The 57,671-nt window shown below is 52.2% G+C and carries 54 protein-coding genes and 1 pseudogene (2 of these 55 only partly in view); 40 read left to right on the forward strand and 15 right to left on the reverse strand.

Annotated features, from left to right (window positions below; translation table 11 throughout):
• Both parE and gyrA read left to right on the forward strand, forming a co-directional pair.
• On the forward strand, positions 1-440 hold the final stretch of the coding sequence (parE, locus tag ACFQ2I_RS05725) for a DNA topoisomerase IV subunit B (RefSeq protein ID WP_377562712.1). Its footprint begins 1,531 nt before the window's first position; 440 of the gene's 1,971 nt are visible here — the last part of the coding sequence; the start codon falls outside the window, past its left edge; the stop codon is at positions 438-440.
• A gap of 12 nt (positions 441-452) precedes the next feature.
• The gene (gene gyrA / locus ACFQ2I_RS05730; protein WP_377562713.1) at positions 453-2,909 is read left to right on the forward strand and encodes a DNA gyrase subunit A; all 2,457 of its coding nucleotides are present in this window, start codon (positions 453-455) and stop codon (positions 2,907-2,909) included.
• On the opposite strand, the gene ACFQ2I_RS05735 is transcribed toward gyrA, so the two are convergent.
• On the reverse strand, positions 2,890-3,057 hold the full coding sequence (locus tag ACFQ2I_RS05735) for a hypothetical protein (protein ID WP_377562714.1): 168 nt from the start codon (positions 3,055-3,057) through the stop codon (positions 2,890-2,892). The two genes, gyrA and ACFQ2I_RS05735, sit on opposite strands and share 20 nt — an antisense overlap.
• A 193-nt stretch (positions 3,058-3,250) precedes the next feature.
• Here ACFQ2I_RS05735 and ACFQ2I_RS05740 point away from each other — a divergent pair, with 193 nt between their 5' ends.
• Positions 3,251-3,658, forward strand: coding sequence for a MarR family winged helix-turn-helix transcriptional regulator (locus ACFQ2I_RS05740; RefSeq protein ID WP_377562716.1), 408 nt, complete (start codon positions 3,251-3,253; stop codon positions 3,656-3,658).
• A gap of 8 nt (positions 3,659-3,666) precedes the next feature.
• On the opposite strand, the gene ACFQ2I_RS05745 is transcribed toward ACFQ2I_RS05740, so the two are convergent.
• The 3 genes from ACFQ2I_RS05745 to ACFQ2I_RS05755 are packed head-to-tail and all read right to left on the reverse strand — an operon-like array spanning position 3,667 to position 6,535.
• The gene (locus ACFQ2I_RS05745; RefSeq protein ID WP_377562717.1) at positions 3,667-4,926 is read right to left on the reverse strand and encodes a CapA family protein; all 1,260 of its coding nucleotides are present in this window, start codon (positions 4,924-4,926) and stop codon (positions 3,667-3,669) included.
• On the reverse strand, positions 4,923-5,675 hold the full coding sequence (locus tag ACFQ2I_RS05750; RefSeq protein WP_377562718.1) for an RluA family pseudouridine synthase: 753 nt from the start codon (positions 5,673-5,675) through the stop codon (positions 4,923-4,925). Before ACFQ2I_RS05750 ends, ACFQ2I_RS05745 begins: the two co-directional genes overlap by 4 nt.
• On the reverse strand, positions 5,672-6,535 hold the full coding sequence (locus tag ACFQ2I_RS05755) for a class I SAM-dependent methyltransferase (RefSeq protein ID WP_377562719.1): 864 nt from the start codon (positions 6,533-6,535) through the stop codon (positions 5,672-5,674). Before ACFQ2I_RS05755 ends, ACFQ2I_RS05750 begins: the two co-directional genes overlap by 4 nt.
• 195 nt (positions 6,536-6,730) lie before the next feature.
• Between ACFQ2I_RS05755 and ACFQ2I_RS05760 the strand changes: the two genes are divergently transcribed.
• Positions 6,731-6,913 (forward strand): hypothetical protein, encoded by a 183-nt coding sequence (locus ACFQ2I_RS05760; protein ID WP_377562720.1) that lies wholly within the window; start codon positions 6,731-6,733, stop codon positions 6,911-6,913.
• Between the two features lie 99 nt (positions 6,914-7,012).
• Here ACFQ2I_RS05760 and ACFQ2I_RS05765 read toward each other — a convergent pair whose 3' ends face one another.
• A complete protein-coding gene (locus ACFQ2I_RS05765; RefSeq protein ID WP_377562721.1) occupies positions 7,013-8,104 on the reverse strand; it encodes a nitric oxide synthase oxygenase in 1,092 nt (363 codons plus the stop codon).
• 57 nt (positions 8,105-8,161) lie between these two features.
• Positions 8,162-9,457 carry a serine hydrolase domain-containing protein gene (locus ACFQ2I_RS05770; protein WP_377562722.1) on the reverse strand — a complete coding sequence of 432 codons (1,296 nt, stop codon included), beginning with the start codon at positions 9,455-9,457 and terminating at the stop codon, positions 8,162-8,164.
• Positions 9,458-9,672: 215 nt separating this feature from the next.
• Between ACFQ2I_RS05770 and ACFQ2I_RS05775 the strand changes: the two genes are divergently transcribed.
• The 10 genes from ACFQ2I_RS05775 to ACFQ2I_RS05820 all read left to right on the forward strand — a co-directional run bounded on the left by ACFQ2I_RS05775 (position 9,673) and on the right by ACFQ2I_RS05820 (position 20,360).
• Positions 9,673-10,230 (forward strand): TetR/AcrR family transcriptional regulator, encoded by a 558-nt coding sequence (locus ACFQ2I_RS05775; protein ID WP_377562723.1) that lies wholly within the window; start codon positions 9,673-9,675, stop codon positions 10,228-10,230.
• A 49-nt stretch (positions 10,231-10,279) separates the two neighbouring features.
• A complete protein-coding gene (locus tag ACFQ2I_RS05780) occupies positions 10,280-11,656 on the forward strand; it encodes an MATE family efflux transporter (RefSeq protein WP_377562724.1) in 1,377 nt (458 codons plus the stop codon).
• Positions 11,657-11,833: 177 nt separating this feature from the next.
• Entirely contained in the window at positions 11,834-12,535 is a 702-nt protein-coding gene (locus tag ACFQ2I_RS05785; RefSeq protein ID WP_377562726.1) for a response regulator transcription factor, read from the forward strand.
• A complete protein-coding gene (locus tag ACFQ2I_RS05790; RefSeq protein WP_377562727.1) occupies positions 12,522-13,649 on the forward strand; it encodes a sensor histidine kinase in 1,128 nt (375 codons plus the stop codon). Before ACFQ2I_RS05785 ends, ACFQ2I_RS05790 begins: the two co-directional genes overlap by 14 nt.
• Positions 13,646-14,323, forward strand: a complete 678-nt coding sequence (locus tag ACFQ2I_RS05795) for a hypothetical protein (RefSeq protein ID WP_377562728.1) — start codon at positions 13,646-13,648, stop codon at positions 14,321-14,323. The genes ACFQ2I_RS05790 and ACFQ2I_RS05795 overlap by 4 nt, the downstream gene beginning before the upstream one ends.
• A gap of 2 nt (positions 14,324-14,325) precedes the next feature.
• Positions 14,326-15,042 (forward strand): cytochrome c biogenesis CcdA family protein, encoded by a 717-nt coding sequence (locus tag ACFQ2I_RS05800; RefSeq protein ID WP_377562729.1) that lies wholly within the window; start codon positions 14,326-14,328, stop codon positions 15,040-15,042.
• A 43-nt stretch (positions 15,043-15,085) separates the two neighbouring features.
• A complete protein-coding gene (locus ACFQ2I_RS05805; RefSeq protein ID WP_377562730.1) occupies positions 15,086-15,643 on the forward strand; it encodes a TlpA family protein disulfide reductase in 558 nt (185 codons plus the stop codon).
• Positions 15,644-16,011: 368 nt separating this feature from the next.
• Entirely contained in the window at positions 16,012-17,409 is a 1,398-nt protein-coding gene (locus ACFQ2I_RS05810) for a sulfatase-like hydrolase/transferase (protein WP_377562731.1), read from the forward strand.
• 250 nt (positions 17,410-17,659) lie between these two features.
• Positions 17,660-19,888 carry a heavy metal translocating P-type ATPase gene (locus ACFQ2I_RS05815; RefSeq protein WP_377562732.1) on the forward strand — a complete coding sequence of 743 codons (2,229 nt, stop codon included), beginning with the start codon at positions 17,660-17,662 and terminating at the stop codon, positions 19,886-19,888.
• Between the two features lie 127 nt (positions 19,889-20,015).
• A complete protein-coding gene (locus ACFQ2I_RS05820; RefSeq protein WP_377562734.1) occupies positions 20,016-20,360 on the forward strand; it encodes a hypothetical protein in 345 nt (114 codons plus the stop codon).
• A gap of 89 nt (positions 20,361-20,449) precedes the next feature.
• Here ACFQ2I_RS05820 and ACFQ2I_RS05825 read toward each other — a convergent pair whose 3' ends face one another.
• Entirely contained in the window at positions 20,450-21,022 is a 573-nt protein-coding gene (locus tag ACFQ2I_RS05825) for a methylated-DNA--[protein]-cysteine S-methyltransferase (protein ID WP_377562735.1), read from the reverse strand.
• A gap of 270 nt (positions 21,023-21,292) precedes the next feature.
• On the opposite strand from ACFQ2I_RS05825, the gene ACFQ2I_RS05830 reads away from it, so the two are divergent.
• Positions 21,293-22,696, forward strand: coding sequence for an MATE family efflux transporter (locus ACFQ2I_RS05830; RefSeq protein WP_377562736.1), 1,404 nt, complete (start codon positions 21,293-21,295; stop codon positions 22,694-22,696).
• A 75-nt stretch (positions 22,697-22,771) separates the two neighbouring features.
• Complete coding sequence (locus ACFQ2I_RS05835) at positions 22,772-24,235, forward strand: protein adenylyltransferase SelO (RefSeq protein ID WP_377562737.1); 1,464 nt, start codon at positions 22,772-22,774, stop codon at positions 24,233-24,235.
• A 59-nt stretch (positions 24,236-24,294) separates the two neighbouring features.
• On the opposite strand, the gene ACFQ2I_RS05840 is transcribed toward ACFQ2I_RS05835, so the two are convergent.
• The 3 genes from ACFQ2I_RS05840 to ACFQ2I_RS05850 form a co-directional block, all read right to left on the reverse strand.
• The gene (locus tag ACFQ2I_RS05840; protein WP_377562738.1) at positions 24,295-26,223 is read right to left on the reverse strand and encodes a glycosyl hydrolase family 18 protein; all 1,929 of its coding nucleotides are present in this window, start codon (positions 26,221-26,223) and stop codon (positions 24,295-24,297) included.
• Between the two features lie 182 nt (positions 26,224-26,405).
• Positions 26,406-26,693, reverse strand: coding sequence for a YxcD family protein (locus ACFQ2I_RS05845; RefSeq protein ID WP_377562739.1), 288 nt, complete (start codon positions 26,691-26,693; stop codon positions 26,406-26,408).
• 1 nt (position 26,694) lies between these two features.
• Positions 26,695-27,129 (reverse strand): hypothetical protein, encoded by a 435-nt coding sequence (locus ACFQ2I_RS05850; protein ID WP_377562740.1) that lies wholly within the window; start codon positions 27,127-27,129, stop codon positions 26,695-26,697.
• Between the two features lie 112 nt (positions 27,130-27,241).
• On the opposite strand from ACFQ2I_RS05850, the gene ACFQ2I_RS05855 reads away from it, so the two are divergent.
• A complete protein-coding gene (locus ACFQ2I_RS05855) occupies positions 27,242-27,778 on the forward strand; it encodes a DUF309 domain-containing protein (RefSeq protein ID WP_377562741.1) in 537 nt (178 codons plus the stop codon).
• Positions 27,779-27,905: 127 nt separating this feature from the next.
• Positions 27,906-29,528 (forward strand): alkaline phosphatase family protein, encoded by a 1,623-nt coding sequence (locus ACFQ2I_RS05860; protein WP_377562743.1) that lies wholly within the window; start codon positions 27,906-27,908, stop codon positions 29,526-29,528.
• Between the two features lie 106 nt (positions 29,529-29,634).
• On the opposite strand, the gene ACFQ2I_RS05865 is transcribed toward ACFQ2I_RS05860, so the two are convergent.
• Positions 29,635-29,961 carry an iron-sulfur cluster biosynthesis family protein gene (locus ACFQ2I_RS05865; protein ID WP_377562744.1) on the reverse strand — a complete coding sequence of 109 codons (327 nt, stop codon included), beginning with the start codon at positions 29,959-29,961 and terminating at the stop codon, positions 29,635-29,637.
• A 127-nt stretch (positions 29,962-30,088) separates the two neighbouring features.
• On the opposite strand from ACFQ2I_RS05865, the gene ACFQ2I_RS05870 reads away from it, so the two are divergent.
• The 7 genes from ACFQ2I_RS05870 (at position 30,089) to ACFQ2I_RS05900 (ending at position 37,952) form a co-directional block, all read left to right on the forward strand.
• Positions 30,089-31,606 carry a carboxypeptidase M32 gene (locus ACFQ2I_RS05870; RefSeq protein ID WP_377562746.1) on the forward strand — a complete coding sequence of 506 codons (1,518 nt, stop codon included), beginning with the start codon at positions 30,089-30,091 and terminating at the stop codon, positions 31,604-31,606.
• A 134-nt stretch (positions 31,607-31,740) separates the two neighbouring features.
• Positions 31,741-32,751 carry an ABC transporter substrate-binding protein gene (locus ACFQ2I_RS05875; protein ID WP_377562748.1) on the forward strand — a complete coding sequence of 337 codons (1,011 nt, stop codon included), beginning with the start codon at positions 31,741-31,743 and terminating at the stop codon, positions 32,749-32,751.
• 31 nt (positions 32,752-32,782) lie between these two features.
• Positions 32,783-33,580, forward strand: coding sequence for an ABC transporter ATP-binding protein (locus tag ACFQ2I_RS05880; protein WP_377562750.1), 798 nt, complete (start codon positions 32,783-32,785; stop codon positions 33,578-33,580).
• 124 nt (positions 33,581-33,704) lie between these two features.
• A complete protein-coding gene (locus tag ACFQ2I_RS05885) occupies positions 33,705-34,469 on the forward strand; it encodes an ABC transporter permease (RefSeq protein ID WP_377562986.1) in 765 nt (254 codons plus the stop codon).
• A 62-nt stretch (positions 34,470-34,531) separates the two neighbouring features.
• Complete coding sequence (locus ACFQ2I_RS05890) at positions 34,532-35,494, forward strand: aromatic acid exporter family protein (RefSeq protein WP_377562751.1); 963 nt, start codon at positions 34,532-34,534, stop codon at positions 35,492-35,494.
• A gap of 290 nt (positions 35,495-35,784) precedes the next feature.
• On the forward strand, positions 35,785-36,354 hold the full coding sequence (cotE, locus tag ACFQ2I_RS05895) for an outer spore coat protein CotE (protein ID WP_377562753.1): 570 nt from the start codon (positions 35,785-35,787) through the stop codon (positions 36,352-36,354).
• Between the two features lie 527 nt (positions 36,355-36,881).
• Entirely contained in the window at positions 36,882-37,952 is a 1,071-nt protein-coding gene (locus ACFQ2I_RS05900) for a putative amidoligase domain-containing protein (protein WP_377562987.1), read from the forward strand.
• Between the two features lie 347 nt (positions 37,953-38,299).
• On the opposite strand, the gene ACFQ2I_RS05905 is transcribed toward ACFQ2I_RS05900, so the two are convergent.
• Positions 38,300-38,737, reverse strand: coding sequence for an SRPBCC family protein (locus ACFQ2I_RS05905; RefSeq protein ID WP_377562755.1), 438 nt, complete (start codon positions 38,735-38,737; stop codon positions 38,300-38,302).
• Between the two features lie 2 nt (positions 38,738-38,739).
• Entirely contained in the window at positions 38,740-39,078 is a 339-nt protein-coding gene (locus ACFQ2I_RS05910; RefSeq protein ID WP_377562757.1) for an ArsR/SmtB family transcription factor, read from the reverse strand.
• Between the two features lie 354 nt (positions 39,079-39,432).
• On the opposite strand from ACFQ2I_RS05910, the gene mutS reads away from it, so the two are divergent.
• From mutS to glnA, 12 genes and pseudogenes are all read left to right on the forward strand, one after another.
• Positions 39,433-42,060: a DNA mismatch repair protein MutS gene (gene mutS / locus ACFQ2I_RS05915; protein WP_377562758.1), complete on the forward strand. Its 2,628-nt coding sequence runs from the start codon at positions 39,433-39,435 to the stop codon at positions 42,058-42,060.
• Between the two features lie 39 nt (positions 42,061-42,099).
• Complete coding sequence (gene mutL / locus ACFQ2I_RS05920; RefSeq protein ID WP_377562759.1) at positions 42,100-44,142, forward strand: DNA mismatch repair endonuclease MutL; 2,043 nt, start codon at positions 42,100-42,102, stop codon at positions 44,140-44,142.
• The gene (locus tag ACFQ2I_RS05925; RefSeq protein WP_377562760.1) at positions 44,139-44,936 is read left to right on the forward strand and encodes a class I SAM-dependent methyltransferase; all 798 of its coding nucleotides are present in this window, start codon (positions 44,139-44,141) and stop codon (positions 44,934-44,936) included. Before mutL ends, ACFQ2I_RS05925 begins: the two co-directional genes overlap by 4 nt.
• Positions 44,923-45,888 (forward strand): annotated as a pseudogene (miaA, locus tag ACFQ2I_RS05930) (tRNA (adenosine(37)-N6)-dimethylallyltransferase MiaA); the annotation flags it as partial. The gene ACFQ2I_RS05925 and the pseudogene miaA, both read left to right, overlap by 14 nt.
• A gap of 24 nt (positions 45,889-45,912) precedes the next feature.
• Entirely contained in the window at positions 45,913-46,158 is a 246-nt protein-coding gene (gene hfq, locus ACFQ2I_RS05935; RefSeq protein WP_377562988.1) for an RNA chaperone Hfq, read from the forward strand.
• A 179-nt stretch (positions 46,159-46,337) separates the two neighbouring features.
• On the forward strand, positions 46,338-48,851 hold the full coding sequence (locus ACFQ2I_RS05940) for a PBP1A family penicillin-binding protein (protein WP_377562761.1): 2,514 nt from the start codon (positions 46,338-46,340) through the stop codon (positions 48,849-48,851).
• Positions 48,852-49,029: 178 nt separating this feature from the next.
• Positions 49,030-49,587 carry a DUF402 domain-containing protein gene (locus ACFQ2I_RS05945; RefSeq protein ID WP_377562762.1) on the forward strand — a complete coding sequence of 186 codons (558 nt, stop codon included), beginning with the start codon at positions 49,030-49,032 and terminating at the stop codon, positions 49,585-49,587.
• 95 nt (positions 49,588-49,682) lie between these two features.
• Positions 49,683-50,261, forward strand: coding sequence for a YdcF family protein (locus ACFQ2I_RS05950; RefSeq protein ID WP_377562763.1), 579 nt, complete (start codon positions 49,683-49,685; stop codon positions 50,259-50,261).
• Between the two features lie 98 nt (positions 50,262-50,359).
• Complete coding sequence (locus ACFQ2I_RS05955; protein ID WP_377562764.1) at positions 50,360-51,334, forward strand: AAA family ATPase; 975 nt, start codon at positions 50,360-50,362, stop codon at positions 51,332-51,334.
• 22 nt (positions 51,335-51,356) lie between these two features.
• Positions 51,357-52,661 carry a methionine gamma-lyase family protein gene (locus ACFQ2I_RS05960; RefSeq protein WP_377562765.1) on the forward strand — a complete coding sequence of 435 codons (1,305 nt, stop codon included), beginning with the start codon at positions 51,357-51,359 and terminating at the stop codon, positions 52,659-52,661.
• 80 nt (positions 52,662-52,741) lie between these two features.
• On the forward strand, positions 52,742-53,149 hold the full coding sequence (locus tag ACFQ2I_RS05965) for a MerR family transcriptional regulator (protein WP_377562766.1): 408 nt from the start codon (positions 52,742-52,744) through the stop codon (positions 53,147-53,149).
• A gap of 32 nt (positions 53,150-53,181) precedes the next feature.
• Positions 53,182-54,510, forward strand: a complete 1,329-nt coding sequence (gene glnA, locus ACFQ2I_RS05970; RefSeq protein ID WP_377562767.1) for a type I glutamate--ammonia ligase — start codon at positions 53,182-53,184, stop codon at positions 54,508-54,510.
• Positions 54,511-54,655: 145 nt separating this feature from the next.
• Here glnA and lexA read toward each other — a convergent pair whose 3' ends face one another.
• Positions 54,656-55,276 carry a transcriptional repressor LexA gene (lexA, locus tag ACFQ2I_RS05975; protein ID WP_377562768.1) on the reverse strand — a complete coding sequence of 207 codons (621 nt, stop codon included), beginning with the start codon at positions 55,274-55,276 and terminating at the stop codon, positions 54,656-54,658.
• Between the two features lie 217 nt (positions 55,277-55,493).
• On the opposite strand from lexA, the gene ACFQ2I_RS05980 reads away from it, so the two are divergent.
• Positions 55,494-55,814, forward strand: coding sequence for a LysM peptidoglycan-binding domain-containing protein (locus tag ACFQ2I_RS05980; protein WP_377562770.1), 321 nt, complete (start codon positions 55,494-55,496; stop codon positions 55,812-55,814).
• 734 nt (positions 55,815-56,548) lie between these two features.
• Here the strand turns inward: ACFQ2I_RS05980 and ACFQ2I_RS05985 are convergent.
• Positions 56,549-57,082: a hypothetical protein gene (locus ACFQ2I_RS05985; RefSeq protein ID WP_377562771.1), complete on the reverse strand. Its 534-nt coding sequence runs from the start codon at positions 57,080-57,082 to the stop codon at positions 56,549-56,551.
• A 251-nt stretch (positions 57,083-57,333) separates the two neighbouring features.
• Here ACFQ2I_RS05985 and ACFQ2I_RS05990 point away from each other — a divergent pair, with 251 nt between their 5' ends.
• Positions 57,334-57,528, forward strand: coding sequence for a DUF896 domain-containing protein (locus ACFQ2I_RS05990; protein ID WP_377562772.1), 195 nt, complete (start codon positions 57,334-57,336; stop codon positions 57,526-57,528).
• Between the two features lie 64 nt (positions 57,529-57,592).
• A protein-coding gene (locus ACFQ2I_RS05995) for a hypothetical protein (RefSeq protein WP_377562773.1) crosses the window boundary here: on the forward strand, positions 57,593-57,671 show its 5' end (the start). 431 nt of this gene lie beyond the right edge of the window; only the first 79 of its 510 coding nucleotides appear in the window; it begins with the start codon at positions 57,593-57,595; the stop codon falls past the right edge of the window.

Raw genomic sequence — 57,671 nt, forward strand, 5'->3', positions numbered from 1 at the left:
ACAAAATCATCATTATGACGGATGCCGATACGGACGGCGCTCATATTCAGGTGCTGCTGCTCACCTTCTTCTATCGGTATATGAAGCCGCTGATCGACAGTGGACGAATCTATATCGCTCAGCCGCCACTCTACAAAATGACCAAAAAGTCAGGCAAGCTGGAAACAATCCGGTATGCATGGAGCGACGAGCAGTTGCAAAATTATATGAAAGAATTCGGCAAAGGCGTGGAGTTGCAGCGATACAAAGGCTTAGGTGAGATGAATCCGGATCAACTGTGGGAGACGACGATGAATCCGGAATCAAGAACGCTGCTGCAAGTAGGCATTGAGGATGCTGCCAAGGCGGAACGTAGAGTGTCCACGCTGATGGGGGACAAAGTGGATCCGCGCAAGCGCTGGATAATCGAAAATGTCGATTTTACGGAATACGAAGAATAGGGAGAGAAACGCATGAGTATTCTGGAGCAATTTTTGCCGGCGTATCTGGAAGAGGTCGTAGGCGACCGATTCGGGCGCTATTCCAAATATATTATTCAGGATCGGGCTATTCCGGACGTAAGGGACGGACTGAAGCCGGTACAGCGGCGCATTCTGTATGCGATGTATGATTCCGGCAATACGCCGGACAAGCCATACAGGAAATCCGCGAAGACGGTCGGCGACGTCATGGGCAACTATCATCCCCATGGCGACTCGTCCATCTACGAAGGGATGGTGCGCATGGCTCAGCCCTGGAAGATGGGGCATCCACTCGTAGACGGTCACGGCAACTGGGGCTCTCTGGATGACGATCCTGCGGCGGCGATGCGCTATACCGAGGCGAGGCTGTCCAAGATCGCAATGGAGCTGCTTCGCGATATCGACAAGCGGACCGTGCTGTTCAAGGACAACTTCGACAACACGACGAAGGAACCGGTCGTACTGCCGGCGCGATATCCCAATCTGCTCGTTAACGGCGTGAGCGGCATTTCGTCCGGATTCGCAACGGAGATTCCACCTCACAATCTGCGCGAAGTCATTGATGCTTGCATCGCCTATATGAAATCCCCTGCAATCACGCTAGAGGAATTGATGAGCATCGTGAAGGGTCCTGACTTTCCGACCGGAGGACTTATCATGGGCGGCGAAGGGATTCGCGAGGCGTATGAGAGCGGCAAAGGGCGAATACATATCCGCTCGAAAACAGCAATTGAGGACCTTCGTGGCGGCAAGCAACAATTAGTGATTACGGAAATTCCGTACCAAGTCGTGAAGTCGAGGCTTGTTACAGCGATGGAGAATATTCGGCTGGAGAAGAAGGTCGAAGGTATCGCCGAGGTAAGGGATGAGAGCGGTCGCAACGGGTTGCGAATCGTCGTCGAGTTGAAGAAAGATGCTGATGCCGCGGGCATATTAGCCTATTTGCTGAAGAAGACGGATCTGCAAGTGACCTATAACTTCAATATGGTCGCCATCGTGAGCAAAGCGCCGCAACAGCTGGGACTAAAAGCGATGCTGGCTGCTTATGTGGAACATCAGAAGGAAGTGGTGACGTTCCGCACCAGCTATGAGCTGGAGAAGGCAGAGGATCGGGCGCATGTGCTGGAAGGACTCGTAAAGGCGCTCACCATATTGGATGACGTCATCGCAGCGATTAAAGCTTCCAAAAACCGATCCGATGCGCAAAACAATCTGATTGCCAAGTTCGGATTTACGGAGCGTCAGGCTGATGCCATTCTTACTCTTCAACTGTACCGTCTCACCAATTTGGAAATCACGTCTCTGGAGAAGGAGCATCGCGACACGATGAAGCGAATCCAATACTTGCGGTCGATTCTCGACAGCGAGCGGAAGCTGTTAGGCGTCATCCGGGATGAGCTGACCGAGATTCGCGACAAGTACGGCATCGAGCGCCGTTCTGATATCCAAGGCGAAGTGGAGGAGCTAAAAGTGAATCTGGAGGTGCTTGTGCAGCCAGAGGATGTGCTCGTCACGTTAAGCCAAGACGGTTACATGAAGCGGACGAGCATGCTGTCATTCACCCGCTCAGGGGGCGAGCTTGACAGTGCAGGCGTGAAGGAAGGCGATGTCATTACGACGCTATTGCAGGTTAATACGATTGACAATCTGCTTTTGTTCACGAAGAAGGGTCAATACTTCTCCTTGCCCGTCCATGCGATTCCTGAGTTCAAGTGGAAGGATACGGGCACTGCTGTCGTGAATATCGTTCCCCTGCAGAAGGACGATGCGATCGTCAGTGTCATCCACGTGAAGGACTTCTCCGCTGCGCTGTCGCTTGTGTTCGTCAGTAAACGAGGTCAAGTGAAGCGGACGGAGTTGAAGGAGTATATGACAAGTCGTTCCACTGCAGTAGCGGCCTGCAAGGTCGGTGCCGGCGACGAGATTATCAGTGTAGCGACGAGCGACAACACAGGCCAGTTGCTTCTTGTATCCCGCGACGGTATGTGCATTCGCTTCATGGAGTCGGAAGTGAACCCCATGGGAAGAGTGGCAGCCGGCGTAAGAGGCATGCAGCTGAAGGACGACGAACTGGTTGCCGCCTTATGGGTCAATGATGATGAAGGTGAGATTCTGGTCGTATCAGATATCGGCTACGGCAAGCGTTCATTGCTGCTTGATTATCCGATTCAGGGACGGGGCGGCAGAGGCGTGCAGACGTTCGAGTTCAAGGAAGGTAAGCGGGTTCGTTCCAACGGCACTGTTATTGTGGCGGCTTATTACTGCCGGGAGCCGCTGGATATTATGGCGATTACAGCGAATGGCGACAAGCAGGTTGCGAACTCGGAGAAGGCACCAATTGATGAACGGAAATCTGTAGGCAAGCCATTTTATGGCATAGCGAAGGATGACCGTATCATTTCCACCTTCATTCGAACCGTGCCGGACATTAGTCAAAAGGCCGATTAGGCGGATCCAGACGCTCTAATAATTCAAGCATAGCTTCTAGCATGACCCACAATGGCACAAGCTCATCCGGGCGGTCCAGCCATTGTGGGTCTTTTATAATGCCATACGCTCTAATTCGAGCGATAACCTCAGCTTTTCTGTCCTCCATTGCAATCACGCTCCCCGCAATCGAATCGCCCATAGCCATGGGCTGTCGTCTCAGTATATGTCTGTGTCTGTCAAATCGTTCGAGATTATATCGATTAATCGCGCAAACTATTAACTGCGTTAACCTTTAATTCGACATTTTCAATTGCTATAATGGAGGAAGAATACTAAATTGACTAAGGGCAGGTGACATAATGATCGCGGAAGATTTCACCCGATTGTGGACGAAGTTGTCTCGGGATTGGAGAATTCATCTGGAGCAATCGCTCGCTCCGCTGACGGAGAGCCAACTGAATGTGCTTGAGCTGCTACTGCAATCGCCCGAGCCGATGAAACCGTCGGATCTGATTCAGCACTTGTCCATCTCGCCGGCAGCGATTACGACACTGCTGGATCGCATGGAGCGGAACGAGCTTCTTGTGCGGAAGCGGGATGAAGCGGATCGGCGGCTCGTATGGATCGCCGTCTCCGATAAGGGGATAGCGGAAGCGGCGCGGGGGAATGCGATCCGCAAGGCATTAATCGAGCGGTCGCTGGATCGCATTTCGTCCCATAACCAACAGCTTCTTGTTTATTTGCTAGGGAAGGTTGCAAGTTCCTAATTTATTAATTATTTCATACTGTCCAGTCTTTCCTTCAATACAGCCAAGTCCTTCTGGAGCGTGGCATACTGCTCGGGGACAAGCAACTCGTCGGTTGCCTCGGCAATCGTCTCCTCTACAGGCAGAATACGATAGCGGTAGGCATGATCCGGCTTGTACCGATGCACCCAGGTAGGAATCGCTTCAACTTCTCGGAGCTGGATGATGCCTTCCGGCAGCTGCTTGCGAATGTGGACTTTGAAGATAACGCCGTAATCCTTCCAGTCACCCCGCTGATTGGAAATAAAGTTGCCCATGGAATAAATGATGAGTGATTGCCGCTTGCGCCCCTCTTCATCGAATGCGTCGACGATCTCGTACGGTTGCACGACATGGGGATGAGAACCGGCAATAATATCCGCGCCGGCCGCCGCGAGCGAACGCGCCAGCGTTTTTTGAGCTTCGTTCGGCTGTGTCTGATATTCCGATCCGAAATGAAGCGCTACTGTAATGAGATCAACGCCACTGGAGCGTAGTCTATGAATATCCTCTTTTATTTTCTCCTCGTCGATGAGCGCTACCAGATATGGCTTGCCCTCCGGTACAGGAATGCCATTCGTGCCGTACGTGTACGCAAGCAGCCCCATCTTGATCCCATTCTTCTCTGAGATGACAAGCGTATCGGCTTCTTCCTGGGAAGCAGCCGTGCCAATATGCTGCATGCCGAGTTCTCTCAGATTGTCCAGTGTTGCTAGCAGTCCCTTCTCTCCCTTATCCAGTGAATGGTTGTTGGCAGTTGAGAGTAGGTTGAATCCGGCATTGTTCAACGCTTCCGCCAGTTCCACCGGCGCATTGAAGGTGGGATAACCGGTATATCCGAAGGAAGCACCCGCGATCGGCGTCTCCAGATTGGCCATCACCCAGTCTCCTTTCTCCAGGATCGGCTTTACTCCTGCAAAATAAGGGTCGAAATTGTACGTTTTCGATGCTGCGTCATAAGCGCCTGGAAGCTGAGGCGTATGGCTCATGACGTCGCCGACGCCGATCCATACGGCATCCAAAAATTGAGGGGTAGGCTCAGGAGTCGGCGGGGGAGATGCAGTTGGCGCAGGCTCTCCGGTAGAGTGAACGGACAGTGGCTGCCGTCCGTCCTCTCCTTCTGCAGGAGGATGGCGGAGAGGCTGTTCGGGATCGGAATAAGTGAGCAGCAAGTAAAGGACGCCCAATAAGGTAAGCGTCATTAGGACGGCAACGGCCGTCCATAATTTGGATTTGCTGCTAAGTCTCATAGGTATCGTCCTTTCTTATGGATTGGAATATCGTCATCCCCCGTGTAGCAGGCGGCTGCGGCTTCCAATTGTTCATTTGTATACCTACTCCATATCCCCGTAGAATCCGGTACGGAGTGGAAGGTCACTTGCTCCTTGGTAACGGGATGGGGGAACGATAAGGACGTCGACCACAATGCAATATGACTGGAAGCTGCGCCTCTGCAATCGCCATACTTCATGTCACCGACAAGCGGACAACCGATATGCGCCAGCTGCGCTCTTATTTGATGGGGCCGGCCGGTGTGGAGCTTGACAGCGATAAGGCTGCGTTCCTCATCGGCTGCGACGATGCGATACGACAATCGCGCGTCCTTCGCATCCGGGGCAGGCTTATCGAAAACGGCGACTTGATTGCGCTTCTGATCCTTGCGGATGTAATGGATGAGGTCTGCTTCAGATACCGCAGGCTTGCCTTGCGCTATGCACATATACGTTTTGCCGAAATGCCGGCTACGAACCGCTTCGGACAATCGGGATGCGCCTTTGGATGTTTTGGCGAATACCATCGCACCTCCAACAGGACGATCCAATCGATGTACGAGCCCCAAGAAGACGTTGCCTGGCTTATTGTAACGTTCCTTCAAATCCAGCTTGAGCAGCGTCAGCATATCGAGGTCTCCCGATTCATCCCCTTGTGAAGGAATGCCGGGTGGCTTAGCGACGACAAGCAAGTGATTGTCTTCATACAAGATGGGGATGCGCATCATGCTTCCCATCTGCCCAGTATGCCGCATGGCAAGTGCAAGCCCGATCTCGTAATGGGCAATCCGATCTCGCCGCAGCTGATCGTCCCGCCATAGCGCTGCTTCATCGTTGCGTGCAGCAGATTATGCAGCACCGTAGGCGAAAGACCTGTCGTATAGGAATTGATAAGCATGAACAGCGGTTTGTCGCTTAATATAGTCGTGCAGGTCTGCAGGAACGGGTAAAGGCTTTCCTCCAGCTTCCAGGTCTCGCCCTTTGGACCGCGCCCGTAAGATGGGGGATCCATAATGATGGCATCGTATTGGCGGCCACGTCGTTGCTCTCGCTGCACGAATTTGAAGACGTCGTCCGTTATATAGCGAATCGGCGCCTCTTCCAGACCCGACAGCTGTGCATTCTCCTTGGCCCATTGCACCATTCCCTTGGCGGCGTCGACATGGCACACCTCGGCACCTGCCGAAGCCGCCGCCACAGTCGCCCCGCCGGAATATGCGAACAGGTTCAGAACGCGGATCGGTCGCCCCGCTGCGCGAATTTTGTCCATCATCCAGCTCCAGTTCACAGCTTGCTCCGGGAACAAGCCGGTATGCTTGAAGCTGGTCGGCTTAATATGGAAGTTGAGCTCCCCGTATGAGATCGTCCATCTCTCCGGCAAGTCCGGGCGCATCTCCCACTTGCCGCCGCCGGAAGAGCTGCGGTAGTAACGTCCGTCTGCTTTCAGCCACTGCCCGCTTTCGTCGGCTATCGGCCATATTATTTGCGGATCTGGCCGGCGAAGAATATGGCTTCCCCATCGCTCCAGTTTCTCTCCGTCCCCGGTATCGATCACTTCAAAGTCTGTCCATTGGTCTGCTAAGTACATTCGTAAAATTCCTTCCCTATTAACATCATGTTCATCGTACTTGTATCACAACATGTCATCGATTATTATAACGAAGCAAGGGAAAGTAAGCAATGAATGGCATTGGCGAAAGCAACCGGTACAGATGAGGTCAAGCAAAACAGGATTAGATTGGCTAAAGTGCTGCCGGTCAATGAAATAGAGAGGTGTAGAGATATGATGCAACTGGAATGTATTTGTGGCAATAAGGCCGTATTTTTTACAGCAGGAGACCGGGACGACGCAGGGAGAGAGTATTTGGAGTTGGAGGATGACGATGTTTTGACGGTTACAATCGGAGAAGATAGCGTCGTCTTTCAATGCAAATTTTGCGGGCACCGCTATCGCTTGCAGCAATGAAAGACAACGCTAGGACAGTTGAAGATGCCTCCAACACCATATATCAGTGGGTGGAGGCATTAGTCTATTCGCTAATTGATTACTCGCACTTGCGTCATGCTACTTCTGATAAAAGTAATTCGGCAGCTTAATCACGTCATCGTAAGACGAGTGGAACAGGTGTGTAGTCGCAGGAGATAGCGGCGGGATGAGCCACGACCAGCGACCGGTCACCTCTCTGTCGTTCTTGATCTCGTTCCGCTGGAACCTCTTGAACTGTCCCGCCGCCGTATGATGATCGACAATGGTAACACCATGTTCCCTGAAGGAATGCAGCACCGCAATATTCAATTCCACCAGCGCGCGATCCTTCCATAGCGTGAATGCGCTGGTCGTGTCCAACCCCATGACTTCCGCTACGTCGCGCAGCTTGTCGTAGCGATTCTCGTCCGCCAGATTGCGCGCCCCGATCTCTGTTCCCATGTACCAGCCATTGAACGGAGCAGCTGTATATTGGATGCCTCCGATCTCCAGGCGCATATCTGCGACGAACGGTACGGCATACCATCTCAAGCCAAGCTCTCTAATTCCTTCAATATGAGGATGTTCGATAGTCACTTCCTTGACAAGCTCCTCCGGGATCGGATACAGGCCAGGTTCTCCGTCCTCCAGACTGAGAACGAGGGGAAGGACATCGAATGCAGTGCCGGCTCCCCGCCAGCCGAGTGACAGGCAGGTCTTGGTGAAAGCGACGGATGAGGGGTCGCCTATAACGCCGCTTGCCGTATCGTAACCGGCATAGCGGATCAGCTGATGATTCCATACGCGAGGAGGTTTGACAGCGCTGCTTGAAGCGGGAGGGAAGATGGAGATCATAGGCTTGATGCGTCCTTCGTTCGTCGCTTCCCGAATGTGCCGGAACAGTACATGGGCCATCTCGTCCGTATTCGTCACAGAACGCGCGTCAATGACAGACAATGACTCCCAGAACAATCTGCCGATGCAGCGGTTGCTATTCCGCCATGCGAGCTTCGCGCCATAAGTCAGTTCATCGACAGTGTGGACATATGTGCCCGTCTCGTTAATCTCCTCGCGAATATCGGATAGCCGGACGAGCATGTGCGAGTGAGGAATACCCCGCTCATTGTAGCTGTCCCGAATGTATTCCTCCGCTTGCTTATATAGTCGTTCTTCTGTTGCGATATCGCTCATGTTCATTCTCCTGTTGCTTCAATTGTTGCCATTATTATAGCAAGTTAGGTAGCTGGGCTAGCTGTCCAGTTGTGAACAAATCGGAAAAGATTCGGGAGCAGTCGTCTTGCGCATGCCCAGGAAGCTGAAAGTGCCGTCGTCGTCTGCCTTAAAGCTATATGACCAATGCGCCCACTTATGATGGAACTGATGCTCTCCAACAGGATAGAAGGGCACCCGATGCCTGTCATTCCAAAGGAAAAACAGCTCTTCACCGTCCATGTCTACGACCGCCTTGCACCCGAAATCCTCATACGTGCCCACGTAACGCTGAATTTGCTGCGTAGACAGAGGAACGACAGGCGGGAAGTCCGGGACAGTTGCTTCTTCGCCCAGCAGAATATCGGATATCGTATCGGCCAGATATGTCACGGGTACGATGTCATAATTCGTAAGTAAAATGACAGTGAGCTCATCGTCGGGATAGCAGTGAAGCTCGCTGCGGAAGCCGCGATACGCTCCGCCATGGAACACTCTGCGCCTGCCGCTCCGCTCCTTCAGAAACCAGCCCATCCCGTACTTGGCCTCCGAATTGCCGAACACATCCCGATAAGTCCGCGGAGACAGCAGCTTCTCCTCCTGGATCGCCCTGGCCCACTTGAACAGATCGCTTGCGGTGGAGAACATGCCTCCCGCCGCAGAGACATTGCCCATGTATATGTACTCGGCAGGGACCATTCCATCACCCGATGAGGTGTAAGGGGAAGCCATGCCGGGAATGAGCTTGTCACCCGTATCTATGCCCGTCTCCATCATGTCAAGCGGGTGCAGAATATGCTTCGTTACAAAATGCTCGAATGATTGCCCTGACACGCGCTCAATGACAAGGCCAAGCAGGTAATAGCCGGTATTGTTGTACGAGAACAAGCTTCCAGGCTTGAAGTCTAACGGAAAGCGGTTCAGCAGCTCGAAGAACTCCGCTTCGCGAAGCTTGATTTTGTTGAGGTGATTGTTGAATTCCGGCACCGTGGTGAAGTTTCTCAATCCGGACTCGTGCTGGAGCACATGACGGATCGTGATCACATCATGACGGCTTAATTCCGGTAAGTATCGATACAAGGGATCGTCAAGCGACAGCTTGCCTTGCTCGTAAAGCTGCATAATTGCCATGGCGGTAAATGATTTCGTAACGGACCATATCCGGAATTTCGTATGATAGTCAGTGGCCACGTCCAGTTCCAGATTGGCGCTTCCGTATGCGCGTTGCACAACCACATCGTTGCCTCGAGCGGCTAGAATAACGCCGCTGAACGGCCATCTTGCTGTATATCTATCCATATATTGCAATAATTTATCTTTATTTACATCTGGCATAAACCTTCCTCCTCCTATGCATCAAACGCATTCATTATATCATGCATCTGTCATCTTAAGGAAAACATGCGGGACAGACCAAGATGTTGGAAGTGAATGGATATCGTGACAGCGGAGCTTGCCAAAGCGTCTTTTTTTTGATAGCTTTATTAACGAACGTTCGTTAATCGGGATTCGAGGTGAGAAGTATGAGTCAGGCGCTTAAAGAGGCAGCGTTGAAAATGTTTTCGGACTATGGCTACGAAGGTGCGTCATTGGCAGGCATCGCGGATGAAGTGGGCCTCAAAAAGCAGTCTATCTATGCTCATTTCAAAGGCAAGGACGATCTGTTCCTGCAAGTATTGAAAGACTCCTTCACGGCCGAGCTGGACCGTCTGAATTCGGAACTGCAGCATAGCGGCTGCCTGTCGCTTCATGATTGCTTATACGGAATCCTGCAAAGTTATATCATTACTTATCAGTCCGAGAGCAGATTGAAATTTTGCTTGAGAGTATCCTTTTACCCTCCCCCTCATCTCTATGACGAGATTGATCGCTACACGGGGGAACACCTTCAACAGATTCATGAGTTATTCCTGCATCGGTTCCGCGAGGCGGCACGCGCCGGCGATATGTGGCGGGATCCGGAGACGGCCACTCTGGCCTTCATGGCTCTAGTCGATGCGATCTGTATCGAGCTTGTCTATAGCGATAAGGAGAAGGCGGAGAGGAGAATGGAAGCGGTATGGAGTATTTTCTGGGACGGACTCAGGGCAATCTCGACGACAGAGTAGATGCGATACGGTTACCGGCAATTCAGTCACAATTGGAGGAAGCAATACGATGTATCACGTTGAAACATGGAAGGAAAAAATAAAGCTATTCTCACACATCTTATGGCCCATCATGATTACGCAGATCAGTCTGTATGCCATGAATCTGGTCGATACGATGATGTCCAGCCAGGTTAGCACGGCCGATCTGGCGGGAGTCGCAATGGGATCCAGTCTGTGGATGCCGATAATGACAGGCATTAACGGTATATTAATGGCAGTATCTCCTATCGTAGCCCAGCTGGTCGGAAGCGGAAGAAGGGAAGAGATTGGCCGCACCGTCACACAAGCGCTGTATGTATCTGTACTGATCGCTGTCGCAGTAGTCGCTGGAGGAGGGGCGATCATCGATCCGCTGTTGGGCAGGATGGGACTTGAGCCGGATGTAGCGCATATTGCGCTGCACTATCTTATCGGTCTATCACTGGGCATAATTCCGCTATTCGCATCCAATGTGCTTCGATTCTTCTTCGATGCACAAGGCTTCACACGGATTTCGATGATTATTATATTGCTGGCAGTGCCGTTCAACATGCTGCTCAATTACGGTTTCATATTCGGCAACTTCGGCTTGCCCGCTCTTGGCGGAATCGGCGCAGCTTATGCAACGGCGATTACTTACTGGATTGTGTTCATCATCAGTATGTGGATGACGTTCAAAGTAAAGGCGCTTCAAGGCTTCAGGCTGTTCCTGGATTGGACGAAGCCCTCCTGGAAAGTGTGGAAGGAGCTGCTCGGAGTGGGCATCCCGATTGGCCTGTCCATCTTCTTCGAGACAAGCATCTTCGCTGTTGTCACACTCATGATGGGCATTATGTTCGACACGAATACGATCGCCGCCCACCAGATAGCATTCAGCGTCACATCGCTTATCTTCATGATTCCTCTCAGCATTGGCATGGCGCTGACTATCGTCGTAGGGTATTCCGTCGGCGGAGGAAGACTGAAGGCGGCAAGACGATACTCGTTGCTTGGAGTGGCGGGAGGCGTTGCCATTATCGCGCTATGCTCCGTTATTCTGTACTTTACACGAATGCCTGTCGTGCAATTGTACGATCCGGAGCCGGATGTGGCCGCCATGGCCGTCGTCTTCCTGATCATTGCCATCATTTATCAGTTGTCGGATACGCTTCAGATCACATTGCAGAGTGTGCTGCGGGGGTATAAGGATGTTCAGAAGCCGTTCATGATCGCGTTCGTGTCCTACTGGATCGTAGGCATTCCGGCCGGCTATGCCCTCTCGGCATTTACAGAGCTTGGTCCGTATGGGTTCTGGGCAGGCATCATCATTGGACTTACCTGCGCGGCAGCGGGTTTCGCGGTCAGGCTGATTAAGGTGCAGAAGCAGTATAAAGGTGAAGATATGACAGGATTGAAGATAACTTAACATGAGGAAGCTGTCAGACCAGCTAATAAGCGGGTATGGCAGCTTTTTGTCATTGTCCGGCTTTAACGAATCTTAACAATGCCTGCTTATAATAGTTAATGTAATCATAGGCCTGCTATCATACGGAATGCTGGATTGAGATCATGTCCGAACTGGATCGGAAGGGATGGAAGAAGGATGGAACAAAATAAACTTGGGCATAACAGCATACTCGTCGTAGAGGATGACGAAAAAATAAGACGGCTTATCCGTATCTATCTTCAAAATGCAGGCTTCGAAGTATGGGAGGCCGGTGATGGAGAAGAAGCCCAGAGGCTGTTCAATCGCGTTGAGCCTTGCTTCGTCATTATGGATTTGATGCTGCCCAAGCAAAGCGGCGAGGCGCTGTGTCAGTGGATTCGCGGAGAGAAACGAAGCGACGTTCCTATCATTATGCTGACTGCCAAAGTGGATGAGCAACAGCGCATTTATGGGCTTCAGTTAGGTGCTGACGACTACGTAACGAAACCGTTCAGTCCGAAGGAACTGGTCGTGCGGGTTGAGACGGTGCTGCGCAGAACGCCGCATCAGTGCAGCAAGATCTCCTATCGGGAGTTGACCTTGCGGCCAAATAGGGGGGAAGTGACCTACAGGGGGGAGGCGATCGAACTGACGCAACATGAATTTCGTCTGCTGCACTTCTTCATGAAACACCCCAACCAGATCGTCACGAGAGAGCAAATACTGGAGGAGCTCTATCCCAATGATGAGAGATCGGTGATCGATCGTACAGTAGATGTTCATGTAAGCAAGCTGCGAGATAAATTGAAACGGGTTAATGAAGACGAGAAGCTGATCGACACCGTTAGAGGAATGGGGTATCGCTTTGCTGCCTATTAACAAGGAATCCCTTTTATTCTGGAACAGAAGCATCGTCTGGAAGATGACGCTCATTAACAGTATCGTGATAGCTGTTGTCATTTGGCTCGTTGGGGTGTCGGTGAAGGATTTTGCCTGTCTGCTTGTCGATAGCTATGCTTTCATCGGAGAAGAGAGACAAGCCATCTTCAATGATACGATGCAATATTATTTGATCAGAGCCAGCATGATTGCCGTCATTGTGGCTGCCCTTATCTATCTGTTGCTGATGCGCAAAGTTATTGTTCCCTTGCAAAATCTTGCAAAATCAACCCGTCTCATGACGCAAGGTCGGTATCCTGAGCGGATCAAGGTGACGTCTAACGATGAAACCGGACAACTTAGCCGGGATTTCAATGCGATGATCGACGCATTAAAAGATGCGGAAGAGAGCCGTAAAGCGATGCTAAGCGATATTTCGCATGAGCTGCGAACGCCGCTTAGCAATTTAAACGGGTATTTGGAGGCTCTAAGCTCAGGGGTGCTTCAAGGCGATAAGGAGCTGTATGCCTCTCTGCATGAAGAAGCGCTGCATCTGACCTATTTGGTGGACCAACTGCATCAGTTAGCGATCTGGGAAGCGAAGCGGCTGACCAAGCATGATCTACAGCCTGTTGCGATGGATCAACTGATACAGTCGGCTGCAGGAGCATTCGAACTGGAGTTGGAGAGAAAGCATATCAGATATGTGGCGCAAACAGAGCCGGGCATGGGGATAGGAAATGAACGGGGATTGCGTCAGGTCATGTCCAATTTACTAAGCAACGCCATACAATATGACAGAGGCGGGTGGCTGGAGGTGGAAGGGGAAGCAGCTGATGGGGAGTATGTTGTAAAGGTAAGAAACCAAGGGCAACCGATCCCGGAAGTCAAGCGGACGCAACTGTTCCAACGATTCATGCGAGTAGACGAGTCGCGCCATAGGCAATCCGGCGGATCAGGACTTGGTCTCGCCATTGCACTTGAAATAGTTCAACAGCATCATGGCAAGATTGGCTTGCGATCTCAGGAAGGAGATATTCATGAGTTCTGGTTCTCAATACCGTTAAGCGACAGCATGGATAGGAAGGAAATGAACGGGGAGGGGATACCATGAATATATTACGGGTTGGGCCGCTGTTAATCGATTTGAAACTTTTGTTCGTCATAGCAGCTGCCATTGCCGGTTATTTGACGCTCAAAGGACGTAAGGGAAAGTGGGAGAATGAGGATGCGGCAGTTTCGATTTTTGTCAATGCCTTTGTAATCGGACTGCTCGTATGGAAGCTGAGTCCAATCTTGTTCGATATAAAGTCTATCGTTCAGCATCCGATATCACTGCTATATTTCAATGGCGGCCAGCGCGGTGTATGGCTCGGCATCGCTGTGGCCATCTTTTATACGGCATGGCGCATGCACAGGCTAAGATTTCCGTTTATCCGTTATGGAGAGCTTTTGCTAATGGGATGGACGGCAGGAATGGGCATCTATTATTTGCTGAGCACCGTTGCATTTGATAGAGAGACGATATTTCATATGCTTGCTTCGTTACTGAATATCGTCATGGCCGGGTACTTCCTGATAAGGCGAAGCAGTCCTTCCTCACCTGCCGTGGTTCACCGCTTGACAATCTGGTATTTTCTGGCCATGTTTGGTCTTCCCTTTTTTCGAGAATACAGGGAAGGCATCGTTATAGGATTTTCATTGGAACAGCTCATTTGGGGGACGTTTATCTTCATCGCTTATTGGGCGCATTTTAACCGGGGCAAAGCTGCCGGAAAGGAGAGCTGATCTTGGAACAAACGACACTTCTCGTCGCATTGTTGGCAGGGATTTTGTCATTTCTTTCTCCCTGTGTATTTCCGCTGCTTCCTGCGTATATATCACAATTGACAGGGTCTGTCATCGAAGATAATAAAATGAACGTGAACAAAAAGCTGCTGATGGCGCGCTCACTCGGCTTTATTGCCGGGTTTAGTGTCATATTTGTTGCAATGGGCGCCTCTGCAAGTTTAATAGGTCAATTTTTAACCGGGAATAAAGAGTTGCTAGAAAAAATAAGCGGATTCATCATTATTGTGTTTGGCTTGCAAATGGCCGGTGTATTGACGCTTCGCATGCTTATGATGAACGGAAAATGGGGGGCTAACGCTCCAAGTCGCGGAGAGGGTTGGGGATCATTCGTATTGGGACTGGCTTTCGGTTCCGGCTGGACGCCATGTGTGGGACTGGCTTTATCCTCTATCCTGCTGCTTGCGGGAACGTCAGAGACGCTAATGAGCGGTATGCTTCTTCTCTTAGTATATTCTATCGGCCTTGGCGTCCCGTTCTTGTTAATCTCCCTGATGCTGACGTATTCATTAGAGCTGCTGAGACGAGTGAACCGCTGGCTGCCGACGTTGTCCAAAGTGAATGGCTGGTTGCTTGTTGCTATGGGGCTGCTTGTCTATACGGGACAGCTTCAGAAGCTCAGTGCTTGGCTAGCCCCGTACACCCCATTTCTAATATAAAGGAATATAAAAGAATATAAAAGAAAAGGAGAATACATCCCAGATGAGAAATAATGTCATTGCCATCGTTATCTTGTTGCTGTTAATCGGTTGGGGGATTTATGATTTTACCAAATCAGATACTACAGAGACGTTAGCAGACAGTTCTATGGAAGAAAGAAGCGATGTTGAAGTCGGCACAGAAAGGGGGAAACAGGCTCCGGACTTCCAGCTTCAGGATACGAGTGGACAAAGTGTTCAATTGTCGGATTATAGAGGGCAGAAGATCATCCTGAACTTTTGGGCAACATGGTGTCCGCCTTGCAGGGCGGAGATGCCGCATATGGAGAAAGTATACAATGAGCACGAAGATGCCGTTGTGCTGGGCGTTAATTTGACGCACACGGAGAAAAATTCGGGGGATATCGATGCATTTGTGCAAGATTTCGGCTTGACCTTTCCCATAGTGTTTGATTCAGAGGGCGATGTGTCAGACATCTATCGCGTTACTGCCTATCCAACTACTTACATGATTGATCAGAACGGTATCATTCATGAAATTTATATGGGAGCCATTAACGAGGAGATTATGAATCGGTCGCTCGCGACTATGGCTCGATAACCTGTTGATCTTTCGTTGGCGATAGCCTGAGTTCCCCTGCAGCGTCAGTTGCGGTTAAGATTGTCGGAACAGTCGATAAACATATCTGAGTAGTTGCCAAGTGGCTCCGTAACGAATCGTAATGGAGTCAATACGACCGCTGGACTGTTCTTCCGTGCTCATCTGTCATCCACCTCCGAGTCTGTACAACGTTTGTCCGGTTTATGTTAGAATAGAATATCAGATTCTAGTGTGGCCATATTTCCAGTGCATATTACATGGTAAATGAAGGAGCTGCGCTTGCGGAGAGCAGAAGAGGAGCATCAGGATGCCCAGCAGGCAACGCATGATGTTCCCTAGCATGGCAGAGCTAAAGGAGGTAGAATGCGATGGAGAAAATGAAGGCAAGCGAATATCCTAATATCCTGTTTATTTTATCCGACGATCAAGGCCCGTGGGCAATGGGTTGTGCCGGGAATGATGAGATTATAACGCCTCATTTGGATCGGCTTGCAGCGGAAGGAATGCGATTTACCAGTTTTTTCTGCACTTCGCCGGTGTGTTCGCCTGCAAGAGCTTCATTATTAACGGGGCGTATCCCTTCCCAGCACGGCGTGCATGACTGGATTGCGGAAGGCAACGCAGGGGAACGTTCGACGGAGTATTTGCAAGGGATGACGGGTTATACTGAGCTGCTCGCTGAGGCGGGCTACGAATGTGCGCTTAGTGGGAAGTGGCACTTAGGAGACAGCAAGAAGCCGCAGAAGGGATTCGACCATTGGTATGTTCATCAGACGGGCGGCGGACCGTATTACGGAGCGCCTATGATCAGGAATGGCAAGCTGGAGAAGGAAGAGCGGTATGTAACGGATGTCATTACGGATGAAGCGATTGCATTCCTTAAGAAACGAGAGAGAGGGAAGCCCTTCTATCTAGGTGTGCATTATACAGCGCCGCATCACCCGTGGATCGATTGTCATCCGGAAGCGTATATGAAGCTTTATGAAGATTGCGAGTTCCTGTCCTGTCCGCAAGAGGAGCCGCATGCAGATATCATTGATTACAAAGTGAATTCGGGCAATCCGCGGGCCAGCCTGCAAGGCTACTTTGCAGCCGTGACCGCTATGGACGCAGCGATTGGCCGCATACTGGAGCAGTTGGATGCTACGGGAGATCGCGACAATACGTTAATATGCTTCTTGAGCGACAACGGCTTCAACTGCGGGCATCACGGCATCTGGGGGAAGGGCAACGGGACCTTCCCGTTGAATATGTACGATACGTCTGTAAAGGTGCCTGCCATCTTCAGTCATCCGCGAGCCATACCCGGAGGTGTAGTATGCGACGAACTAGTCAGCGGTTACGATTTTATGCCGACTTTGCTTGAATATTTAAATTTGTCGAATCCGGAGGGCGAGACGCTTCCTGGCAGAAGTTTTGCTCATCTGTTGAGAGGCGAAGGTAGTCAAGGGGATGAGCATGTCGTTATCTTCGACGAATACGGTCCTGTCCGAATGATACGCGAGAAAGCATGGAAGTACGTCCATCGCTACCCTTACGGGCCCCATGAGCTATACGACATGATAAATGATCCCGATGAAAGAAGGAATCTGATTAATGAGGAGCCTTATCGGGTCGAAGCTGACAGGTTAAGAGGGAAGTTGGATGCATGGTTCCATCAATATGTGGACCCTAGCATCGATGGCGCCCGCGAGCCGGTGACGGGCGGCGGCCAGATCGATTTGGCAGGCATTCGAAGCGGTGGTTGCAAAAGCTACAACGAGTAGAAACTATAGCAGGAATATAATAAAAGCCGTTCCTTGTGAAATGGAAGTGACGACATCCATTTGCGAGAGAAACGGTTTTTTATTGCTGATATTTTCATTATTCTCTTGACTCATTATAGGGTAGGGGGGTATACTAAACCCACATCTTAGAAATACGCAAATGTGTCTTAATAATACGATCGCCGCCATTGAGGCACATTACCGGGAGATGAATACTAAACTGTGAACGGACACGATTGGAGTGATAAGCATGACAACGGCAGGTGCTGAAATGAAGGAAGCTTCATTGCAAATAACAGGGATGACATGCGCAGCATGCGCAAACCGGATCGAAAAGGGACTGAACAAGCTGGAAGGCATTCAGCAGGCAAATGTAAATTTCGCGATGGAAACCGCCCATGTCCAATTCAATCCTTCTCAAGTAACGCTGCAACAAATGCAGCACCGCATCGACAAACTGGGGTATCAGGCGGTTCCCAAGCAAAATCGCGACGATGCCGGTGATAATCGCGACCGGGAATTATCGATACAGAAGCGGAAGCTTATCGCATCGGCATTGCTATCGTTACCGTTACTGTGGTCCATGGTAACGCACTTTTCTTTTACTTCATGGATCTGGATGCCGGATATCTTCATGAATCCTTGGTTTCAGCTCGTGCTTGCGACACCCGTCCAGTTCATCATCGGATGGCAGTTCTATATCGGGGCATACAAAGCGTTACGAAACAAAAGTGCCAATATGGATGTGCTGATTGCACTTGGGACTTCGGCCGCTTACTTCTATAGCGTGTACTTGTCAATGCAATGGGGAGTGAACGGAAGCGACGCTCACCACGGTCCATCACTTTACTTTGAGACAAGCGCAGTTCTTATTACTCTGGTCATTCTGGGCAAATTGTTCGAAAGCCGGGCCAAAGGCCGCGCCTCTGACGCGATAAAAGCGTTGATGGGACTTCAGGCGAAATCCGCAATCGTCCTTAGAGATGGAGAAGAGATGGTCATTCCCGTAGAGGAAGTAGTGGTAGGGGACCTGGTCCTGGTCAAGCCGGGTGAGAAGGTACCTATCGACGGCGAGGTTGTGGAGGGTGTCTCCGCAGTGGACGAATCCATGCTGACAGGTGAAAGCATACCAGTAGATAAGCAGCCCGGAGACTCGGTGATCGGGGGCGCTGTTAATCGTAACGGACGTTTAAAAGTCCGTGCTGCAAAAATAGGAAAAGATACGGCGCTGGCGCAAATTATTCGCGTAGTGGAACAGGCGCAAGGCTCTAAAGCTCCGATACAGCGGGTCGCAGACCGAATATCCGGCATCTTTGTCCCGATCGTAGTAGCTCTTGCCGCGCTTGCTTTCTTCATCTGGTATATCGGGGTTGTCCCTGGCGACTTCGCAGAAGCGCTGGAGAAGACGATCGCCATCCTTGTCATTGCTTGTCCTTGCGCGCTTGGTCTGGCTACCCCTACTTCCATCATGGCCGGGTCGGGCCGCGCCGCCGAGATGGGTGTATTGTTCAAAGGCGGTGAGCATCTGGAATCCACGCATAAAATTAAAACGGTCGTATTGGATAAGACGGGGACTGTTACGAAAGGGAAACCGGAATTGACCGATGTTGCAACAGCTTCATTGGCAGAAGAAGTCTTCCTTCGCTATGCAGCGGCTGCCGAGAGTCACTCTGAGCATCCGCTGGCGGAAGCGATCGTGGCGGGCGTGAAGGGGAGGGGAATAGCATTGCCGGCCGTCCAGCAGTTCGAAGCAATACCTGGCTACGGGATAAGAGCGATTGTTGAAGGGAAAGAAGTGTTGGCGGGCACGAGGAAACTGATGGAGCAACGTCATATTCCCGTTCGAGAGGCGTTCGCAGCAATGGAGCAGTTGGAGCGAGCAGGCAAAACGGTGATGCTGTTCGCGATCGATGGTGAATATTCTGGTATGATTGCCGTCGCCGACACGATGAAGGATTCGTCGAGGGAAGCTATTGCTAGGCTTAAGCAAATGGGCATAGAAGTGATCATGATTACTGGCGACAACAAGCGCACGGCGGCTGCAATTGCGAAGGAGGCAGGCATCGACCGCGTATTGGCGGAGGTGCTGCCTGAAGGCAAGGCGGATGAAGTGAAGAAGCTGCAAGCCGAAGGGAAAATGGTCGCAATGGTGGGAGACGGAATTAATGATGCTCCGGCGCTGGCTGTTGCAGATATTGGAATGGCGATCGGAACAGGGACGGATATTGCGATGGAAGCCGCTGATGTCACACTGATGAGAGGCGACTTGAACAGTATTCCAGACGCCATCTTCATGAGTCGCAAGACGATGGTGAACATTCGGCAAAATTTGTTCTGGGCGCTGGCGTACAACTCTCTCGGCATCCCCGTCGCTGCTATCGGCTTGCTTGCTCCTTGGGTTGCGGGAGCGGCCATGGCATTCAGTTCGGTATCCGTTGTGTTGAATGCATTAAGGCTTCAACGTATGAAAGTGAAATGAGAGTGAAAGGCAAATAGATACATCTATTCACTGTTATTCTGCCATATTCGACAAGCATTTCTTTACAAAGCGATCATTATTGTTTATTCTTTGACTGAATATATTACAATGTGATTGGAGAATGAATATGTATTCCATTACTTACGATACAAGCAAGAACCGAATTATAGTAAAAGTAACAGAAATCACAGAGGATAATGTAAAACAATATTATCAAGATTATGTTAAAGTTCTGGATGAGGTGAAGCCTGGCTTCACTGGTTTGACAGACCTGTGTGGCAACAGCATGTTCTCGATGTACGTGGCAGGCGAGTTAAGCCCGCTAGGTCAGATGTCAGTTGAAAAAGGCTTGAGCAAATGGGCTTACTATACAGGTTCAGCCATCTCCAAAATGCAAATGAAACGCATGTTCGGTGACGTTGTGGAGTCTTTTGAGAAGCTGGAAGATGCGGAGGCTTTCCTGGACAGCTAAATCGTATCAGTCGTGTATACCCGGTAAATGCAAACATCGGGTATACACGCCAGCTTGAAAATGAGATAGGTGTCTGTTCTGTATCTGCGTTAAAATTGAAATTTGATGTGTCCGGCTGCAGAATAGTCAACATACCCCTCCAATCGCAGCAGATCTTCTTTCATCTGTAAACCGCCCCTGAAGCCTGTCAGGCCGTTGTTCTTGCCGATGACCCGATGGCAAGGTACGATAACGGGCACGGGATTCGCCCCATTCGCTGCCCCGACAGCCCGAACTGCGGCTGGCTTGCCTATAACCGCCGCCATTGCGGAGTAACTCCTTGTCTCTCCGTAAGGAATGGCGGTCAGCGCATGCCAGACCTCCCGCTGAAAAGCAGTTCCTTGCAAATCCAACGGCAAGTCGAATTGAGTCCGTTGTCCGCTGAAATACTCTTGAAGCTGAGACGTATACGAACGCAGACGTTCATCGTCCCTTAGAAGCCGGGCGTTCGGCATATACTTTGTCACCCATGCAGTAACGTCATTCATCGATTGATGGGGCCATGTCAACCGGCAGATGCCGAGCTCCGTCACTACTGCATAGAAATTCAAATTTGGGTTGGCAGGATGGGCAATAGAAGTCCAGAATATCGTGGAATGTTTGGAATGCGATATAGTCGTCATGGCTAATTCTCCTTTTATTCGTTCTAGTCACCATGGGCATAATACTTGAATGATTCTTTTTTATTATATATGGAAACGCAGGTAATGATAATAGCCTGGCATTAGAATAATAGTTGTAAGTGCGTGAACACGATTTGACAGATTCGCGCTCCGATGTTATTCTCCAGAATATAACCAAAATATACGATAAGGCGATCGAAATGATGGATCTGGAAGCTCTTCGCAAGAAGAGCTTCCCCTTTTTTATAACTTAGAAAAGAGATGGCGATTATGCTGCGTAAAATGCAGAAACGAATGACAATGTTGTTGCATAAGCACTTCTCGGGCGAAACGATGGATTATCGGCAAGTATCGGCCCTCTTCCTGCCTATTCTTATCGATCAGGCATTCATCATCGGATTAAGTGTTGTTAATACGGCGATGATCAGTTCGTCTGGTGTCGCGGCGATTAGTGCGGTCAATATGGTTGATGCGCTACATATTCTGCTGATCAATATATTCGTCGCAGTTGCTACAGGGGGAACAGTCGTCGTGGCCCAATACAAGGGCAGTCGCAATCCTCTTATGGTATCCCGCGCAACAGCTGCAAGCGTCACAGCCGTGACGCTTCTCGCTGCGGCTATCGCCTTGCTGCTGGTCAGCTTGCATCAGCCCATTCTTCGCGTATTATTCGGGACGGCTTCCCCCGATGTGATGGAGAGCGCTCGCGTCTATCTGATCGGCAGCAGTATCTCTTACGTCGGACTTGCCGTCGTTCAAGCCGTGTGCGGCTCGCTTCGCGGCGTAGGGAAGACCAGAGCGGCACTGGCGCTGTCTCTTATCATGAACGCGCTCTATGTTCTGCTTAATCTGTTGTTCATTCAAATGCTGGATATGGGCGTGCAAGGCATGACCATCGCCATTAATATCGCCCGCTATGCGGGAGCCGCTTGCGCACTGTACTATCTGTTCAAACTGGATGCTACGCTACATATTCGACTCGTCGATCTGTTCCATGTCCCGTTATCCATGCTTCGCAAGATTCTATTCATTGGACTGCCGTTCGCAGCGGAACAAGTGTTCTTCAATGGCGGAAAGCTGTTGACGCAAGTGTTCATTGTCTCGTTGGGTACCTATGCTATCGCTACGAACGCCATAGCGGGCTCCCTGGCGGGATTTATACAAATTCCCGGCGCCGCTCTGTCGCTAACGATCGTAACCGTCGTCGGACAATGCATTGGCAGCGGTAATATTGCGGATGCCCGCAAATTTATTCGTTCCTTTCTGTGGCTGGGATCGGGCATGCTGGCAGTCGCGGGGCTGCTGGTTTTGCCGTTGTTTCATCCGCTTATCGGATTGTTCGAGCCCCCGTCCGAGATCGTAGGAGATATCTTCTTGCTGCTGGTCGTTATCGTTGTTGCCCAAGTGCCTCTATGGTCGGCCAGCTTTATACTGCCGGCTGCGCTGCGGGCTGCGGGGGATGCCCGCTTCACGTCGATTACGTCAATGCTGACGATGTGGTTGTTCCGCCTCTCGTTAGGCTATGTGCTGGGCATCACGATGGGAATGGGTATTCTCGGCATATGGATAGCTATGATATTGGAATGGGGCGTGCGGGGAGCTGTGTTCATGCGGCGTCTGGAAGGAGAGAAGTGGCATACGCATAGATTAATCAAGGAAACGGAAAAAGGGTAGTGACTCATTGCATCGATTGCCGGGATCTCGCAGATAATGTAGCGTATTAAGATTAAGTGTTGGAAAGGAGACCGAATGGAACATCAACCGAAAGAAGCAGGCTGGCGATTCGATAACAGTTATACCCGCTTGCCGCACATGCTGTTCTCCGAAGTGCGGCCGACTCCGGTCCGTTCGCCGGAAATTGTCAAGCTGAATGATGCATATGCGGAGCAGTTGGGTCTGGATGCGGGATCGCTATACAGTGAGCATGGAACGGCTGTGCTGGCCGGCAATGTCATACCGGAAGGAACACTCCCGCTTGCCCAAGCTTATGCGGGACATCAGTTCGGCCATTTCACGATGCTGGGAGACGGTCGAGCTATACTGCTGGGCGAGCATATTGCCCCTGACGGGAAGCGGGTGGATATCCAATGGAAAGGATCCGGGAGAACGCCTTATTCACGCAGCGGCGATGGCCGTGCCACGCTGGGGCCGATGCTGAGGGAATATCTAATAAGTGAAGCGATGCATTCGCTAGGCATTCCCACTACACGCAGTCTGGCTGTCGTCGCTACAGGCGAGCCGGTATACAGGGAGGCTGAACTGCCGGGGGCGATACTTGTCCGGACCGCAGCCAGCCATATTCGCGTAGGCACCTTCCAATATGTCGCCAACTGGGGCGACAAGGAGCAATTGCGACAGCTGGCCGATTATACGATAGACAGGCATTATCCGAGCTGCGCGGAGGATAATCAACGGTACTTGTCGATGCTGCGCGAAATCATTGAGCGTCAAGCGCAATTGATTGTCAAGTGGCAGCTGGCAGGATTCATACACGGCGTCATGAATACCGATAATATGGCGATAAGCGGCGAGACAATCGATTACGGACCGTGCGCATTCATGGACGCGTATGACGAAGCAGCCGTATTCAGCTCCATTGACAGACAAGGCCGCTACGCTTACCGCAATCAACCGGGCATCGCCGCCTGGAATTTGGCCCGATTGGCCGAATCGCTGCTGCCGTTGATTCATGATCAGGAGGACAAGGCGATTGAACTTGCGGAGGAGGCTCTCGCGCAATTCGGCGAGCGGTATCAATCGTTGTGGTTGGCCGGGATGAGGGCGAAGCTGGGTCTTATGCAGAAGCATGATCAGGATCACTCCCTGGTAAATGATTGGCTGGCTCTCCTTCAGCGGCATGGCGCTGATTATACGAACGCATTCCTGGCGTTAACCTATAATCGCAAGCAGACCAAGGCGTTGGAACAAGACGACAACTACAAGCAATGGCTCTCAGCCTGGCATAATCGTCGGGAACAGGAAGAGAATGCTGCTGCGTCGCAGCGGCTCATGACCGGAAGCAATCCCGTCATCATCCCCCGCAATCACCGGGTGGAGGAAGCGCTGACCGCTGCGATGCAAGGCGATTACGGCGTGATGGATGATCTTCTTGACAAGTTGGCGGATCCATATGAACTGACGCCGGACAAGGAGGCGTTCTGCCAGGCCCCGGAGCCCTCGCCAATTCCGTATAGAACTTATTGCGGCACTTGAAGCTGCATCATAATAAGAACGCCCCGCGGATAATGAGACCGCGGGGCGTTCTTGTCTTATTATTTCTCTCGAAGCATCTGCGTCCACAGATTGCTGTCCTCATAGCCTAAGCGCCATGCGGCAACCCCGGCCAGATCGTATTTCTTGGCGATCCCGATTCGCTGGAGCACGGTTTTTTCCGTCTCTGCCCAAAATACGTGGGTGTAGCCGTCTTTTTCATACGTATATTGATATTGCCCGGAGGGTTCATGGAACTGACCAATTGCGTCATATTCCTGGATTATTCTCGGCAGCTCCTTCATCAGTATGGCGCGGTTGTCCACTAGCTTGCCGTTACTGTCCAGACGCCATTCTCTCACGTAGAACGGAATGCCCAGCATCAGCTTGCTGCGCGGAATACCGTAGTCTAGGAATTGCTTGACGCCTTCTTCCGCCCAGCCCAGACTGGATACGGATCCTGGCGTCTCGCTGCCTCTCCAATGCTCGTCGTAAGCCATAATGATGACAGTGTCGACGATGTTGCCCAGAGCCGCATGGTCGTAGGCCGTCTTATGATTCCAGCTGACGCTGCCGCGCGGCAGGTCGATCGATACTTTCAGACGATTGGCATGCGCCGCCTCGGTGAGTGCTCTCACGAATGCGGTGTAAGCGGCACGATCGGCTCCCGCCACTTCCTCGAAGTCAATATTCACGCCGTACACGCCCAGTTCCGACAATCTGGCGACGAGTCCGGAGATGAATGTCTTCTGCGCTTCGTCGTCCTTCAGAAATTCGGAAGTCATGGTGCCATTGAAGCCGTTGTGGACAAGGGGCATGACGAGAATGCCGCGCTCCTTCAGAGTCTTCATGATGGAAGCGTCAGACTTGTCCGTTAAGGTGCCGTCTGCTGACGCAAGCTCGAACCATGTGGGCGAATCAATATCAAGTCCTTGCGTATTCTGTACGTGGCTCATAATCGTCGTGCTTGAGCCAGATCCGTTCCAGCCGAGATACAGCAGAGACTTCGCATTGCTCCATAGCATCCGACCGTCCGGCGTCTGCACGGAGCTGTTCGCATAACGCTTGGCGTAATCAAGCGCAGAGACTAATTGATGGAACGCATGAATTTGTTTGTTGCCTTGATAGACGGATAGATAAGGAAGGGCAGACCAGAGCCTTTTACCATTGTTTCGGACTTCTGATCCTGCCAATGTTTTGGCATAAGCAACCGCGTCCTGCAGACCGGGGAACGATTTGATTTCCTTGTCGTTTTGCAGCACATGATAGCTGTATGAATTGTTATGTACGATTTTACCGGTAGCTTCATTCAGCACCGCACTGTTCTTGTAAGCTCCCGCTGCTTTCACCGCATCCTTCAAGAAGGCATAAGGCTCGAAGCTTTGAATGATCTTGCCATTTTGCATAAGTCGGTATTGCGCCTTCGCTTGACTTTGCTGCTTGATCTGCTCTTCCGTCAAGTTGTCCCATATCCACTTGTTGTTGTTCAGATCGATGACATGTGCGTTGCTCCACTTCCGAGCTTCTTTCTTCGCTTCCTCCAGCGTGCGGAACGACCATTGCGGTAATGTATTGTCGCCTTGATATAACCGATAACGATCATAATTCTCGTACACCCAACCGATATTCTCCAAATCACGTATATGGGCGTTGTTCATGGATTGCGCTTTGGCAAGCGCTGCATTGTACGTTTGGAATTCGAGCGTAGAATCGGATTGACCGCCACTATGGTACACCTTGTACTTGGGGAAGTTGTCCCATACCCAACCTCTGTTCGGAATGGACTCAACATGACTGTAGTTGAATCTTTCGGCATAGCGTATCGCATCCCCTCGTGCCGCGAATTCCTTCAGCGGCTTGTCGTATTGGTAGACGCGGAATTGAGTCATCTTACCGGATGCGGCCGCCATTGCGGACTGATCCGCTGGCATCAGGAACGTTCCTAACAGCAGCAGTGCCGACGTTAGCAGGAGTAATTCTCTTCTCATCATTATTCTTTCATCACTCTCCTATCTATTCTCCTCTATTAGACGCAAGGAGAGTGGGAGAGTTGCAGGTTAGCATCTATGAAATATGTGGAAGATGGAACTAGGCAAAAAAAGAACGGCGGCGCAGAGTTGCTGCACAGCCGTATCTCGCATTGTCTTCATTTTTGTTCTTGATAGCAATCCTGTTACTCTTTCATCTGCGCCCAGAATTCTCCGGTGTCCTCGTCCACTCCCAGCTCGATATCGGAAGGGAACACGCGACGGTTATATTCTGTGAACACGTATTGACCGATCGCTTCGCGCATGTTGGACTCGATAAGATATTGGCTGCGTCCGGTTACCCATACTTCAGCGGTGTAGCCATACTCTTCGTCCCATGCCAGCTGGACCTCGATATCGGTCGGACGGACGCCTCTGCGCTCCGCAAGATGCAGACAGACAGCATTAATGATTTCGTCCGTAAATATTCTCACCTTAGTACGGTCTCCGCTCGCTTGGCGGGCTAGGCGGGTTGTTACGCTTGCTCCGCAGATAGACGAAAGCGACTCTGATGAGCATGATGATGGCAAAGATGGCAAGCAGGTTGATCATCAGTCCCATTATTTCGCCGAATGCGCCCATGCCGCCGAATAATCCGCCGAACAGCATGCCGGCCAGACCGCCGATCATCAAGCCTTTCATCAGACTGCTGCCCCCGAACAGGCCGCCAGACTTCGTTGCCGCTGTGGAACCTGCCGTTCCCGTTTTGGAGCCGGAGTTGCTTTGGTTCACATTATCGGTTTTTTTCGGGTTTTGCGTGAAGCTTTGCTTGGGCGATTTGAAGCCGCCGCGTTTGGCGTCCGCCACTTGTCCAAAACCCAGGGTTAGGAACAAGGTTAACGCCATCATGATGAGTAGTCCTTTCTTCATTTCACTTTCTCCTCCTGATTTCAATGGCCTATGGATTGCTATCCTCTACTTTTACGGCTAATATAAGCTTGGGTTTCAACATAATTAAAAAAGGATATCGCGAGGAGGCATTATGAATCACTATCCTCAAGCTTATATTGCTTATTTGACAGAATTTCATGCGACGAGAGATTATTTCGAATGCCATGAATTGCTGGAAGAGTATTGGAAGGAGCATCCCGGCGACAGCCGGGCCGAACTGTGGGTGGGGCTTATTCAGCTGGCTGTTGGACAGTATCATGAACGAAGAGGCAATCGCAGAGGCGCCGTCAAAATGTACGAATCTGCCTGTCGGAAGCTGGATAACGATGACATTCGCACGCTAGGTCTTGACCGCGCAAGCTTGTTGGCACAGTTGAAGCGACGAATGGCTGCGGCCGCAAATCAGGGTTCCTCATTCGAGGACATGAATCTTCCCATACAGGATGATGAACTACTCAGCCACTGTCTTGTCCGCAGCTCCCGCCTTGCACTGGAATGGGGGTATCCCAGCAAGATGGACGACGAGTCTCTCGTTCATCGCCATCGGCTGAGAGATCGTACGAATGTTCTAGAAGCTCGATCCAAGGCGCTCAGGGAGCGAAGGGAGCGCAGGGAACGCAGCTTGTAACACATGGCGACATTATTTCAGTCGCTTCTGTGGCTGCTGCGGAACGAATCGTCGTCGTTGGGATGACATCTTGCCGCTTGAGGCACAATGTTCATAGAACATTTGACGCAGAAGCGGGTGAGCTGAAGTGAAGAAGAAACTGTCTTATTTCAAAGGAGCGCTTATTTTACTTTTGCTGATAGGTTGCTCCGGCGGTAATTCGGGCGAGGAGAAAGATCTGTTGCAAGTGAAATCTTACCGAGCAACGAAAAAGGTAATCTTTATTCTTGTCGATTCTCTGATGGCAAAATCAATTGATGAGGGTATAGCCCGGAATCGGCTGCCGACCTTCAAATATCTGGCCGAGCATGGCCAATACTACCGGGATATGGTCAGTTCCTTCCCTACGATGTCGGTGACGATTGACAGCTCGCTGCTTACAGGAGCATATCCCGACGTACATCGGGTTCCGGGACTCACTTGGTATTCCTCGAAAGAGAAACGCGTAATCAACTACGGCACAGGGCCAATGGAAGTGCTGAGGCATGGTGTCGATCCCGCGCTTGCCGATGCGCTGATCAACTTGAACGGCAAGCATTTGAATGCCGAAATCAAGACCATATATGAGCAATTGGACGAACTCGGACTTACTTCAGGATCGGTAAACGGGCTTATATACCGCGGGAATACCGAGCATAAGCTGACCGTTCCGAACTGGATAAGCAGAACGACGGATCTGAAGCGGACGGTCGCGGTGAAAGGGCCGGACTTCATGACTATGGGATCGATGTCCAATCCGCTTGTAGGCAAGAAGAAGCTGCGGGACGGCTTCTTAACCAAGCTCGGATTCAATAACGACTATGCGGTCGGCACGGTGCAATATCTGATTAAAGCTGACAAGCTGCCTGATTTCCTGCTGGTCTATATGCCGGATCTGGATCTGGCAATCCATCGGAAGGGGCCTGCTGATAAGAGCGGGGTCGCGAAGGTAGACCGTCAGCTGCAAAAGATGCTGAATGCGTTCGGATCGCCGGAGAAAGCGTTGCGGGAAGCTGTCATAATCGTCGCAGGAGATAGCGGCATGACGCAATTGCTGCCTGCCAATAAAGGAGCGGTTATTGACTTGCCATTATTGCTAGGCAAAGAGAACGTGATGCGGACAGGAGAAAGCGTGACCGAACGCAAATCCATCATCCTTGCGGTCAATGAGACGATGGCTTATGTGTATTCGCTGAATGGACAACGTGCAATGAACGAGATTGTCTTGGTTCTTCAGCAAGATCCGCGGATCGATGTGATCGCATGGAAGGATGAGGACTGGGTAACTGTCGTTCAGGGAGGATCGGGAAAGCGGTTAAAGTTCAAGCGGAATGGAGATCTGATGGATTCATACAAGCAGTCATGGCAAGTGGAGCACGACTACGATGTGCTTGATCTTCAGGTGGATGAGCATGCCGGAACGGTTAATTACAGCCAATATCCCGACGTGCTGCGCCGATTGTCGGGCGCGCTCTATTCTCATGATGGAGCGTTCCTCGTCGTCACCGCGAAGCCCGGCTACGAGCTGGCGGACATGAGCTCGCCGAGACATGTTGAAGGAGGCGGTCACGGCTCGCTCAGCAAGGAAGAGTCGCTGGTCCCGCTCATTATATGCGGAACGGACAAGAAGCCTGAACATTTGCGCCTTGTCGATATGAAGCCATTTTTGATGAAGCTGTTGACTGAGATGGAAGAAGGGGAGATAGGCGTAACAAGCAAGAAGGGCAAGTGATGAGGGTGTTCCTGTACGAGTCCATTAAATTGCTGGATTGATCGACTACATGGCCAAGCTACTGCAGCAACTTGGCCATGTGCCGGAATGGCTCCTTTAACCTTCCTTAGGGTGTGGGCATGAACCGCATACTCGTCGTGTAGATTTGACTGTCGCTCTTCAAGCTGAACGTATTCTTCGCCGCATCGTAATCGATTCGCATGCTCGGCTCGTAGAAGACTTCGTGCCGCCGCTCATAGAGGAACGGCAACGGATGGCCCTCTCCTTCTGAATCGTGCTGGTCAGGTCCGTCCACAAGCTGCAGCGCGGGTACACCGCTGACGACGCAGCCGCAGCCCTCCGTGTCGTGCAGAAATTTCAGTCTATTCATGCTCTCCTCCATATAAGGCTTCAGCTTGTGTACGGCGGAATCCGTAAAGGTAATTATCATCATGAGGTCATTCCTTTCTTGCATCCAATTGTCCATCAGGTTTAAGATGATTATAAGGAGTCGGCAGTTGATATACAAGCTGCCGATTCCTTATAAGTGACGAATCATCAGGAAGGTAGGTGTCGCGAGAGTGGCCATTGGAGCGCAAGATACATTAGTCCTGTTCCGGGACAGAATCAATGCGATTAGCAGCTATGGCGAGGCGCTGGGCGTTCTCTACTGGGATCTTCGCACGGGAGCTCCTAGACGGGGAATGGACAGACGATCGGAATCCATCGGCGTATTGTCGGGAGAGATGTTCAAGCTGTCGACGGCCCCTGAGCTGGGCGAATGGCTATCCCGGCTGGAAGAGAAGCATACATATGAGACATTGTCGGAAATCGACCAGCGGCTCGTGACGGAGACGCGCAAGGAATACGACCGCAGTGTGAGAATTCCTCCAAAGCTGTATCAGGAATATGTCGTGCTGGCGTCGCAGTCGGAATCCAAATGGGAGGAAGCGAAGGCGGACAACGACTATGCAGGATTCCAACCGTATATGGAGAAGGTTATCGGCTTTACGAATCAGTTCATTGATCTGTGGGGCGCAGGCGCTACCCGCTACGACACACTACTGGATCAATACGAGCCGGGAATGACGGTGGAGGAGTTGGATCGCGTATTCGGCGGCCTGCGTGAGCAGCTCGTGCCGCTCGCAGCGAATATTGCCGCCTCGCCGCATCAACCGGACACATCCTTCCTGAGCCAACGCTTCGATAAAGCGGCGCAGAAGGCGTTCAGCCTGCACATTCTGCGGCAGATGGGCTATAACTTCGAGTCCGGCCGTCTGGACGAAAGCGCGCATCCGTTCGCTACAGGACTGAATCCCGGCGATGTGCGCATTACAACCCGCTATCTGGAGAATGATGTGACCAGCGCCTTGTTCGGAACGATTCATGAAGGCGGGCATGCGCTCTACGAGCAGAACATCATGAAGGAACTGGTGGGCACGACATTGTGTACGGGAACGTCGATGGGCATTCACGAATCGCAATCCCGCTTCTGGGAGAACGTCATCGGACGCAGCCGTCCGTTCTGGGAGCACAATTTCGATGCGCTGCAGAAGAGCTTCCCGGGACAGCTTGACGTCACGGTGGACCAATTCTATCGCGGCAACAACGTCGTCACCCCTTCGCTAATTCGCATAGAAGCGGACGAACTCACGTATAATCTCCACATTATTATCCGCTATGAGATGGAGAAGCTTATATTCAACGAAGGCTTGAAGGCTGCGGATCTGCCTGCTATGTGGAATGACAAATATAAGGAATATCTGGGCATTACACCGACAAGCGATGCGGAAGGGGTACTTCAGGACGTGCATTGGTCCGGTGGGGCGTTCGGCTATTTCCCTTCTTACTCGCTCGGGAACATGTATGCCGCGCAGTTCGCGGATACGATGGAGAGAGAGCTGAAGGGCATGTGGGACATGGTCGGACGAGGCGAACTGCTGCCGATCAAGGACTGGCTGACAGAGCGCATATACAAGTACGGTAAGCTACGCACGCCTTCGGAGCTTGTGCAAGCCGTGACTGCTAAGCCGCTTGATCCACAGTATCTTGTGAACTACTTGAGCCGGAAATATAGTGACATATACAAGCTTTCATAACGAATCGACCGGACGGCTTCTTCCCTCTGCTCACTGCAGAAGGAAGAAGCTGTTTTTGTTGGTTGTGTCAATCACCGCTCATCCCGGAGCTGCATAGGCTGTTGTACACCACTTTGTTGGCAGGAGGAAGTAGAATGAGCAGACGGCAGATTGTATCCGTGTTGCTTGCGGTGTTGATGGCGGGAGTAGCTGTGCTCGCCGGATGCAGCAAGGACGGATCGGAGCAGAAGGTGATTTCAATCGGCGAGGTGGCGCGGACTTTGTTCTATGCGCCGCAATATGTCGCCATTGAGGAAGGTTTTTTTGAAGAGGAAGGGTTGAAGATTGAACTGACGACGACGCCTGGCGGGGATAAGACGATGACTTCGCTGTTGTCGGGTGTGATTGATGTTGCGCTTGTTGGAGCAGAGACGTCGATCTATGTCTATCAGCAGGGAGCGGAAGACCCCGTTGTCAGCTTTGCCCAGCTGACGCAGACGGACGGCACATTCCTGGTGGCGCGCGAGAAGCCGGATGACTTCCGGTGGGATGAATTGAAAGGGACGGTGTTCCTGGGACAGAGGAAGGGAGGAATGCCGCAGATGGCGGGAGAATTTACCCTGAAGAAGCACGGTATCGATCCTCATGCGGATCTGGAGCTTATTCAGAATGTAGACTTCGCCAACATCGCTGCTGCGTTCTCATCAGGTACGGGAGATTATGTCCAGTTGTTCGAGCCTACCGCATCTATCTTCGAGAGGGAGGGAAGAGGTCATGTCATCGCATCCTTCGGGACGGAGAGCGGCCACTTGCCCTACACCGTATTTATGACGAAGCAAAGCTACATGGACAAAAATAAGAAGTGGGTGCAGGCGTTCACGAATGCGGTGTACAAGGCTCAGAAATGGATAGCGATACATGCTGCAGAGGAAATAGCCGAAGTAGTGTCACCATACTTTGAAAATGTGGATCGTGACATCTTGATCAGTTCCATCGACCGTTACAAGTCGCAAGGCTCATTCGCCTCTGATCCCATCATCGATGAAGCGGAATGGAACAATTTGCTGGATATTATCATGACCGCTGGGGAGCTGGAGGAACGAACGGAGCACAACGTGCTTGTGAATACCGAATTCGGACAGACAGCGATTGATTCGGTGAAATAGCAAGCGAGTTCAGGTGAGAGGGGGGAATGAAATGTCGGATACGCCGGTGCTTCAGCTTGCAGACCTCTCCCATGTGTATGTGAATGAGAAAGGGGCGGCGCTGGTGCTGGAAGGCTTGCAGCTGTCGCTGTCGCGCGGAGAGTTTCTAAGTCTGGTAGGGCCCAGCGGCTGCGGCAAAACGACTGTGCTCAATCTGCTTGCAGGGTTGTTCCCGCCTACGATGGGACGGGTGATGCTTGGCGGGGAGACGGTCACCGGACCGTCTCCCAAGGTAGGCTACATGCTGCAGCAAGATTATTTGTTCCCATGGCGCAGTATCCGCGACAACGCTGCGATCGGACTGGAAATTAACGGAACGAAGACGCGAGCTTCGATGGAGGCGGTCGATGAAGTGCTGTCGGAGCTGGGGCTTGGCGGATATGGAAGCCGCTACCCGCATGAACTGTCCGGCGGCATGCGGCAGCGGGTCGCGCTGGCCCGGACGCTGGTGACGGAGCCGGAATTGCTGCTGCTGGATGAGCCGTTCTCTGCGCTGGATCTTCATATCAAGCTGCAACTGGAGGAGCTGGTGCAGCGTACGCTGAAGCGTCTCTCCAAGACCGCGGTACTCGTGACGCACGACCTGGCGGAAGCGGCGGCAATGAGCGATCGTGTCATCGTCATGGGTCGCAACCCCGGCCGATTCAGAAGCGAGCTGGTCGTGCCGGAGGAGATCAGAACGGCATCTCCGATGAACGCGCGCAAGCTGCCGACCTTCCAGGACATATTCGAGCAATTATGGTCGGAGCTCCATGCGGTGGAACGAGAAGGAGGTGAGAACAGTGGGTGAGCGGCGTGAGCCTTTCGGCGATGAGGCGGCCGACCCGAGCGGAAGAGGCTCTGCGGAGATTGCCGGGATACAGGAAGATCGCAAAGCATTGTTGAACGATCTTCATGGCGATTACAAGCGGCGAATGAGCAGAACTTCCGCAGGTGTCGGCACGACGCAGCTTGTATTGTTGCTGTTGTTCATAACGCTCTGGGAAGTAGCTGGTCGACAGAGGTGGATCGATCCGTTGCTATTCAGCTACCCGACAAAAATATACCAGCAGCTGTACACCTCGATGGCGGACGGCTCCATCTGGCCGCATGTGGCCATGACCGTCGTTGAGACGGTAACCGGCTTCGCGCTGGGTACGATAATCGGCACGGCGATTGCCGCAGCGCTCTGGTGGTTCCCGTTCCTGTCGCGGGTCATGGACCCCTATCTGGTCGTGCTGAACAGCATGCCGAAAGTGGCGCTCGGTCCCATCTTCATCGTACTGCTGGGTCCCGGCTTGATGTCGATTGTGACGATATCCCTGTCGGTAACGGTCATCATTACGACGATCAACATCTATAACAGGTTCCGGGAGATTGACAGCGGTTATATCAAGGTAGTCCGCTTGCTTGGCGCGTCGAAGTCACAGTTGTTCCGCCTCGTCATCCTGCCGGGCTCCTTCCCCGTCATCATCTCCACGCTGAAAGTGAACGTAGGCTTGTCTTGGGTCGGCGTAATTGTGGGAGAATTTTTGGTGGCAAAGCTGGGACTCGGCTACTTGATCATATACGGATTCCAAGTTTTCAACTTTACGCTCGTGCTATCCAGTCTGGTAGTGATAGGCATCGTTGCGACAATTATGTACCAGCTGGTGGCAGCGCTGGAGAGGAAGTTGACGCAGGGCTGGCGGGAACGGTAGGATGGGATAGGGCCTATATCGGCCAAGTATCGACATCTTATTCGGACTTGAGGGAATGCACCATGGGAATTCGCGTCATCAAGACAGCCGTTGCAGCGATCGCGGCCATTTATTCGGCTTTGTATTTAGGAATAGATCCGGCTTTATCCGCCGGTATTTTGGCTATACTCGGTGTTGAAGTGACGCGAATGAAAGGGCTGAAGAGCGTCTTCATTCGGTTCGTCGCATCAGTGCTGGGTCTTTTTTTCGGCTCGCTCATCTTTGTGCTGTTAGGCTTTCAATATTGGTCTTTGGCGATCTTTATAATGATTACTTTCCCCATTTTGGCTAGATTCCAATTGAAGGACGGCATCTTAACTAGCTCTGTCATCGTGTTTCACATCTTTGATCATGGTGAAGTCAACAGTACGCTAATTGCTAACGAAATCGTGCTGTTGCTCGTCGGGCTTGGCTGGGCAACGATTATTAATTTTCTGTACATGCCCAAGGAAGAGCATGGCTTGAAGCGGCTGCGAATAGAGACGGAGAGGATGTTCGGCGAGATGTTCCGGCAGATGGCCCTGACGCTGCGCGATCCCGCCCACTTATGGGGGGGAGAAGAACTGATCGCCGTCGAACAGGCGATTCGGGATGGAAGCCAATTGTCTTTGCGCAGCAAGGAGAACCGGCTGTGGGGGCATGAACCCTACTGGGCCATTTACTTCGAGATGCGAAGGCAGCAATTGGACTCCATCAGTGCGATGCTGACAGATCTGGCTTTCGTCTATGAGAAGCTGCCTCAGAACGAATGGATGGCGCAGCTGCTGGAGCAGTTGTCCGGTGATGTGATGTCCGAGGTATACCGCGGCGGAGCGGAGCGCAAGCTGCTCGAGATGAAGCGAAGGTTCAAGGAGATGCAATTGCCGGCAACTCGGGAGGAATTCGAGGTGAGGGCCACGCTATACAATCTGCTACGCGAATTGGAGCGATATTTGTCCATCGCGAAGCGGCTCCAGAAGAAGCCGAGGGAGACGGTTGTGAAGTGATTTTTGGGCTGCATTCGCACTCGATGTCAAATACTATCTTTCTATTATTACATGTTCATCTCGAAAGATTTCGTAAAAAATTTTTCATAAGGCGCAAAACGGTAGCATACATATGGACTATCAGCGTCCGGCGGCGTGGTAGTCGATGGCGAGTTATGGTGTATTGCGCGTAGGCGATATCCTTGGGATGGGACGTGTAAAATTTCTCGCTTTGCAGACCTGTTTAATCAACAAACGCCTATGACCTGCATACACTTTAAATGAATGATTGTATGGAGGAGGTTAAGTCAATGACTATTGCAGATAAACAGCTCCAGTACAGAGAAATAATTACGAAAGCTGTCTGCGGCAAGGGTCGTAAGTTTACAACAGTCACCCATACCGTTACACCGCCTCATAAGCCTACCAGCATTCTGGGCGCATGGATTATCAACCATCAGTATGAAGCGGTTCGTTCAGGTGACGGCATTGAAGTGATCGGTACTTACGACATTGATATCTGGTATTCTTACAGCGATAACTCGCAAACGGATGTTGCCAAGGAATCCGTACAATTCGTGGAGAATGTGCCGCTCTCATATGTGGATCCGAAACATAGGGCGTCGACGGAGGAGGTTGCCGCAGAGGTGCTTCAGGAGCCGAATTGCATTGAAGCGAATATTTCTTCGAACGGTTCCAGCGTTGTCGTTCGCGTCGAGCGCGAATTTGCGGTTGAGATGGTCGCCGAGACGAAAGTATGCGTAGCAGTCGTACCAGGCGGCTGCAGCGACATCGACGACAAGGATATGGCTTTCACGCTTGGCGAAGAAGATGGAGATTTTGAGGATCTGGATTCTGATCTGCTCGACGATGAGCTGTAATTTTTTATGCGGCCTAGTACCGCATTATATGCCGGGCATACGGCAGGCTTGAGGGCGGAAGCCCTCTTTTTGTTTGACGGAAGCGGATTGGGCGGTGAATGAGCTCCTGACGCCTTCGGTAAGCGCGTGTGGAAGCGGCGTATTGGGGGGGAGGAGTGATATGGCGTATGCCGACATTATGGATATGGCAGCCGGGGACTGACGAGGAATTCATGCCCGCTGCAACTCTGGATTGTCGCGGGAAGCAGTCGCCTTCCCGTGCGGCGCGATGGTCGCCTCCTGGTCAGTCGGTCAAGGTCTCCGGGATCACGCCGGGGATCGGCGACGCCATCCTCCCGGCTTGGCCAAGTGAAGCGATGCTAGATTCCCGTTGTCGGGACGCGTGGCTGCTGAATGCGGGAGCTTCAGCAGCGCTGTCGATGGATGAGTCGGAGCAGAGAGCGTTGTGGCGGCGATGCGGCTTGCCCGTCCGTGATGGGCTGGAGAGCGAGCGGACGTATCGGGTGCAGGTGGTCTGCTTGGCGCCGGTGTCGCTGCGACGCTCCGATAACGATGGAGGCGAGCTGCTACCGCCGCCGCAATGGCCGGCGGATGTGCACAGCTGGCCCGCAGATACGCTGCTGCGTCGCGTGGCGTACACCGCTGTGCGGGCGCTGTACGCTCTCCGCCTGGATGCCGGAGAGGCGGAGGTAGCGCTTGGCGGTGACGGGCGCGTGTCGCTGCGCCGCGCACGTCCGCTGGGCGCCGCCGAGCTGCCGCAGGCGGTGCTGAAGCCGCTTGCCGAGTGGTATGCGGCAAGCGGCGGCGATGCGGATCGGCAGGGCATTTTGCTTGGCGCCGATCCGGAGTTCGCGCTGCTGCGGCCGGACGGCAGGCTAGCCTCGGCCGCGCGCTTCTTCGGCGCTGGCGCCGCCGGTGCGGCCGGCACCGACGCGCTGTTAGTGAGGCGGCGGCTGCTCTACCCCGTCGCCGAGCTACGGCCCGCGCCGGCAGCCGATCCCGCCGCGCTGGCCGCGAATGTGCGACGCTTGCTGCTGCGCGCCGCCGCGAAGGTGAGCGACCCGTCGCTGCGCTGGGTCGCAGGTGCGATGCCCTTGCCGGGGCTGGCGCTCGGCGGGCACATCCATATAAGCGGAGCGCCGCTCACCGGGCGCTTGCTCCGCTGCCTCGACAGCTGCTTGGCGTATCCGCTCGCGCTGGTGGAGGACCCCGCCGGGCGGGGGCGACGTCCCCGCTACGGCGGGCTCGGGGACTTCCGCCATCAGCCGCATGGCGGGTTCGAATATCGCACGCTGCCGAGCTGGCTCATTGCCCCGGCAGCGGCCAAGGCCGCCTTCGCGCTGGCGTTGCTGTGCGCCCGCGAAGCGCATCGGATGCCGCGCATACCCGCTTGTGGCGAACGGTATGCGGCAGCCTACTACGCCGGCGATCGCTCGGAGCTCGCCGGTTGCCTGGATGACGTCGCTAGGACGCTTTCGGCGACGGAGAGCTATTCGGCGCTCTCGGCATACATCGAGCCGTTGCTTGACGCAGCTCGGCAGGGCAAGACGTGGGATGAGAAGCGGGACTTTCGCTACAAGTGGCGCGTCCCTTTATGAAATTTTACTATATTGGATGAACGATTAAACTGCTCTCTTGATGTGATACACAAGGGGACGACTAACTGGATAAAGTACAGTTAGATGTGTGAAAATGGGGAACAAGGTTGCATCTAATTGGAATTAGTACAGGTGGATTTCAGTCTTTCGGTGCTTACTAGCAGAAATGGAAAAAACAACTGTAGTTTTTGTGGTTATATCTAAAAAAACATGCGAATCTAGAGCAATGACCTGTAGTTTTTCCAGTTAGCTCCCACGTTTAGCCCGTCCGTTGTCTGCACTATTAGTATGAGCCACTCAATGGTTCAACATATATAGCTCAATTTTGGCGCCGCCATCCGGGCTTTTCAACATCCGCGCAGGTGTGTCGTCAAATTGTCGAATGTTCCGGACCAGCCGTCGTACACGAACTGATCACCAGGGTGGCCTGCGTATCCGCGGAGGTGGAAGATCATCTCGGTGCTGTCGCCGTTCTCAACGAGGGTAAGGGTCACGACGGGGGAATTCTCGACGGGAGCATCGGGGTAGCCCCAGGTGAAGACGAGCCGTTCGAAAGGAATGACATCCAGGAACACGCCTCCGGTGTGAAATTCCTCCTTGGTCTCGGCATTAATCATAGTATAACGGTAGCGCCCGCCTTGGCGGACGTCGAAGGTGATGGACTCCAGGGGTGTTGATGGCAACCACGCGGCAAGCTCCTTCTCTTCAGTCCAGGCGCGCCACACGAGTTCGCGGGGTGCGTTTAATGTTCGTGTAATGGTGAATTCCGATGGGGATGCAGACATGATTATTGTTCCTCCTTTTTGGTCATCGTTTTGAGATGTTCTTCCAGTGCGTCGAAGCGTTGGTTCCATTGGCGGCGGTGCTGATCGACCCAGACTGATGCCTCATCGAGAGGCTCCGTGCGTATCGTAAGGGTCCGCCACTGGGCGTTCGTAGTTCGTTCGATCAGTCCTGCTCGCTCCAGCACTTTGAGGTGCTGGGAGATAGCGGGGGCGCTTATCTCGAATTGTTCAGCGACTTCACCTACGGTAGCGGCTCTCTGTGACAGTGTGGTCAGGATATTTCGGCGTGTTGGATCGGCGAGAGCCGCGAAGATGAGGCTGAGTGTATCTTTCGCAACCAATTTAGCAACTCCTTAATTAAGGATATAATTAAATATAATAAACAACGAATGATCGTGTCAAGCTTCCTGGAATTTCTTTTGACACGTAGCTCGTTATCTCTTCTAATACTATCGCTAAGCAGTGTTTAAACTGCTCTCGTTTCTATGCAGCCAAAATGAGCGTTAAGTCCCGCTTTTCAGTATACCCCGTGCCCCAGTGTGACCATTTTGAGCGATAGACCGTTCTCACTGGTGCGGAGGAAGCAATTTGGCGGTTTCATGTACTACAAATTAGCTGCCGACTAGTGCATCGCCCTCCGCCGATTGCTATAATGATGAGATGGTGTTCATTATCAATTTTCGGGAGGAACGCAAGTGGCTGGTTACACTCCGATGATTCAGCAATATTTGGCTATAAAAGAAGAAGCAAAGGACGCTTTTTTATTTTTCCGTCTCGGCGACTTCTATGAAATGTTCTTCGACGACGCCGTGCTTGCCGCCAGAGAGCTGGAGATTACGCTTACTGGACGGGAGGGCGGAGGAAAGGAAAAGATTCCGATGTGCGGCGTGCCTTATCACTCCGCCAGCAATTATATCAGCAGACTGATCGACAAAGGCTATAAAGTGGCGGTCTGCGAGCAAGTAGAAGACCCATCGACGGCCAAAGGCGTCGTGCGCAGGGAGATTGTAAGAGTCATCACACCGGGCACGGTCATGGAGGACAAGTCGCTGGACGGTACGACGAACAATTTCATTGCATCCGTCGTAAGTGTTGACGGCATGTTGGGCCTCTCGGCATGCGACCTGTCTACGGGTGAGCTCTATGTGACCTCGTTCCCTGAAGGCATGACGGCGCTGCTGGACGAGCTTACGGTGTATGAACCGTCGGAGCTCGTCGGCGACGGGGAACTGCTCGCGAAGCTGAAGGCGGAAGCGGCATGGAACAGGCAGCTGCCGATGACGGCGTACGGCGAGAAGGGCGAAGAGCAACTGCGGCAGAAGTTCGGCGAGGAGCAAGTGCAGGAGCTTAGCGCCGCCAGACGCAAGGCTGTCGCCGCTCTTGTTAGTTACCTAGAAGAGACGCAGAAGCGTGCCTTGTCCCATATGCAGTCGATCACCGCCTACGAACCGAATCAATTCATGGTGCTGGACCATTATACGCGACGCAATCTGGAGCTGACGGAGACGGTGCAGAGCCGCAGCAAGAAGGGGTCGCTGTTGTGGCTGCTAGACCGCACGGGTACGGCGATGGGGGCGAGGCTGCTGCGCCGTTGGATCGACAAGCCGCTGCTGTCTTCCTCAGCGATAACTCGCCGGCTGGATGCCGTGGAGACGTTGCACCGGAATCTCATATTGCGTGAAGATATGCGCGCTCAGCTACAGCCGATCTACGATTTGGAACGACTCGTCGGGAGAGTGGCCTACGGCAATGCGAACGGCCGTGATTTGAACGCGCTGAAATCCTCTCTGCGCCGCATTCCGGAGCTGAAGGAGATGTGCATGCGTTCCGGTGCCGACGTGCTGATTAGTCTCGTCGAGAATGCCGACGATTGTGCCGACCTCGCAGATATGATCGACACTGTGCTGGTGGAAGATGCACCGTTGTCGATTCGGGAGGGCGGCCTGATCCGAACCGGTTATGACGATTACCTGGACCAGCTGCGCGAAGCCAGCACGAACGGCAAGAAGTGGCTGGCGGAGCTGGAGCGAAGAGAACGCGAGGCGACGGGCGTCAAGTCGCTCAAGATCGGCTACAACAAAGTGTTCGGCTATTACCTTGAAGTGTCCAAGGCGAACCTGTCCATGCTGCCTGAAGGCAGATACGAGCGCAAGCAGACGCTTGCCAATGCGGAGAGGTTCGTAACTCCGGAACTGAAGGAGAAGGAAAGACTTATCCTGGAAGCAGAGGACAAAATGGTAGACGTCGAATACGGCCGCTTCCTGGAGCTTCGCGATCACATCGCGCTGCATCTGCATCGTCTGCAGAGAGCTGCTGCGCTTATTGCGGAGCTGGATGTCTATCAGTCCATGGCTACTGTAAGCGCCGAGCGGAGGTACACGCGGCCGGAAGTGGGTGAAGCGTACGATCTGACCATAGAGGATGGACGTCATCCCGTTGTAGAGGCTGTGATGGAGGGGGCGAATTTCATTGCGAACGGAACGAGTCTGGCCCGTCCCGACCGCTCGATTCTGCTCATAACCGGCCCCAACATGGCAGGCAAAAGCACGTATATGCGTCAAGTGGCGCTAATTGGCATTATGGCTCAGATCGGCTGCTTCGTGCCTGCGAAGCGTGCCGTCATACCGCTAACGGATCGCATCTTTACAAGAATTGGCGCGGCGGACGACCTGATCGGCGGTCAGAGTACCTTCATGGTGGAGATGAAGGATATTCAAGTGATGACCGAGAAAGCGACGGTGTCCAGTCTGGTCATTATCGACGAGCTGGGCCGGGGCACATCCACAGGCGAAGGGATGGCCATTGCACAAGCGGTTATCGAGTACATTCATCATCATATCGGCTGCAAAGCGCTTGTGTCGACGCATTTCCACGAGCTGGCGCATCTGGAGCAGTCGCTGTCGTCGCTGGTGAATGCACGGATGGCTGTCGAGGAAAGCGGCAAGGACGTGACATTCTTGCGCAAGCTCATTCCGGGTGCTGCAGATACGAGCTACGGCATCTATTGCGCGCAGCTTGCCGGGTTACCTTCCTCAATCATTGGGCGGGCTTATGATCTACTGGAGCAATCCGGAGCGACAGGTAATGCTGACACTCCCGTTACTCAAGCTTCAGTGCCTTCAATCGAATCGCGGCGGAAGAATATCGTACAACTGTCGATGTTCGAAGAAGCGGCTGTTGCACAAGCGTATTCGGAACCCAGGAAAGGGAGCTCCAAGGGAGAGCAGCTCGCCGAGAATTTGCGCAAGCTGGATCTGTTCAATATGACGCCCATGCAGGCGATGCAATGGTTGAACGAGATGAAGCAGAAGCTGAGCGATTAAGAAAGGCTCGTTCGCATTATTCGGAGAGGAGGATCGGCTATGACGAGAATTCGAGTGATGGATGAGCAGCTTGCTAACCAAATTGCGGCTGGAGAAGTTGTGGAACGTCCAGCGTCGGTCGTCAAGGAGCTGGTGGAAAACGCCGTCGATGCGGGAAGCACGACGATCGATGTGTCGATTGAAGAAGGCGGCTTGACGCTGATGAAAGTAACGGATAATGGGGGCGGTATCTCAAGAGAAGATATGGAGACCGCCTTCCTCCGCCATGCGACAAGCAAAATTGCTACGAGCAGCGATTTGTTCCGCATTGCGAGCCTGGGCTTCCGCGGGGAGGCGCTCTCCAGTATCGCCGCTGTATCGCGCTTGGAGTGCGTATCCGCGGACAGTGATACCGGTCTGGCCAGAAGGCTGCGCATCGAAGGTGGCGTCATTACGGCCGACGAACCCGTCAATGCGCCGATCGGCACCAGCATGAGCGTCAGCGATCTGTTCTACAATACGCCGGCCCGATTGAAATATATGAAGTCGATTCCGACGGAGCTGGGACATATATCAGACTATATGAACCGAATTGCCCTTGCGCATCCCGGCATTGCCATTACGCTGGAGCATAACGGGAATGTGCTGCTGCGCACGACGGGTACGGGAGACCGTCTGCAGGTGATAGCTGCGGTATATGGACGCAATACGGCGAAAGCAATGCTCAAGACGGAGGCGTCTGACAGCGACTATACATTAACGGGATATGTGTCCAAGCCGGAGCTGACCCGCGCGAACCGCAATGGTATTACGGCGATCGTGAACGGACGTTATATTAGAAGTCACAGCATTAACGGAGCGCTGCTGCAAGCTTATCATACGCTGCTTCCGATCAACAGATATCCGCTTGCCGTACTGGAGATCGGCATGCATCCAAGCCTGCTCGACGTCAACGTGCATCCGTCCAAGATGGAGGTGCGCTTCAGTAAGGAAGTCGAACTGAGAGCGCTGCTTGAGAAGGCGGTGAAGGAAGCGCTGCATGCACAGCGCTATACGCCGGGAATGGACACTGGTCGCAGAGATCGCAGCGGACCGCAGTATGTGCAGGATGCCATCTCCTTTCATGTGAGCGACCGCACGCCAACGTCTTCGCAGCCGCCCATTCCGGCCACATCTGCAGCGAAAGTACGTCATTCCGATTGCGGTGGTGGATTCGGCGATCGGAAGTATGTTCCTGCCGATGTAACAGAACGGCTATATGCTCCGCCCAATCCGGAGCGAACCGAATCGTTCCGCGAGCGGGGAGCAGCCGATGGCTTAGCAGGGGAACGTTATGTTGCCGGCAGCGACGGCTCCTTCCGAGACGCAAGCTTGCTTCAGCAAACGCCAATGGACGGGCCGCCACTATCGATTGAATCGGAAGCGGAGTTCTCTCACGCTGCTGCGGTAACGAAATCGGACTTGCAAGCTGCAGACTCAACTGCAGTCCGCGAGACTTCGGCTTCGGAGAGCAAGGGCTTTCCGGAGCTGCACTGGATCGGACAGCACCATGGCACTTATTTGATTGCGCAAGCGGAGGACGGCTTATACTTGATTGACCAGCATGCTGCGCATGAGCGAATCAATTATGAGTATTATCTTCATAAATTTGGGAATCCTGTAGCTGCAAGTCAACAGCTTCTCGTGCCAATCACCTTGGAGTTCACGCCGGGCGATGCCGCCCAGTTGAAGGAATTGCTGCATCTGATGTCTGCAGCAGGCGTTGAGCTGGAACCATTCGGAGCCCAGACCTACCTTGTTCGGGCATGTCCGGAATGGTTGCCGAAGGGACAAGAGGAATCGATTCTGGAGGAGATGGCCGAGCTGATCATTCGGGAGCGCAAGGGGATCGATATCGGCAAGCTGCGCGAGGAAGCGGCGATCATGTGCTCGTGCAAGGCTTCTATCAAGGCGAATGACCGGCTAACGAGAGAAGAAGGGGAAGGGCTTCTGCGGCGGCTGGCAACATGCGTACAGCCGTATACGTGCCCGCACGGCAGGCCAATTATCGTACATTTGTCTACTTATCAGTTAGAGAAAATGTTCAAGCGGGTGATGTCATGATTGTTACGACGTCCGTCAAGCCTTCGGAGACGCTGCTGACACAAGCGAGAAGGCTATCGAGGCAACTGGATATTCCGCTCGTGGCCAGACGCAACGCGACTGTGCGTAAGCTTGTGGGAGAGCAGACCAACCGCCGGGTTATCGTTGTTACTGAAGAAGGTGTCAGATTCTATGACGGGAATGGCAATCAGCCGGATACGCCGCTGTTCTACCATCCCAGCATGGCATTGGTACGCGTGAAGCGCCTTCGCGCCGGAGAGAGCGACCCGCTCATTGCCTATTCGGGCTGCAGCAGAGGCGATGCCGTGCTCGACTGTACGGCGGGATTGTGCGCTGATTCACTCGTGTTCGCTTATGCGGCGGGCGCGGAGGGCAACGTGACGGCGCTGGAGAGCGAGCCCGTACTTCATGCGATCGTGAGCGAAGGCTTGGCTACTTACGAATCCGGTCTTCCCGATGTGGACGCGGCCATGCGCCGAATATCGCTGCAATGCCGCAATCATGCGGATTATCTGGAGCAGCAACCGGACAACAGCGTGGATATCGTCTATTTCGATCCCATGTTCCGCCGGCCGGTATATGAATCCAGCTCCATCGGCGCCATTCGAACCGTTGCGAACAGCGGTGCGCTGCTGCCGGAAGCGATCGGACATGCGAAGCGGATTGCGCGCAAGTCTGTCGTGCTGAAGGAGCAATATGGCAGCGAGGAATTCGAGCGGCTGGGGTTCCTGGAGCTGCCGTCCAAGAAATCGACGAAAATTGCATACGGAGTGATTCAGGTTGGAGAAGGATAAAGGCCCTTTGCTCGTCTTGCTGGGACCGACTGCAGTCGGCAAGACGGCGTTAAGCCTGGAAATTGCGAAGCGTTGGAATGCGGAGATCATATCCGGTGATTCCATGCAAGTGTACAGGGGAATGGACATCGGCACGGCGAAGATTAAACAATCCGAAATGGAAGGCGTGCCCCATCATATGATCGATATATGCGATCCTGCAAAGCCTTTCTCGGCGGCTGAATTCCAGGATTATGCGCGCGCCGCCATCTCGGATATCCACAGCAGGGGGAAGCTGCCGTTCATCGTAGGCGGTACCGGACTGTATGTAGAGTCGCTATGTTATCAATATCAGTTCGCCGATATCGGCTCGGATGAAGCTTTCCGGCAGCGCCAGGAGCAATATGCTGAGGAGCATGGAAGGGAAGCGCTGCATGCAAAGCTGGCGAAGATCGATCCTGAAGCGGCAGCACGGCTTCATCCCAACGATCAGCGGAGGATTATTCGGGCGATGGAAGTATATCATCTGACAGGGGAGACTTTCAGCAGTCAGCAGGCGAACCAGAAGCGTGAGTCGCCGTACGAGCTACTGCTGCTCGGGTTGACAATGGACCGTGCGGAACTGTATCGTCGTATAGAGAAGCGCATTGACGCCATGCTTGAGGAGGGGCTAGTCGGAGAAGTAGAGACACTACTGGGCATGGAGAAGCCTCCGCATACCGTCCCGATGCAGGCGCTCGGCTATAAGGAGATTGCCGCTTACTTGCGCGGGGAGATGGCTTATGAGGCCGCTGTGGAGCGGTTGAAGCGGGATACCAGAAGATTTGCCAAGCGCCAGTTGTCATGGTTCCGCCATATGCAGGATATACGTTGGATTGATGCAGGGGAAAATTTTCACAACAATTTGAATCGAATTCATGCTATAATAGCAGGAAAGTTTCAAGATCATCTTGAATATCATTCTAACCAATCTTTTTTTGACGGGGGTAACGTCCAAATGAACAAATCTATCAATATTCAAGATACGTTCCTGAACCAGCTTCGCAAAGAGAACATTCCGGTTACCGTGTTTTTAATGAACGGCTTCCAAATACGCGGCGCCATTAAAGCATTCGATAATTTTACTATCATTATTGATAGCGAAGGTCGTCAGCAAATGGTGTACAAGCATGCGATTTCCACATTTATGCCTCAACGCAACGTATCGCTTATGCAACAGGACAACAGCTCATCGGATAGTTAACTCTTTTTACCAAATGAAACTTTCCGATGACTTCTTGCGTTTTATTAGATAGCGGCATGCAGGAGCAACCCGCCTACAACGGGTTGCTTTTGTTGTTTCGCTGCTCGCACGGCTGAGAATTGCACGGGGAACGTCATACGGAATTTGATAGTGGCACAATGGGTACAGGGGGGAACATCATGGCTGGACAGTCGAATAAACATTCTGTAAAAACAAAGAAAAAGAAGAAACGTTTTTCGGGACGGAAATGGTTCTACGGACTATTCTTCACGGCGGTGCTTGGCATCGTCTGTGCGATCGTGGGGTATCTACTCATCATCCTGAACGGCGAACGCATACTGGAGGAGCATGGCGACAAGCTGGAATTCGGGGAGGCGTCCATCATTTACGATGCCAACGGCAATGAAATCAACAAGCTGTACGACTATGAAGAACATCGCGAGATGGCGGAATTCAAAGAAATTCCGGAACAGCTGATTAACGCCGTCATCGCGACGGAAGACCAGCGCTTCCGCGATCACTCCGGTCTGGACTTCTGGGCGATCGGCCGAGCGGTCGTGAAGGACATCATCGCCCGCAGCGCCGTGGAAGGCGGAAGCACAATCACTCAACAGTTGGCGAAAAACGTGTTCCTGTCAGCGGATAAGACCTTCTTCCGGAAAGCGACTGAAGCATCCATTGCGGTAGCGATGGAACAACAGATGTCCAAGGATGAGATATTGACCATGTATCTGAACCGCATCTACTTCGGCAAAGGCATACATGGCGTGAAGGCGGCGTCGGAATATTACTTCGGCAAAGACCTGTCGGAGCTGGAGCTCTGGGAATCCGCGACGCTTGCGGCAATGCCGAAAGCGCCGAACCGCTACAACCCGGTCAATAACCCGGAATTCTCCAAGGAGCGTCGTGCGGTTGTTCTGAGACTGATGTATGATCAGGGTTATATTAGCGAGCAAGAGATGAACGAAGCGAGGGCGGCAGATTATGAGGCACCTGTCAGCCAGGCTGAGTATAAGGTTGGCTCTTATCACGGTTTCGTTGATTTCGTCATTGAGGAAGCCGTCGAAGTGACGGGCTTATCGGAAGAGGAGCTGCGTGTAGGCGGCTATCATATTTATACGACACTTGATCCGAAAGCTCAGGACGCGATGGACAAGGAGTTCAACGATGCAAGCAATTTCGAAGAGAGTATCGATGAAAATATCGTCCAGGGCGCCATGGTCATTATCGACCACCGTACAGGCGAGATTAAGGCGTTGAACGGCGGTCGGGAGTATGAACAACGAGGCTGGAACCGTGTAGACAAGCCGAGACAGCCGGGATCAGTATTCAAGCCGATTGTCTCCTACGGGCCTGCTTTGGAGTCGGGCACATTTTTCCCTTGGACGATACTGGATAATAACAAAAAATGCTTCAACGATTATTGTCCGAGAGACCGCTGGGGTCCGACGCCGGTCAGCATGAAGCAAGCGATGAAGGATTCCCGCAATTTGGCTTCCGTCTGGCTGCTGGATCAAGTCGGCATCAGTGAAGGTATCGCTTTTGCCGAGAAGCTTGGCTTCACACTGGAGAAGGAAGACCGCAATCTGACGATCGCGCTGGGCGGATTGACGAAGGGCGCCTCTCCGCTGCAGATGGCGACGACATACAGCGTCATGGCCAATGATGGAAAGTCTGTCGATCCACACACGATTAGGAAGATTGAAGGCAACAAAAATAACAAGAAATACACGTACACGTATGAAGCTCCTAAAGCGCAGCAGTTAATGTCTCCGGAGACAGCTTGGTATTTGACCGAAATGATGCAGGCTGTCGTGGAGAAAGGCGGCTCCGGTCAGAGCGCCGCATTCGGTCGTCAGCTCGCAGGCAAGACGGGGACGACGCAGCACGGCATTCCGGGTTATACCGGGTCTGGCATACGCGACGCCTGGTTCGTCGGCTATACACCGGAATGGACGGCTGCCGTGTGGATGGGTTATGACAATACAGATAAGGATCATGTGCTGAAGAAGGGCAGTCCGCAAGCCGCCGCCTTCTTCGCTAAAGTCATGAGACCGGCGATGGAGCATGTAGACAAAGGAAGCTTCAAGCGCCCAGACAATATAAAGGAACAGAAGCCGCCTGCGGCTGTGACGGGCTTCCAGGCCGCCTATGTGGAGCAGGGCGTTATCGTGGAGTTGTCATGGGATGCTAGCGAAGAGAGCAATGTCTCTTATGAAGTATATCGCAGAGAGGTTGGCGTCACCGCATACAGCTTGTTCACTGAAGCGGTACTGCCGAAGGTGACGGATATGACTGTATTCCCGGGCAAAACGTATGAATATTACGTTGTAGCCCACGATTCCGCATCGAACTTAAGAAGCGCGAACTCGGCTGCCATCGCAGTAGAAATTCCGGATGGAGATCTGGGTATTCCGGAAATCCCGTTGGATCCTGACATCGCCAATCCAGACCTTGGCATTGGCGTGCCGAGTGACGACGGGCAATTGGACGGGGGGCAGACGGATGGCAATAACGATCAGTCTGACGATGGCACTGAGGTTCCGGATGAAGAAGAAGGGCAATCCGGCACCGAGATGCCGAGCTCTCCACCGATCGAAAGTCCTCATCCGGGCACAGGTCAGGCAGAAGATTCCGGGGCGGCAAGCACCGTGCCATCCGTGACACCGTCAACGACTCCGGATGCGGCGTAATAATGACTTGGAACAGCTGGAAGGTCCATCGTTGAGGTGGACCTTCTTTTGTTTTTTTTTTGACGCATTGGATGAGCGGGCTTGGTTTATTTTACTCGTTCACTGGAGATGGACATTGAGATATGGTAATCTTTTTCTATAGGATGCATTCCTAAATGAACGGAAAGGTAAGTTTCGGATGAAAAGAAAATTTTCCGATCGAGCGAACTGGCGCCGCATCTTGCGCAAAAGCTACTCTTGCCTGTCGCTTGACGGCGATGAGTTCAAAGGGCTGGTGACCTTTTACCGTATTCACGAATTGCGCGAGCCGTTATGGAAGGAATACGACGGGCGAAGGTTGTGCCTGGCGGATCGTGGATATTTATGGATGCAGCATTTCCCGAAAGGGGAGCATTTCGTCGTCACGACGATGTTTGATGACAAGGGTCGTGTCGTACAGTGGTATATTGACGTATGCAAAACGCAAGGCTTAACGGATCAGAAGGTTCCTTGGTTCGACGATTTGTACTTGGATGTAGTTGTATTGCCGAGCGGCGAAGTTTATTTAATGGATGAAGATGAGCTGGAGGACGCTCTCAGGCAAGGTGACGTTAGCCATAAGGATGTGGCGTTGGCCCGCAAGACTGCCGGCCGTCTTTTGTCAAGCATCAGGAACGGCAGATTTCGCTACTTCACTCTCAGCTTGAAGCATCACAAGAGCTTGTTGCGAAGAACAGGGGAGCTAAGTGAATCATGAAGACGGCGACAAGGAGTAGAAAAGGGCCGCGAAGAAGGAAGAAACGCCTTCGGTCGTGGCCTCTCTTGTTACGCATGATTTTGGCGATCATGTGTATGGGTTTGCTATGGGTTGGTTACGTTTTCTGGATTATTCAGAGCTATGATATGAAGAAGCAATTCGCTCCCGCAGACGCGGGAATTGTGCTTGGAGCAGCGTTATGGCGCGATCAGCCTAGCCCTGCGCTTAAGGAACGGCTGAATTTGGCACTGTCCCTCTATGAACAGGGAGTTGTCGACCGGCTGATTTTAAGCGGTGGACTTGGAGGGCTGGTTTCCTCGATTACGGAAGCGGAAGGCATGCGGAACTATTTGACAGACAGAGGTGTGCCGGAGGAAGACTTGCTGCTGGAGGATAAAGCAAGCAGCACTTATCAGAACTTATACTACAGCAGGGGGCTAGGAGAACGCGAGAACGTACAGTCCTATTTGCTCATTACGCATGATTATCATGCTGCTCGCGCAGGCGATATTGCGGATTTCCTGGATATGGGGGATGTGCAGGTGGCAGGCGTAACATCGCAAGTGCTCAGCCCGGTGTATCATTCCTTAAGAGAAATACTGGCCTATACGAAATGGAAGCTGGACGCCTTATCCCTATGGTCTGGCTTGCGGGACGAGGCTTCGATGATATGAGCCTGCAACTCTGCTAATATAGGACAGATCCATAGAATACACTTGTAGTGCGGTGGTTAACCGAGCTTCTCTACAAAGGACAGGTGATGTGTGTGTCAATGAACGAGCACGTCATATCTGCCTCCGGCAGCGGATCAACCAGACCGTCGCGGCAAATTAACGTCGTGCTCAGAAGCCAGGAAAGCTACGGTCTGGCTTCAGCTGCACCGGTGCTGCAAGATGAGCCCTTGCCTCAGGTCAAACCGTTGCCGGATGTGGATCACTTTGCCGACATCGAGAAAGAACTGGAAGCGATGGTCGGAATGGACAACGTGAAGTCTCTTGTGTATGAAATCTATGCGCTTCTCTATGTTAGCCGGATGCGGACAGAAGCGGGTTTGTATGGAGGCTCCCAAGTTTATCATATGATATTCAAAGGTAATCCCGGAACAGGGAAGACGACGATCGCCCGCATCGTCGCCAAGCTGTTCCAGAAAATGGGCATATTATCTAAGGGGCATCTGATCGAAGTGGAGCGGGCTGATCTGGTAGGGGAATATATTGGGCATACTGCTCAGAAAACAAGAGAGTTGGTGCGCAAGGCGCTTGGCGGCGTATTATTCGTCGATGAAGCGTACAGTCTGGCTAGAGGCGGGGAGAAGGACTTCGGCAAGGAAGCGATCGATACGCTTGTGAAAGCGATGGAGGATCATCGCAACGGCTTCGTCCTCATACTGGCAGGCTATCCCCTGGAGATCGAACAATTCCTGCAGACGAATCCCGGGCTGCCGTCGCGCTTCCCGATCCAGATCGCATTCCCGGACTATTCTATCGACCAATTGATTCAGATCGGCGAAGGCATGGTGAAGGAGCGGGATTACACGCTCATGCCGGCTACGGTATTCAAGCTGAGACAGCTGCTTGTCCAGGAGAAGCAAAGCGAGCTGTTCTCCTTCAGCAATGCGAGGTATGTACGGAATATGATCGAGAAGGCTATTCGCCATCAAGCCGTAAGGTTAATCGGGCAATATGCCAATTCCGTACCGGGGAAAGGCGAGTTGATGGCCATCCGCCCGGAGGATTTGAAGGTGTGACGAGGAAAGGAAGAACAAGAACATGAGTAAGCAGCTAGAGATGAACTTGATGCTAGAACAAGACAATAATGAGATCTGGCGGAAGCTGGAGGGCTTGTCGGAGCAAGTGGAAGACAAAGCGCGCGATGCATTCGGCAAGGTAGAGAAAATAGCGGAAAAAAATCAGTGGAAGGTTATTCAGGCATTCAAACGCCACCAAGTGAGTGATTATCACTTCTCTGGCTCAACCGGCTATGGATATAACGACCGTGGACGCGAGGTGCTTGACGAGGTGTATGCCGAAGCGATGGGAGCCGAGGCAGCGCTTGTCAGGCCCCACTTCGCCTCCGGAACCCACACGATCAGCTGCGCCTTATTCGGCGTATTGCGTCCGGGAGATGAATTGCTGTACATATCAGGCAAGCCTTATGACACGCTGCACAAGGTCATCGGGAAGCCCGGCGACGGTATGGGCTCGCTACGCGACTGGGGCGTCTCCTACGGAGAGGTGCCGCTGTTGCCGTCGGGAGAGATGGATTGGGACGCCATCAGGTCCGCGGTCAACGAGAGGACGAAGGTGATCGGGATTCAGCGATCACGCGGCTACGATTGGCGGCGCTCCTTCTCGATTGCGGACATTGCGGAAGCTGTAAAGCGTGTAAAAGAGATGAAATCCGACGTCATCGTCTTCGTGGACAACTGCTATGGCGAGTTCACCGAGCTTCAGGAGCCGACTGGAGTTGGCGTCGATCTGATGGCGGGCTCCCTCATTAAAAATCCGGGTGGCGGCTTGGCCGAGACAGGCGGCTATATTGCCGGGAAGCGGGAATATATAGAGGCGGCCGCCTACCGGTTGACCGCTCCCGGCATCGGTGGAGAAGTCGGGGCGACAATGGGAACGCTGCGCTCTATCTATCAAGGGTTGTTCCTTGCGCCTCATCTTGTTGGCCAAGCGTTGAAGGGCAGCATATTGGCTGCCGGTTTGGCTGACAAGCTTGGATTTCAGACAAGCCCGCGTTGGGATGAGCCGCGCACGGACTTGATTCAAGCGCTACGCTTCGCCGGCCCGGATCATCTTATTGCATTCGTTCAGGGGATTCAAGCTGCGGCTGCAGTAGATGCTCATGTCGTACCGGAGCCTTGGGACATGCCAGGCTATGAGCATCCCGTCATTATGGCTGCGGGCACCTTCATCCAGGGCGGCAGCCTGGAGCTGTCGGCCGATGCGCCGATTCGCGATCCATATATCGCATATATGCAGGGTGGATTAACCTATGCACATGCCAAATACGGTATACTCACCGCTCTCCACAGAATGGCTGTACGCGGGTTAATGGATCAGTTGTAATCAAACCTAACATTTCTTGACACATTTATGTAGCAACGCTACAATGAGGGTATTAACGAGGATTGGAAGGTTGGTGCGACATGGCTGATGAGATCCGTCGAAATATGGCGTTATTTCCAATTGGCATTGTAATGAAGCTAACTGATCTGACAGCCAGACAGATTCGCTACTACGAGCAGCATGAGTTAATCGTTCCTGCACGAACGGCAGGCAATCAACGATTGTTCTCGTTCAACGATGTGGAGCGTCTGCTGGAGATCAAGTCGCTAATTGAGAAAGGTGTCAATATTGCAGGAATTAAGCAAGTCATGAATCCGGTATCCAATGATTCGGAGGAAGCGACAATGGTAAGCGCGAAATCCGAGGAAACCCGCCGCGAGCTCAGCGAGCAGCAATTACGCCGTATGTTAAAGCAGCAATTGCTTGAGAAGAAGCCTGGCCAGACTTCCATGATTCAAGGACAGCTTCAAAGCTACTACAAGCGCTAAACAAAATCATTTGGATTAGAGGAGATGATAGCATGGGTTACACGAAAGAAGATATTAAACGTATTGCGCAGGAGCAAAATGTCCGTTTCATTCGTCTACAATTCACCGATTTGCTCGGCACGATTAAAAACGTTGAAATACCTGTAAGCCAGCTGGATAAAGCGCTTAACAATAAAATGATGTTCGACGGTTCTTCCATTGAAGGCTATGTGCGTATTGAAGAATCGGATATGTACTTATACCCGGATCTGGATACTTGGGTGGTATTCCCGTGGGTATCCGAAGATCGTGTGGCAAGACTTATCTGTGACATATACATGCCTGACGGCACACCGTTCGCGGGCGATCCGCGCGGCATCCTGAAGCGCGTGCTGAAGGAAGCGGAGCAGATGGGCTTCACTTCCATGAATGTCGGGCCGGAGCCGGAGTTCTTCCTCTTCAAAACGGACGAGCGTGGCGAACCGACGACAGAGCTTAACGACCAGGGCGGATACTTCGATCTGGCGCCGGTGGATCTGGGCGAGAACTGCCGCCGTGAGATTGTGCTTACATTGGAAGAGATGGGCTTCGAGATTGAAGCGTCCCATCATGAAGTTGCTCCTGGCCAGCATGAGATCGACTTCAAATATGCGGATGCGGTGAAAGCGGCTGACCAAATTCAGACGTTCAAGCTGGTCGTAAAGACGATTGCGCGTGTACATGGTCTTCATGCTACTTTTATGCCGAAACCGTTATTCGGTGCCAATGGTTCGGGCATGCACTGCCACCAATCCTTGTTCCAAGGGGATGCCAATTCCTTCTATGACGAGAACGACAAGCTTGGCCTTAGTGACACAGCGCGTCAGTATATGGCGGGCGTGCTCAAGCATGCCAGAGCGTTCGCGGCGATAACGAATCCGACGGTCAATTCCTACAAACGACTGGTGCCTGGGTATGAGGCGCCTTGCTATGTCGCATGGTCGGCGAGCAACCGTTCGCCAATGATCCGTATTCCTGCTTCGCGTGGACTGTCAACCCGTGTCGAGGTGAGGAACCCTGACCCGGCGGCCAATCCTTATCTTGCGCTTGCTGTTATGTTGAAGGCTGGACTGGACGGCATCAAAAACAAGTTGTCGCTGCCTGCGCCAACCGATCGCAATATTTATATCATGTCTGATGAAGAGCGCGTGGAGTTCGGTATTCCAAGCCTTCCGTTCAACTTGAGAGAAGCACTTGACGAGATGCTCCGCAGCGACGTCATATGCGATGCACTCGGCGAGCATGCGCTATCCCACTTCTACGAGTTGAAAGAGATTGAGTGGGATATGTATCGTACACAAGTGCATGAGTGGGAAAGAGAGCATTATTTGAGACAATATTAATCAAGAGCGAAAGGCGGAGACCGTATGGTCTCCGCCTTTACAACTGAACAGTGGAAGTCGTCATACGAATACAAGCAAGCTCCGGGGCCTGTTGACTCGGAGCTTGCTTGTGTTTGTATGAATTGGATATATAATAAGGCAGGTATTAATGCATGTCCCGGAATAGTCCCACAACCTTGCCGAGAATGCTGACTGCATTCAGGCGAATCGGCTCCATTGTGGAATTCTCTGGCTGCAAGCGAATATGATCCTTCTCCTTATAGAAGGTCTTCACCGTAGCTTCGTCATCTTCCGTCATTGCCACGACGATGTCGCCGTTGTTAGCCGTCTGCTGCTGCCTGACAATGACATAATCTCCGTTATGAATGCCAGCTTCTATCATGCTGTCGCCTACGACGTTCAGGATAAAGACGTTATTGTCGCCCACGAACTGGGTGGACATTGGAAAGTAGTCTTCGATGTTCTCCGTAGCTGTGATGGGGATGCCCGCAGTAACCTTGCCGACGATCGGCACGTGCTTGACAGGCAACGGGATGACATTGCTGTCGTTGTCTCCATGCAAGATCTCAATTGCACGGGGCTTGGTGGGATCGCGTCGTATGTAGCCTTTCTTCTCTAGGCGATCCAGATGTCCATGGACAGTGGAGCTGGAGAGCAACCCTACAGCTTCCGCAATCTCACGAACGGATGGCGGGTATCCTTTGTCACGCACCTCTTGCTTGATGAAGTCTAATATAGCCATTTGGCGTTTGGATACTTTACTCACTGTCATCAACTCCAATTCTCATATTGTGTAAAATTATAACACAGAACCGGGGTTCGTACAAACATAAGTTCTTGAGATCGTGAGTTCTCATTTTTTATTGACCGGAACGCTTGTTCGTGGTATTCTTGTATCAGAACAAATGTTTGGGGTGTTGATGATAATGCTGATGAATGAGAGTACATACCAATCTATATATCGTGTGCAGGGAAGTACAGGGATGAAAAAATCAGTCTATTACGGGCTGAGAAACGTATGGACAAGCCGTTCCATTAAGGTGACTGCAAGTGTATTGCTTATGGCGCTCTTATTGACGAGCTTCCTTATGCTGGGCGTTACGGCAACGGGAACAGACGTGGCTCCTCCGATGGGGTCTGAGCAAGTCGTGACCGTTGCCAACGGGGATACGCTATGGGCTATCGCTGGCCGTGTTTCCGATGACAGCGAAGACACTGGATATATCGTGTTCAAGATTAAGCAGCGCAACGGGCTGACATCGTCTACGATTCACCCGGGCCAGCAACTGATTGTACCGGAATGATAATGGCGTTCCCTTTTGCCTGCAAGAATTGATCAATTCTTGAATAGCGCCTTTCATGCCACTCAGTTAGTGGTTTGGAAGGCTTTTTTACCACATCAGCATTTATAAATTTTCGAGATGATCGAATTCCAAAATTGTAATATGAAATAAAACCAACCTTATCCTTTCGATGCGAGTTTGCTTTGTATACTTTTGGTCGCACATATTTGAAGGGCCTCGATAAAAGCTTTCTAGCAATAAAAAAATTTCTAAATTATTTATAGGCGATGCGACCACGGTTGGTGCGAGGAAAGTGTGCGAGTGGTGGGCTGTAAGCGATCTATCGGTTGCCACAGAGCTTAATCGGCTTATAATGGGCTAATTTGCAGGCTAACTGTTGCCCTGGAGCTTATGGAGCGCGGAAAGTGAGATATCGCATGTTACTGTGTGAAATAGGTTCCCACGCAACCGTTAAAGCAGGAAAAGTGGGATTGAAGAAGTAATAAGCTCGATAGCATCCGTAAGAGTGACAATCGGAACTTCCAAAGAACGAACACTGGCGAAGCCTGTTGCCCAACAAGATAATTTATTCTTGAATTAATGCATACAATTCAAGTTGAATATCCGTAGATAGTGTCTAGCGACGTGTGAGTCGAACTGGTGTATGATCTTGCACTGGAGCCACGAAAGGAGTAGGCGATTCGGAAAAGAGTAGTGAAAGGGAGCGCGGCTAGGCGTTTTTTTTGATATAGAGTTTATAAAATTCGAGTTGAATACCCGAAGCAATTGAATTGAATCGTGCGAGTCGGATTAGTGTATGTAGCCAACACTAAAGAGACGAAGTTCCGTCCGAGCGAGCCCGCAGTGTACCTAGCCAACACTAAAGTGACGAAATTCCGTCCGAGCGAGCCTGCAATGTATGCAGCCAACACTAAAGTGACGAAATCCCGTCCGAGCGAGCCTGCAATGTATGCAGCCAACACTAAAGTGACGAAATCCCGTCCGAGCGAGCCCGCAGTGTATGTAGCCAACACTAAAGAGACGAAGTTCCGTCCGAGCGAGCCTGCAGTGTATGTAGCCAACACTAAAGAGACGAAATCCCGTCCGAGCGAGCCCGCAGTGTATGTAGCCAACACTAAAGAGACGAAATCCCGTCCGAGCGAGCCCGCAGTGTATGTAGCCAACACTAAAGAGACGAAGTTCCGTCCGAGCGAGCCTGCAGTGTATGTAGCCAACACTAAAGAGACGAAATTCCGTCCGAGCGAGCCTGCAGTGTATGTAGCCAACACTAAAGAGACGAAATCTCATCCGAGCGGCCCCCGATATATCCTACACTGGAGCGCCGTAAAGGAGCATACGAGCCGGAAGAGAGTGGTGAACGTACGCCTACAAGGCGTCTTTTTTTGTTCATACTGATATACGGAGATTTGCTATATATTGAAGTGTTGATCGGGACTTGCAGAAGCTTGACAATGATGGGGGTGAAATGTCAAAGTATGAGATAGACTTTTGCTTCGTGGATGTGGGGAGGGGTAAAGAGATGGATATGGAGAAATTGATCGCAAGAATTAACGAGCTGTCGAGGAAAAACAAAGAAGTCGGACTTGCGCAGGAAGAAATCGAAGAGCGTGATGAATTGAGACGACGTTATTTGGACAACTTCAGAAGAAACTTTCGACAGCAAATGGATTCCATTAAGTATGTCGAAGATGATGACGACATGATTAAGCACTAGTTAGAAAGTCGCATGCAGCGGCAAAAAAGTGCGAAAGAAACGCCTACTATAGGAGGAATATAGCGTGTCACGTTCTTGGGAGCGCAAAGTGCGCAAAAACATGAGTCACCTGAATAAGCAGCAGAAGAAGCAAGGCAAAGGCG

Origin of the sequence: Paenibacillus chungangensis (assembly GCF_042675905.1) — a bacterium.
In the GTDB taxonomy this organism is placed as follows: Bacteria; Bacillota; Bacilli; order Paenibacillales; family Paenibacillaceae; genus Pristimantibacillus; species Pristimantibacillus chungangensis.

Excerpts from the sequence above, each read along its gene's own strand:
- gyrA (WP_377562713.1), top strand. The coding sequence starts at position 453 with ATGAGTATTCTGGAGCAATTTTTGCCGGCGTATCTGGAAGAGGTCGTA.
- ACFQ2I_RS05735 (WP_377562714.1), bottom strand. The coding sequence starts at position 3,057 with ATGGAGGACAGAAAAGCTGAGGTTATCGCTCGAATTAGAGCGTATGGC.
- ACFQ2I_RS05740 (WP_377562716.1), top strand. The coding sequence starts at position 3,251 with ATGATCGCGGAAGATTTCACCCGATTGTGGACGAAGTTGTCTCGGGAT.
- ACFQ2I_RS05745 (WP_377562717.1), bottom strand. The coding sequence starts at position 4,926 with ATGAGACTTAGCAGCAAATCCAAATTATGGACGGCCGTTGCCGTCCTA.
- ACFQ2I_RS05750 (WP_377562718.1), bottom strand. The coding sequence starts at position 5,675 with ATGATGCGCATCCCCATCTTGTATGAAGACAATCACTTGCTTGTCGTC.
- ACFQ2I_RS05755 (WP_377562719.1), bottom strand. The coding sequence starts at position 6,535 with ATGTACTTAGCAGACCAATGGACAGACTTTGAAGTGATCGATACCGGG.
- ACFQ2I_RS05760 (WP_377562720.1), top strand. The coding sequence starts at position 6,731 with ATGATGCAACTGGAATGTATTTGTGGCAATAAGGCCGTATTTTTTACA.
- ACFQ2I_RS05765 (WP_377562721.1), bottom strand. The coding sequence starts at position 8,104 with ATGAGCGATATCGCAACAGAAGAACGACTATATAAGCAAGCGGAGGAA.
- ACFQ2I_RS05770 (WP_377562722.1), bottom strand. The coding sequence starts at position 9,457 with ATGCCAGATGTAAATAAAGATAAATTATTGCAATATATGGATAGATAT.
- ACFQ2I_RS05780 (WP_377562724.1), top strand. The coding sequence starts at position 10,280 with ATGTATCACGTTGAAACATGGAAGGAAAAAATAAAGCTATTCTCACAC.
- ACFQ2I_RS05785 (WP_377562726.1), top strand. The coding sequence starts at position 11,834 with ATGGAACAAAATAAACTTGGGCATAACAGCATACTCGTCGTAGAGGAT.
- ACFQ2I_RS05795 (WP_377562728.1), top strand. The coding sequence starts at position 13,646 with ATGAATATATTACGGGTTGGGCCGCTGTTAATCGATTTGAAACTTTTG.
- ACFQ2I_RS05805 (WP_377562730.1), top strand. The coding sequence starts at position 15,086 with ATGAGAAATAATGTCATTGCCATCGTTATCTTGTTGCTGTTAATCGGT.
- ACFQ2I_RS05810 (WP_377562731.1), top strand. The coding sequence starts at position 16,012 with ATGGAGAAAATGAAGGCAAGCGAATATCCTAATATCCTGTTTATTTTA.
- ACFQ2I_RS05815 (WP_377562732.1), top strand. The coding sequence starts at position 17,660 with ATGACAACGGCAGGTGCTGAAATGAAGGAAGCTTCATTGCAAATAACA.
- ACFQ2I_RS05820 (WP_377562734.1), top strand. The coding sequence starts at position 20,016 with ATGTATTCCATTACTTACGATACAAGCAAGAACCGAATTATAGTAAAA.
- ACFQ2I_RS05825 (WP_377562735.1), bottom strand. The coding sequence starts at position 21,022 with ATGACGACTATATCGCATTCCAAACATTCCACGATATTCTGGACTTCT.
- ACFQ2I_RS05830 (WP_377562736.1), top strand. The coding sequence starts at position 21,293 with ATGCTGCGTAAAATGCAGAAACGAATGACAATGTTGTTGCATAAGCAC.
- ACFQ2I_RS05835 (WP_377562737.1), top strand. The coding sequence starts at position 22,772 with ATGGAACATCAACCGAAAGAAGCAGGCTGGCGATTCGATAACAGTTAT.
- ACFQ2I_RS05840 (WP_377562738.1), bottom strand. The coding sequence starts at position 26,223 with ATGATGAGAAGAGAATTACTCCTGCTAACGTCGGCACTGCTGCTGTTA.
- ACFQ2I_RS05850 (WP_377562740.1), bottom strand. The coding sequence starts at position 27,129 with ATGAAGAAAGGACTACTCATCATGATGGCGTTAACCTTGTTCCTAACC.
- ACFQ2I_RS05855 (WP_377562741.1), top strand. The coding sequence starts at position 27,242 with ATGAATCACTATCCTCAAGCTTATATTGCTTATTTGACAGAATTTCAT.
- ACFQ2I_RS05865 (WP_377562744.1), bottom strand. The coding sequence starts at position 29,961 with ATGATGATAATTACCTTTACGGATTCCGCCGTACACAAGCTGAAGCCT.
- ACFQ2I_RS05875 (WP_377562748.1), top strand. The coding sequence starts at position 31,741 with ATGAGCAGACGGCAGATTGTATCCGTGTTGCTTGCGGTGTTGATGGCG.
- ACFQ2I_RS05880 (WP_377562750.1), top strand. The coding sequence starts at position 32,783 with ATGTCGGATACGCCGGTGCTTCAGCTTGCAGACCTCTCCCATGTGTAT.
- ACFQ2I_RS05885 (WP_377562986.1), top strand. The coding sequence starts at position 33,705 with ATGAGCAGAACTTCCGCAGGTGTCGGCACGACGCAGCTTGTATTGTTG.
- ACFQ2I_RS05890 (WP_377562751.1), top strand. The coding sequence starts at position 34,532 with ATGGGAATTCGCGTCATCAAGACAGCCGTTGCAGCGATCGCGGCCATT.
- cotE (WP_377562753.1), top strand. The coding sequence starts at position 35,785 with ATGACTATTGCAGATAAACAGCTCCAGTACAGAGAAATAATTACGAAA.
- ACFQ2I_RS05905 (WP_377562755.1), bottom strand. The coding sequence starts at position 38,737 with ATGTCTGCATCCCCATCGGAATTCACCATTACACGAACATTAAACGCA.
- mutL (WP_377562759.1), top strand. The coding sequence starts at position 42,100 with ATGACGAGAATTCGAGTGATGGATGAGCAGCTTGCTAACCAAATTGCG.
- ACFQ2I_RS05925 (WP_377562760.1), top strand. The coding sequence starts at position 44,139 with ATGATTGTTACGACGTCCGTCAAGCCTTCGGAGACGCTGCTGACACAA.
- hfq (WP_377562988.1), top strand. The coding sequence starts at position 45,913 with ATGAACAAATCTATCAATATTCAAGATACGTTCCTGAACCAGCTTCGC.
- ACFQ2I_RS05940 (WP_377562761.1), top strand. The coding sequence starts at position 46,338 with ATGGCTGGACAGTCGAATAAACATTCTGTAAAAACAAAGAAAAAGAAG.
- ACFQ2I_RS05945 (WP_377562762.1), top strand. The coding sequence starts at position 49,030 with ATGAAAAGAAAATTTTCCGATCGAGCGAACTGGCGCCGCATCTTGCGC.
- ACFQ2I_RS05950 (WP_377562763.1), top strand. The coding sequence starts at position 49,683 with ATGGGTTTGCTATGGGTTGGTTACGTTTTCTGGATTATTCAGAGCTAT.
- ACFQ2I_RS05955 (WP_377562764.1), top strand. The coding sequence starts at position 50,360 with ATGAACGAGCACGTCATATCTGCCTCCGGCAGCGGATCAACCAGACCG.
- ACFQ2I_RS05960 (WP_377562765.1), top strand. The coding sequence starts at position 51,357 with ATGAGTAAGCAGCTAGAGATGAACTTGATGCTAGAACAAGACAATAAT.
- ACFQ2I_RS05965 (WP_377562766.1), top strand. The coding sequence starts at position 52,742 with ATGGCTGATGAGATCCGTCGAAATATGGCGTTATTTCCAATTGGCATT.
- glnA (WP_377562767.1), top strand. The coding sequence starts at position 53,182 with ATGGGTTACACGAAAGAAGATATTAAACGTATTGCGCAGGAGCAAAAT.
- ACFQ2I_RS05980 (WP_377562770.1), top strand. The coding sequence starts at position 55,494 with ATGAAAAAATCAGTCTATTACGGGCTGAGAAACGTATGGACAAGCCGT.
- ACFQ2I_RS05990 (WP_377562772.1), top strand. The coding sequence starts at position 57,334 with ATGGATATGGAGAAATTGATCGCAAGAATTAACGAGCTGTCGAGGAAA.